Source organism: Streptomyces sp. NPDC036815, assembly GCF_055609205.1.
In genome coordinates this window covers 168,814-209,888 of the sequence record NZ_JBVJPW010000014.1, presented here as the reverse complement: position 1 = coordinate 209,888, position 41,075 = coordinate 168,814, and the positions used below count along the sequence as shown (strand labels likewise).

Here is a 41,075-nt window from a genome sequence, read left to right as displayed (position 1 = left end):
CCAGCGCCTGGCCGGCGGCGACCTTGCCGAGCAGGGTGCGCAGGGTGGCCAGGTCGTCGCCCTGGACCAGCGGGGGGCGGGCGGCCAGGGCTTCCCCGACCCGGTTCAGCTGGGAAAGATCGCTCCAATCGGGTTGCTGCAATGCCCCGCGGATACGAATCTCCCGTATAACGTCATCCATGACGTACTCCGATCCAGCGGTAATCGAGTGATGCTCAGGTGGGAATGCGGGTGCGCTTTATTTCCGCATTAGAAATGGAAAAGCTCTGACCCTCGGCGGAAATGGGCATGGCTGTCCCCTCTTTTCTGTGAAGGGTGAGAAAGGTGCGGGGGAGCAGGCGGCAGGCGTCGAAAGCCCTGTTCGCCGTGAGCGATCCTGCCCGATTCAACGAAGCAAATCAACACCGTTCCGGTGTTTCACTAATGAACCTAATTCATCATGCAACTTATTCGGGGGCATGATGAGGCCGCCGCAGTGCAAGGATTTAGACATCATCAAGGCGTGTGCCGGTGAATTCCCGCCACTTCCCGCCGTAATTCATGGCAGCGCGGCGGCGCGCGACGGGAATCGGAACAGGGGATTCCAGTCGCGCGCCCACGCCGCCTTCAGAGGGGTACCGGCACCTCCGTTCCGCCCCTGAGCAGGCTCCGCAGGTGTTCCTTCAGGGTGAACCCCGGCGCCGAGGCGGCCTCGGGCGTCAGGGTGGTGCCCTGCGTCAGGAGCCGCCGGGCCGCGAGGTGATCGGTGGGACGGTTGACGGACTCGACCGCCTGCAGGTCGTCCCCGCGGAAGAGGAGGACCGAGAACGCGTCGGGGTCGTCACCGAGCACCACCTCGGTCTCGTGACCCTCGTTGAAGCCCGCGATCTGCACGGTCGTGGCGAACTGGTCGCTCCAGAACCAGGGCAGTTCGTCGTAGCCGTGGGGCGCGCCGGTCAGTCGCCGGGCGACCGACTGGGCGTGGCCGACGGCGTTCTGTACGGATTCGAGCCGCCGCGTGTTGCCGGAGCGGACCTGGGGGAACGCCGCGCAGTCGCCGATGGCCGAGATGTGCTGATCGCCGGTCAGCAGACGGGAGTCGACGGTGATGCCGCCGTCCACCGGGAGGCCGGCCGCGACGGCCAGTTCCGTGCGCGGGATCACACCGACACCGACCAGGACGAGATCGGCGGGCAGTCGGCTGCCGTCGGTCAGCTCCACCGCGCTCACGCCGGAGCGGGCGTCGCCGTGCAGCGCCGTGACGCCCCGGCCGAACAGCAGCCGGGTGCCCGCGTCCTGGTGCAGCCGCGTGAAGTGCGCCGCGGTCGGCGCGGAGACGACCCGGGCGAGCGGACGGTCGAGCGCCTCGACGACCGTCACCTCGACGCCCGCCTCCCGTGCCACGGCGGCGAATTCGAGGCCGATGAACCCGGCCCCCACCACCACCGCCCGGCGGGCCCCGGCGAGCGAGGCCTGGAGCGCGACGGCGTCCCGCGCGGTGCGCAGGGTGTGCACGCCGCGGAGTTCGGCGCCCGGCACGGCGAGCGTGCGGGGCTGCGCGCCGGTGGCCAGGACGAGGTGGCCGTAGCCGTACGCGGAGCCGTCGGCGAGGCGCACCGTACGCCCGGCCGGGTCGATCTCCGTGACGGTGCCCGCGACCAGGTCGATCGACTGGCGCACGTAGTACGTCGCGGGCCGCAGCCACAGCTGGGCCTCGTCCGCCTCGCCCTTGAGATACGCCTTCGACAGCGGCGGACGCTCGTAGGGGAGCGCGTCCTCGGCGCTGATGAGTGTGATGTCTCCTGTGTAACCGTGCTCCCGCAGGGACGCCGCCGTCTGGTAGCCGCCCTGGCCGGCTCCGACCACGACGACGGACTCGGGGGTCGTGCTCTCCGTCATCAGTTCTGCCGCTCGGGAAGGTGCACGATCAGGCCGTCCAGCGCGTCGCACGACTTGAGCTGGCAGCTGAGCCGGCTGTTGGGCTTGCGCGGGCAGGCCGTGAAGTCCAGCATCTCGTCCTCCCGCTCCTTCGGCGGCTCCAGCTTGTCGAGGGTGGTCTCGTCCACGTAGACGTGGCAGGTGGCGCACTGCATGTTGCCGCCGCACTGGGCGACGATGCCGTCGATGTCGTTGAACACGGCGCCGCGCATGACGCTCGTGCCCTCCGGGACGTCGATCGACGTCTCGTTCCCGTTGATGGCGACATACGTGATTTTGGGCATGACGGAGCTCCTCGATGGCATCCGGACGCGCGCGGGGGCGCGCCGTGGCGCGGATGCCTGGCAAGTGGAAAAACGGTGGGTGGAGATGGCGCGGCCCGGCGGTCGGCGGGGGAAACGGCACCCCGGCCAACTCGCCATCACCAGCTGGCCGTTCGGACACGCGACGTCCTGGGCCAGGGATAAGGCAGCGCTGCGGAGCGTACCAAACTACTTCCGGCCGGACCAGGAGCCGATGGCGAGAACCTGTCCGCAGGACCGGCGGGCTCCTACGGCCTGCGCCCGCGGCGGGGGTCGGGCAGGCGGTGCGTCATGAAGGGCCTGCTGGTGGTGAACTCCCGGAACTTCACGGCGGCGTCGGACAGGTAGGTGTCGCGGTTCCACACCAGGGTGAGCACGCGGTGGCAGTCCGGCGCTTCGAGGTGCACCCAGGCGACCGGGACCTGGGAGTCCGTGCCCGCCTGGCGGGAGATGGCCGGAATGAGACCGATGCCGAGGCCCGCGCTGATCATGTCCTGGCTGGCGCCCGGCTCGTCGCCCTCGCAGGACAGCAGCGGCGTGAGCCCCTCGGAGGCGAACAGCCGGTCCAGGAGGGTGCGTTGCCAGTGTCCCGGCCGGGTCGTGACGAAGGGCTCCGCGGCGATCTCACGGATCGTCACGCTCTCCTGTCCGTCGAGCCAGTGGCCGCGCGGCACGGCGAGCAGCACCTCCTCGCGGGCGAGTTCGATCGCCTCGAGGTTCGTGCCGGCCAGCGGCTGCGAGGCGACGCAGAAGTCGACCTCCCTGGCGCGCAGCTGGCGGTCCATCTCCTCCGCGTTGGACTGGTAGAGCCTGACGTCGGCGCGGGGGTAGGCGGCCCGGAAGCTGCCGAGCAGATGGGTGATCGTCAGGAGGGTCTCGGAGGCGACGCCGACCCGGCCCAGAGCCGTGTCGCGGGCGTCGCTCAGGGCCCTGCGGGCGTCGTCGAGCTCGCTGAGGGCGCGGTCGACGTGGCGCAGGAACACCGAGCCGTACTGGTTGAGCCGGATGCGGCGGCCCTGCCGGTCGAAGAGCGGGACGCCGAGCTCGGTCTCCAGGCGCGCGATGGTGCGGCTGAGCGAGGGCTGGGCGACGCGCAGCTCCTCCGCGGCGCGGCTGATGTGCTCGAAACGGGCGACTGCCTGGAAGTAGCGCAACTGCAGAAGATCCATGCTCCACCTTCACTTATGCCTTCCGGGACATCTTCACATGGCAAAACCGGTCTTGGAATGCATAAGGAATCCTCCCTACGGTTTTCATCGAGGTCACCGCACGGGTGGCGGGCAACGGCGCCCGGCACCCGCACACGCGAAGCGGCGGCCCCGCACCCGCCCACCGTCTCCCACCGACCGCACCCACCAGAACCGTCCACCGCCCCGACGACACGCTCCCCACCAACCCCCCTCAGCCGTCCCAACCGGCCACCGTCCCCCCAGGAAGGTCGCATCATGAGCGCTGCGGATCTGGCCCGACTCCAGTTCGCGGCCACGACCGGCATCCACTGGCTGTTCGTGATCCTCACCATGGGCCTCGTCCCCATCGTGGCGATCATGCACACCCGGGCCGCGTTCACCCGTGATCCCGCCCAGAGAGCAGTCCGGGAGCGGATGACCCGCTTCTGGGGCCAGCTCTACGTCATCAACTACGCGGTCGGCATCGTCACCGGCCTCGTCATGGAGTTCCAGTTCGGGCTCAGCTGGAGCGGCCTCAGCAAGTTCGCGGGCAACGTCTTCGGCGCCCCGCTCGCCCTCGAAACCCTCATCGCCTTCTTCGCCGAGTCCACGTTCCTCGGCATGTGGATCTTCGGCTGGGGCCGCCTGCGCAGGGGCGTGCACGTCACGCTCATCTGGCTGGTCACCCTGACCGCGTACGCCTCCGGCTACTGGATCCTGATCGCCAACGGCTTCATGCAGCACCCGGTCGGCTACGAAGTGCGCGACGGAGCGGCCTACCTGACCGACTTCGCGGCACTGCTCACCAACTCCAGCGCCCTGGTCGCCCTCCTGCACCTCTCGCTGGGCGCCCTGACGACGGGCGGCTGCTTCGTCGCCGGCATCAGCGCCTACCACTTCCTGCGGCGCACCGAGGAGCGGGAGCTCTTCCGTACCTCCCTGAAGCTGGGGCTGTGGGTCTCGACGGTCGCCTCGTTCTTCGTCGTGGTCGTCGGCGAGATGCAGCGGCCCATCATCGAGCGCACCCAGCCCATGAAGGACGCGGTCCTGGAGAACAGCGGCGTCGCCGAACTGCAGGCCCAGCTCGTCAAGGAGCACGGGCCCGGCAACTACGTGCCGTGGCAGGACACGATGCGGATCTCGATGGACAGCATGTCGCTCATCGGCAACACCGTGTCCACCATCACCGCCATCGCCCTCATCCTGCTGTGGAAGGACCGGCTGATGCGCTGGCGGTGGGCCTCGTGGGTGGTGGTGTGGATGATCCCGTTCCCCTTCATCGCCTCCGTCGGCGGCTGGGTCGTCCGCGAGGTGGGTCGCCAACCGTGGCTCGTCTACGGCGAACTGACGGTCGAGGACGCCCTCTCCAACGTCGGGAAGACCTCGCTGCTCCTGTCCTGCACGCTGTTCATCGCGATCTTCCTCGCGCTGGCCGTGACGAACTGGACCCTGATCACCCGCTTCGCCCTGCGCGGTCCCGACGCCACCCAGCTCGGCCTCACCGAGCCGCTCCCGGACGACGTGCCCGACGGGCCGGAAGGCAGCGCCGACGAGAAGCAGCCGGTGCCCGTCTTCTGAGCCGGGCCCACCCGGCACCCCTCCCCGACATGTCCTCCCCTGCTGTAACGGAAAGTTGAGCGAGATGAGTCTCGAGACCGTCTGGCTGGCCCTCCTGGGCCTGCTGCTCGCCGGGTATTTCGTACTCGGCGGCTACGACTACGGCGCACAGATGCTGCACCCCTTCCTCGGCCGAGACGGAGCGGAGGAGAAGCGCACCAGCGGGAACGCCGCCCTCGACGCCATAGCGCCGTTCTTCCTGGGCAACGAGGTCTGGCTGGTCGCCTTCGCGGGCGTCCTCTTCGGAGCCTTCCCGCACCTGGAAGGCTCCCTCCTGTCCGGCCTGTACCCGCTGATCGTGGCGATCCTCGCAGGCCTGGTCCTCGGCAACGCCGCGGTCCAGCTGCGCCGCCGCTCGCACAGCGCGCGCGGCCGCCGGGCGTGGGACGTCCTGATCGTGGTCGGCGGCACCGTCCCCGCCGTCTGCTGGGGCCTCGTCGTGGGGCTGCTGCTGCACGGCGTGCCGCGCCGCGCCGACGACAGCTTCCACATCGGGTTCGGCGAGGTGTTCGCGCCGTTCGTGCTGGTCTGCGGTGCCGCTGCCGTGCTGCTCTTCGCCGCGCACGGCGCGACCTTCGTCGCCCTGCGCTCCGAGCCCGCCCTCGCCTCCAGGGCACGGCAGCTGGGCGCCAAGCTGATCGGCGGCGCGGCCGCCGCGGGCGCCCTCGCGCTGCTCCTCACCCTCTTCGGAGAGGGCGCCTCGATGACGAACCGCGCGACCTCGGCGGTCATCACCGCCCTGTTCGTCGCGGCGCTCGGCGCCGGCTGGTGGTACCTCACCCGCGGGCACAACGTCCTGGCGTTCGCCGCCACCTGCTGCGCGACCGCGCTCCCGGTGCTGCTCCTGGGGGCGGGCCACTACCCGTACCTCCTGATCACCGGCGCCGGCGCCGGCCTGGACATCGACCACGCCATCACCGACGACGCCACGCTGAAGATCCTGAGCGGCTTCGGGGTCCTGGTGATCCCGACGATCCTCGCCTACCAGTTCTGGAGCTGGTGGGCCTTCCGGGGGCGGACGGGCCAACGTCACCCCAGCTACTTCTGACCCCCCGGAACACGACGAGAGGTACCCCCACGATGAAGCCCGTCGAACGCCGTCTGATGCGGGAAATCCCAGTGCTGCGGCGCCACATGACGTACTCCTCGGTCCTGGCCCTGGCGGGCGCCGGGCTCATCGTCACCCAGGCGGTCCTCCTTGCGACCGTCCTCGCGGACGGCTTCGCCGACCGTTCGGTCCGCCTCGGACCGCTGGCCGCGCTGGCCGCCGTCATGGCGCTGCGCGCCCTGCTGACCTGGCTGCGCGGCGTGCTCGCGCAGCGCGCCGCGGCCGACGTCAAGCGCACCCTGCGGGACCGGATCACCGGACGGCTGCGGCACACCAACCCGCTGCGGCTCGCCTCCCGCCGCCACGGCGAGACGGCCACCCTGCTCACCCGGGGCCTCGACGCCCTCGACCCGTACGTCGTCGGCTACCTCCCCACGATGGCGGCCACCGCCGTGGTCCCCCTCACGGTGGTCGCCGCCGTGGGGTGGGCCGACTGGACCTCGGCACTCATCATCGTCATCACCCTGCCGCTGATCCCCGTCTTCGGCGCGCTCGTCGGCATGCACACCGCCCAACGCACCGCCCGCCAATGGCGGTTGCTCTCCCGCCTCGGCGGACACTTCCTGGACGTGGTGGCCGGACTGCCCACCCTGCGCGCGTTCGGCCGCGAGCGGCACCAGACCACGGTGGTGCGCGAGATGGCCGACGCCCACCGGCGCGCCACCATGCGCACCCTGCGCGTGGCGTTCCTCTCCTCCCTGGTCCTGGAGACCGTCGCCACCCTCTCCGTGGCGCTGGTCGCCGTCCCCGTCGGACTGCGGCTGCTGCACGGCGAAGTGGACCTGCACACCGCCCTGATCGTCCTGTTCCTCGCCCCCGAGGCGTACCTCCCGCTGCGCGCCATGGGCGGCGCCTTCCACGACAGCGCCGAGGGCATCTCCGTGGCCGAGCGCGTCTTCGCCACCCTCGACGAGGAGGAGGCGTCCCCGGCACCCGCCGAACCCGCCCCCGCCCCCGACGCCCGCACCGCGGTACTGCGCCTCGACGACGTCACCGTCCAGTACCCCGACCGGGCCGCGGCCGCCCTGCGCCACGTCTCCCTGACCATCAACCCCGGCGAGCACATCGCCCTCATCGGCCCCAGCGGCGCGGGCAAGTCCACCCTGCTCTCACTGCTCCTCGGCTTCGTCGCTCCCGCCTCGGGCCGGGTCACGGCCGACGGCACCGACCTCGCCGCCCTCGACCCCGACGACTGGTGCGCCCAGGTCGCCTGGGTGCCGCAGCGCCCGCACCTGATCGCCGCCTCCGTCGCCGACAACATCCGCCTCGGACGCCCCGACGCGAGCGACGCGGAGGTGCGGGAAGCCGCCCGCAGCGCCTCGGCCGACCTCTTCGTCGAAGAGCTGCCCCAGGCGTACGACACCCTGCTCGGCGAGCACGGCGCCGGGCTCTCCGCGGGCCAGCGCCAGCGGATCGCCCTGGCCCGCGCCTTCCTCAAGGACGCCCCCGTCCTGCTCCTCGACGAACCGACCGCCCACCTCGACCCCGAGAGCGAGGCGGCCGTCACCCGCGCCACCGTCGCCCTGATGCGCGGCCGCACCTCGGTCGTGGTGGCGCACCGCACCAGCCTGCTGCCGCACGCCGACCGGATCATCACGGTACGGGCGGGCGCCATCGCCCCGCCGTCCCCGCCCGCCCACCCCGAACCGGCACCCACGGAAAGCCTGGTGGCCTCATGACCCCGCACCCCGAGGCCGCCGCCCGCGGACCCCGCCCCACCGCCCGTCTCCTGCGCCACCTCCTGCCGTACTGGCGCAGGCTGCTGCCCGCCGCGCTCGCCGCGGCCGGCAGCGAGCTCGCCGCCGCGGCGCTGATGGCCACCGCCGCCTGGCTGATCACCCGCGCCGCCGAACAGCCGCCGCTGGCCGCGGTGAGCGTCGCGATCGTCGCCGTGCGCGCGCTGGCCCTGGGACGCGGCGCGCTGCGCTACATCGACCGGCTCCTCGGCCACGACGGCGTGCTGCGGGCCGTCGCGGGCTTCCGCGCCCGGGTGTACGAGGCGCTGGTGCCGCTCGCCCCGGCGGGCACCCCCGCCTTCCGCAGCGGCGACCTGCTGACCCGGCTCGTCGACGACGTCGACGCCGCCCAGGACCTGCTCCTGCGGGTGATGATCCCCGCCACCGCGGCCTTCGTGGTCGCCGCGACCGCCACCGGCACGGTCCTGCTGCTCCTGCCGGAGGCCGGCCTGCTGCTCGGCGCCCTGCTGATCGTGGCCGGACTCCTGGTGCCCGCCCTCGTCCTCGTCCTGTCCCGCCGCGCGGGCCGCGCGGAGAAGGCGTCCCGCGCCGAACTCGCCGCCGTCACCGTCGACTTGACCAGGGGCGCCGCGGACCTCGCCGCGTACGGCGCCCGGGGCCGCACGCACGACCGGGCGCGCGACATCGCGGCCCGCATCGCCCGCCTGGAGCGCCAGAAGGCCCTGACGACCTCGCTCGCCCAGGCCGTGGTGCTCGTGCTCCAGGGCGCGGCGACGGTCGGCGTCACCTGGCTCGCGCTGCGCGCCCACGCGGCGGGCGACCTGCCCGCCGTCCAGCTCACCGTCCTCGCGGTCCTCGCCCTCGTCTCCTTCGAGGCCCTCGCGCCGCTGCCCGCGGCGGCCCGGCGCTTCGCCGACGTACGCGCCTCGGCGCAGCGGCTCGCCGACCTCTTCGACACCCCGGCGCCCGTCGCCGACCCGGCGGAACCGGCCGCGCTGCCCGCCGAGGGCCCGCTCGAGGTGGACATCACCGACCTGCGGGTGCGTCACCTCCCGGACGGACCCCCGGCCCTGGACGGGGTGAGCCTGCGGGTGCCGCGCGGTCAGCGCGTGGTGCTCCTCGGCGCCAGCGGGTCCGGCAAGTCGACGCTGATCGCGGCGCTCATGCGGTTCGTCCCCTACGAGGCGGGCAGCATCCGCGTCGGCGGGCGCGAACTGCGCGACTGCGCGGGCGCCGACGCCCGCCGCGCGGTCACCGGCATGACCCAGGACGCGCACGTCTTCCACGCGGGCATCCGCGCCAACCTGATCCTGGCCCGCCCCGACGCCACCGACGCGGAACTGCGCGACGCGGCCCGCCGGGCCCGCATCCTGGACTGGATCGAGTCGCTGCCGGACGGCTGGGACACCGTGCTCGGCGGCGACGGTGCCACGGTGTCGGGCGGCCAGCGCCAACGCCTGCTGCTCGCCCGCGCGTTGCTCGCCGACCCGCCGGTCCTCGTCCTGGACGAACCCACCGAGGGACTCGACCCGGACACCGCCGCCGCCGTGCTCGCCGACATCCTCGACGCCACCCGCGGCCGCACCACGCTCCTGGTCACGCACGAGCGGGCGGGCCTCGCCGCCGCCGACCGCATCCTCACCCTGGACCGGGGCCGGATCCGTCCGATCGGCCACGAGGACCTCGACGTCGGCACGGACAGCCTGGCCCTGGCCCTCTGACGGCCGTCGTGTCCCTCTTGCCAAGCCCCGGCAACAAGCCGAGGATTGTCCCTCCCCGGGCGGCTTGTTCGGAGGCTTCCGGGGTGTCATGAGACCTGTGTGACCTGCGTGAGGAGCCGGGGCAATGGATTTCGGACTCGTACTGCAGACCGACCCGCCGGCGTCGGAGGTCGTCGGCCTCATGCGGCGCGCGGAGCGGGGCGGCTTCCGCTACGGCTGGACCTTCGACTCGTCCGTCCTGTGGCAGGAGCCGTTCGTCATCTACAGCCGCATCCTGGAACACACCACGCGGCTCGTCGTCGGCCCCATGGTCACCAACCCGGGCACCAGGACCTGGGAGGTCACCGCCTCCACCTTCGCCACCCTCAACGACATGTACGGCAACCGCACCGTGTGCGGCATCGGGCGCGGCGACTCCGCGATGCGCGTCGCCGGGCGCAAGCCCCACACCCTCGCCCGGCTCGGCGAGGCGATCGACGTCATCCGTGACCTCGCCGAGGGGCGCGAGGCGGACGTCGGCGGGCAGACGCTGCGGCTGCCGTGGGTGCGGGACGGGAAGCTGCCCGTGTGGATGGCGGCGTACGGGCCCAAGGCCCTCGCACTCGCCGGGCAGAAGGCCGACGGGTTCATCCTGCAGCTCGCCGACCCGTATCTGACGGAGTGGATGATCAGGGCCGTACGGGACGCGGCCGCCGACGCCGGGCGCGATCCCGCGGACGTCAAGATCTGCGTGGCCGCGCCCGCCTACGTCGGCGACGACCTCGCGCACGCCCGCGAGCAGTGCCGCTGGTTCGGCGGCATGGTCGGCAACCACGTCGCCGACCTGGTCGCCAGGTACGGCGAGCACTCCTCGATGGTCCCCGAGGCCCTCACCGCGTACATCAAGGCCCGCGAGGGATACGACTACAGCCACCACGGCCGGACCGGAAACCCCGACACCGCCTTCGTGCCCGACGAGATCGTCGACCGGTTCTGCCTCCTCGGGCCCGTCGAGTCCCACCTCGAACGGCTGCGGGAACTGCGGGAGTTGGGCGTCGACCAGTTCGCGGTGTACGCGATGCACGACGCGCGGGAGGACGTCATCGACGCGTACGGCTCCACGGTCGTCCCGGCGCTCTCCTGACTACGGCACGCGCGCCGTCCACTCGGCCGTCGAGAACTTGGTGCGCACGAGCTCCCGGGCGCGCGCCATCTCCTCCTCGGTGACCTTCCCCGCCGCGAGGCCGTAGCGGCCGCGGAAGGAGTCGACCATGCGCTCGATGACCGCCTCGCGGGGCAGCCCGGTCTGGCGGCGCAGCGGATCGACGCGCTTCTTGGCGCTCCGCGTGCCCTTGTCGGAGAGCTTCTCCTTGCCGATGCGCAGCACGTCGAGCATCTTGTCCGCGTCGATGTCGTACGACATCGTCACGTGGTGCAGCACCGCGCCCGGGCCGCCGCCCACCCCCACCGAGCGCTTCTGCGCGGCGCCCGCGATCTTCCCCGCCTCCGTCGCGATGTCGTTCAGCGGCTGGTACCACGCCTTGATGCCCATGTCGGCGAGCGCGCCGAGCACCCAGTCGTCCAGATACGCGTAGCTGTCCTGGAAGGAGAGCCCCTGCACGAGGGCGTCAGGGACCGACAGCGAGTACGTGATGGTGTTGCCCGGCTCCACGAACATCGCCCCGCCGCCGGAGATGCGGCGCACCACCTCGATGCCGTGCCGGGCCGCGCCCTCCGCGTCGACCTCGTTGGCCAGCGACTGGAAGCTGCCGATGATCACCGACGGCGAGGCCCACTCCCACACGCGCAGCGTCGGCGGCCGCCGGCCCGCCGCCACCTCCTGGGTCAGCACCTCGTCGAGGGCCATGTGCAGCGCGGGCGGCTGCGGCCCCTCGTGGACCAGCTGCCAGTCGTAGTCGGTCCAGTCAGTCGCGTGGGCGAGGGCGCGGCGGACGGCGACGCCGACGCCCTCCGACGTCAGGCCGTACATGACGGTGCCCTCGGGAAGCGCGGCGTCGATGCGGGCGGCGAGACCCGCGGCGTCCGTGTCGGAGGGGGCGCCGTCCAGTGCGCCGTTGATCGCGTCGAGCGCCTCGTCGGGTTCGAGGAAGAAGTCACCGGCCACCCGCGTGTTCCGCAGCGCGCCGCCCTCGACGTCGAGATCCACCACGACGAGCTTGCCGCCGGGGACCTTGTACTCACCGTGCACGTGCTTCCTCCATGCCCGCGGGGCGCAGCCGCCCCCGGCTCTGTGTTCCGAATCGTCCCCCCACGCTAACCGAGCACGGGAATGTCCCTTTGTGCGCGCCGTACGGGGGAACACGCGCCGCACGGCGCCTCCCCGGAGCCGGTCCGACGGAGAGTGGGGGAGAGCGGTCGGCACCGGCCACCCGCGCCCCGCGCCCCGCGCCCACGACACCCGTCCACTGGAGTCCGCACCATGCACATCTCGGTCGTCCTGTTCACCTCCGACCTGCGGGTGCACGACCACCCGCCGCTGCGCGCCGCCGTCAAGGGCGCGGACGCCGTCGTGCCGCTCTTCGTCCTGGACCGGGCGATCGACGACATCGGCGGCACGGGCCCCAACCGCGAGGCGTTCCTCGCCGACTGCCTGACCGACCTCGACCGGCGGTTGCGGGAGCGCGGCGGGCGACTCGTGGTGCGCGCCGGTGACGTCGTCGACGAGGTACGGGCCGTCGTCGAGGAGACGGACGCCGACGAGGTGCACATGGCCGCCGGGGTCAGCCGCTACGCGCACGCCCGCGAACGGCGGCTGCGCGAGGCGCTGGCCTCGGACGGCCGGAGCCTGCACGTCCACGACGCCGTCGTCACGGCGCTCGCGCCCGGCGCCGTGACCCCCGCGAACTCCGACCACTTCGCCGTCTTCACCCCCTACCACCGCCGCTGGACCGCGCAGGGCGTGCGGGCCGTCCTCGCCGCCCCGCGCACCGTGCGCGTTCCGGACGGCGTCCGCTCCCACCCCCTGCCGTCCCGTGACGGCGTGAAGGGGTGCTCGCCGGGGCTCGCCGAGGGCGGCGAGAGCGTCGGCCGCGCGCAGTGGAAGGCCTGGCTGCGCGACGGCATCGACCGGTACGACACGACCCACGACGACCTGGCGGGCGACGCCACGTCGAAGCTCTCGCCGCACCTGCACTTCGGCACGCTGTCCTGCGCCGAACTCGTCCGCGACGCGGGCAGGCGCACGTCCCGGGGTGCCGAGGACTTCGTCCGGCAACTGTGCTGGCGCGACTTCCACCACCAGGTGCTCGCCGCCAGGCCGGCCGCGGCCGACGCCGACTACCGCACGCGCGGCGACCGCTGGCGCACGCGGCGCCAGAAGTCGGCACGGGAGGACATCAGCGCCTGGCAGGAGGGGCGGACCGGCTACCCGATCGTCGATGCCGCCATGCGTCAACTGCTGCACGAGGGATGGATGCACAACCGCGGCAGACTGCTCACCGCGAGCTTCCTGGCCAAGACGCTGTACGTCGACTGGCGCGTCGGCGCCGGTCACTTCCGCCGCCTCCTCGTCGACGGCGACGTCGCGAACAACCAGCTCAACTGGCAGTGGGTGGCCGGGACCGGCACGGACAGCCGCCCCAACCGGGTGCTCAACCCCGTGCTCCAGGCCAGGCGTTACGACCCGGACGGAGCGTACGTACGCCGCTGGGTGCCCGAGCTCGGCGACCTGAAGGGCGCGGCCGTGCACGAACCCTGGAAGCTGCCCGCGGCGGAGCGGGCGCGCCACGACTACCCCGAGCCCCTCGTCGAACTGGCCGACGGGCTCAGCCGGTTCAAGGAGGCCCGGGGGATCGAGTGAGTGACGGGCGTCGCCTCCGGGGCTTGAGGTCAGACGGAGGCGAGCCCGTCCATCAGGGACACCACCGTCTCCAGCGCGTCCGCTCCGGGCGGCAGCAGGGGCGGGCGGCCGATCAGCGGCCGGTCGGCGAAACCGGTGTCCAGGTGCGGCACGCGGAAGTCGAGGACCGTGACGGACCGGGGCGCGAGCTCCTCGGCGAGCACGCCGAGCCAGCCGCTCAGCGCCGCCTTGGAGGCGGTGTAGTCCGCGGTGCCCTCGACGTGTGACCGCTCCGGCGGCGTTCCGGTGACGGCGAGCAGGAACCCCTTGTCCGCCACCACCGGGGCCGCGCCCCTCAGTACGGCCATGGGGCACAGCGCGTTCACCGTGAGCAGATGTTCGGCCGCCGCGTTCGACACGTCCTCGACGGCGCCGAAGCCCATGGCCCCGACCGTCACGAGGACCCCGTCGAGCCCCGCCAGCATGCGCGCCGCCCACGCGCCGAGCGCGGTGCACTGGTCCAGGTCGCACGCCTCGAAGCTCCGGGCCGGCGGGGCGCCGAGGTCCTGCGCGAGAGCGGCCAGACGCACCGGGTTGCGGCCCGCGAGGGCGACCTGGGCACCCCGTTCCGCCAAGGCGCAGGCGGCGAGGCCGCCGAGGACACCGGTGGCCCCCACCACCAGGACGCGGGCTCCCGATAATTCCATTGCTCAGCCTCCAAGTGTCGGTGGACGCCCGGTACTTCGGAGAGGCGCACTCCTCGTACGGGGCCGGAGCCGCCCCCAGAGTGGTGAGAGTCCGGGAACCCGGCAACTTGCAGCGCTTGTGCGTCGTATCGTCGCGGCATGGCTGCCACACACCAGTCGGAGTCCCCCCGGCCCGGCGGCGCCGAAGCCGCCCTGACCACGGGTTCCGTCGCCCGCAGACTGGGCGTCGCGCCCACCACGCTGCGCTCGTGGGAGCGGCGTTACGGCATCGGGCCCGTCCACCACGACCGCGGCAGGCACCGCCGCTGGACCCCCGAGGACGTGGGGCGGGTGGAGGAGATGTGCCGGCTGACCGCGCTCGGCGTGCCGCCCGCCGAGGCCGCGCGCCTGGCCCTCCTGCAGACACCGGCGAGCGCGCCCGCCGGAGCCGGGACTCCGCGGCCCCGGCACGGCGGCGACCCCGGCACGCTCTCGCTGGGCAGTGTCCGGCGGGAGTGCCGGGGGCTCGCGAAGGCGGCGGTGCGGCTCGACGCCCCCGCCGTCGAGTCCCAGCTGCGGACCGCGCTCGACGCGTACGGCTTCACGACGGGGTGGGAGGAGGTCATGGCCCCCGCCCTGCACGCCATCGGCCGCAAATGGGCGTCCTGCGGGGAGCGGTACGTGGAGGTCGAGCACCTCCTCTCCTGGCACGTCTCCTCCGCCCTGCGCCGGGCCCCGGGCACCGGCCCGGTCCACGCCCCGCAGCCCGCCACGGTGCCCGTCGCCCCGGTGCTGCTCACCTGCGTCCCCGGCGAGCAGCACACCCTCCCGCTGGAAGCCCTCACCGCGGTCCTCGGCGAACGGGGCCTGCCCACAAGGATGTTCGGCGCCGCGCTCCCCGCGGAGGCGCTGTACGAGGCGGTGCGGCGCATCGGCCCCTCGGCCGTCGTCCTCTGGGCGCACTCGCGGGGCACCGCCGACCGCGCCCTCGTGCACCTCGTCACGGAGAAGGAGTGGGGCGTACGAGGCGCCCGGGGACATCCGGCGGTGCTGATCGCGGGGCCCGGCTGGTCGACGGGGGCCGGGGCGGTGCCGTACGCGCCGGGCGTGGAGCGGCTGCTGGGGCTGCGGACGGGCGCGGACCGGATCGAGTCGCTCCTCGCGGGCTGAGACACCGGTGACCCGGGAGAGTGCCGCGCACTGGCCTGCCGATCATGTTCACGACGCGTCCCACCCTGCAAGGCGCCTTCGGCATGAAGTCGTGTCAGCGGGACCAGCCAGTGACTCAGGGTGTGGTCGGCGCCGACTCGGTCCGCACTGTGGTCCCGCCCCGCGGGCTGCGCCGGAGGCTCAGCCCGCCGCGTCGGATGCCTCGCAGGCGGACCACGGCTATCCGGTCACGTTCGGGATCACCGGCGCGCACGTACGACTCGCTGCTCACCGCCGATCAGCGGGAGACTGCCGTTCACCCCCACTGCGGGCCGCACCCCGCCGGAACAGCGCGACCCTCAGGCTGCGTGCGCGCCCGGTCAGCCGGTGAGTTCGGTGTGGAGACGGATCGTGGTGCCGGTATCGGGGGTGGAGCGGATCTCGACGAGGTCGCAGAGCTGGTGGGCAAGCCACAGGCCCCGGCCCCCGATCTGGGCGTTGTGCGGCTTGTACCGTCCTGCCAAGGGATCGGCGATGTAGCCGGCGTCGCGGAACTCGCACACCAGCCGGTGATCCTCGCTCCAGGTGCGCAACGTGCCGCGCCCGCCGCCGTGGCGGATGCTGTTGGTGGCGATCTCGGTGGCGGCCAGGAGCAGTTCGCGCAGTCGACGCTCGCCCAGGGCGAGCTGTTCGGCGCAGGCCGAGATCTTCATGCGCAGGGCGGGCAGGTCACCGCCGGTGTAGTCGAACTCCTCGTAGGGGTTGCACGGGTTGCTCTGCGGGGCGAAGTCGAACGGAGCCTGCGGGTCGTAGTCGGGGCACGGCGTGCTGTGTCCGCCCGAGCGGATGCGGGGGTGGCAGCGGGTGAGCTGCTCCAGGACGGCAGCTTCACCGGCGGCCGTGTCGTAGGGGCACAGCAGCCACCAGGCGGGGCCGTCCGCGAAGGCCCTGTTCAGCAGCCACTCGTGATAGCGGAGCTGTTCCGCCTGGGCCTGGCTGTGCACCTCGCTCCAGGGGGATTCACCGATTCCCCGTACGGGCCGGCCCTCCGCGACGTGCTCGGAGATCCACTCCTGCCAGGCCCCGATGAGCCGGCCCGGATGGTGCGCCACGGCGCTGGTGTCGACATAGCGCACCGTGCCCTTGTCGGGGACCTCGGAGCGCAGCAGAGCAGCCTTGTCCCCGGGGACCGCCACCACGACGGCTTCTCCGCCCTCCAGGGCTTCATGGATGAATCCGACGGCGCCCCGCAGGAACTCGTCTCGGCCCGCGTACGGGTGCAGCTCGTGCCGGTACCCGGCAGATGCGGCCGCGGCGGCGTCGGACTGTGAGGGGTGCGGGGGGAAGGTCACGGCGCCATCACCACCGGGATCGAGGGGACGGCGAATCCGGACAGTTCCCACGCGAGCCGCACCGTCTCGTTCGTGCCTTGCAAAACGACTTTGCGACCGGGCAGGTGCCGGGAGGCCCCGGCGAGGGCATCCATGGCGGCAGCGTCGAAGAACTCCAAGCCGTGGCAGGACAGGCGCACGGTCGCGCACTGTGCGAGCAGCGTGCGCAGGGTCGCCCCGAAAGCGCCGGCGCCTTCGGCGTCGATGACCCCGTTCACGGTCCAACCTTCCTCTCGCGTCCGGAACACCTGAAACGCAGGTGATGCCGGTCGGCTGCCCAGGTAGTGGGGGTGCACACACCTGACTTTTTCCAGTGTAGAAGCGTCCCACTCGGCGTCGCGGTAGGCGCAGACCACCAGAACGCCGCTGTCGGCGGCGAACTCTTCGAGGTCCAGCTCACTGCGCAGCAGCGCCTCGGGGCCCTCGGGCCACGCACCAGGGGTTACGTGGTGCAGTACGCGCAACGACCGGTACCCCTCCCGTCCGGCGCTCTCCGCCTCGCGGCGCACCGCGCCGATCAAGGAACCGTCCAGCTGCACAGGATCGAGTACCTTCTGAGCGAACTCGCCGGTCGCCTCGACGGCCCGGCCGACGATCATCACCTTGTCGCCGAACAGAGCCCCGTCCGCGACGAAGGCCCGGCTGCGGTCCAGGACATCGTCCGCCGGCCCCATCAGCTGGCAGACATGATCACCGATGCCGGCCTCGTCGAGTGTGGCCAGTGCACGCGCCGCTCTCACCCGTCCTCCCCTCACCTTGATGCGCCTCAGCCTACTGACACCGGCCCCCACCTGCGGCCAGACCTCGTACGCCCGGACGGTGACGTGACGTCCGCATGTCCGGGCGCAGGCGCGGGCCCGGCTCGCCGCAGCCTTCGCCCGACGCCAGGCACAGGAGGCGACCCGCGCCGCGATTCAGGCCGCCACGCTGGCGGGCCGGGCGAGCCCGCGCGCCCGCGTCACCTCCGAGCGCGCTATGGAAGGCCAGATCATCTGGGCGCGCCACCTGGCCTGCCTGGTCTCCGCATGGAACGCCGTGCGGTCCGACCCGGAGCCCCCGTACCGAACCCGAGGGACGGGTTCCACGTGCTGAGGCACACGTACGCATCCCTGGGAGGAAGGGGCGCAGGGCGATCGATAGCCTGCTGGGGGGCCGGGCGTAGGAGGGGTCCGGGCCAAACTCCCCGGATTCTCCCGAGGCCCGGTCCTGAGTGCTGAGCCGACCGTTCGACGCGCGTACACAACGAGGTCAGACCCTGTATGTTCACCACCCGCCCCACCCTCCAGGGCACCTTCGGCATGGTGTCGTCCACCCACTGGCTCGCCTCGCAGTCCGCGATGGCCGTACTGGAGGACGGCGGCAACGCCTTCGACGCCGCGGTCGCCGCCGGGTTCGTCCTGCACGTGGTCGAGCCGCATCTGAACGGGCCCGCCGGCGAGGTCCCGATCATCCTCGCGCCCGCCGGGGGCGACGTGCGTGTGCTCTGCGGGCAGGGGGGCGCGCCCGCCGGGGCCACCGTCGCCCACTACCGCTCCCTCGGCCTCGAACTGGTGCCCGGCACCGGCCCGCTCGCCGCCGCCGTGCCCGGCGCCTTCGACGCGTGGATGCTGCTCCTGCGGGACCACGGCACGAAGTCGCTCGCCGACGTCCTCTCGTACGCCATCGGGTACGCGGAGGAGGGGCACGCCCCCGTCGAGCGGGTCGGCGAGACCGTGGAGACGGTGCGGGAACTCTTCGAGCGGGAGTGGCCCTCGTCCGCCGAGGTCTACCTCCCCGGAGGCCGGTCCCCGCGCCCCGGCGAACTGTTCCGCAACCCCGCGCTCGCCGCGACCTGGCGGCGCCTGATCGCGGAGGCGGAGGCGAAGGCCGGTCAGGGCGCCGAAGGGGACGACCTGCGGATCGCCCGGATCGACGCGGCGCGCGAGGTGTGGCGCTCGGGGTTCATCGCCGACGCGCTCGTGCGGCAGGCGGGGCGGCCCACCATGGACACGAGCGGCGAGCGGCACACGGGAACGCTCAGTGCGCAGGACCTGAGCGGGTGGTCGGCGTCCTACGAGGACCCCGTCACGTACGACTGGAACGGCTGGACCCTGTGCAAGGCGGGTGCCTGGAGCCAGGGCCCCGCCTTCCTGCAGCAGTTCGCCCTGCTGCCGCGGACCGTCGAGGAGCTCCCCGCGTACGGGTCCGCCGACTACGTCCACCTCCTCGTCGAGGGCTGCAAGCTGGCCATGGCGGACCGGGAGGCCTGGTACGGGGACGCGGGGGAGGGCGGCGCGCGGAGCGTGCCGGTGCGGGAGCTGCTGTCGCAGGAGTACAACGCGTCGCGGCGGCGGCTCATCGGGGACACCGCCTCCTACCGGCTGCGGCCCGGGGCGCCCGGCGGGCGCGAGCCGAGGCTCTCCGCGCACGCCCTCGCGGTGGCCGCCGGGGAGACCGCGGGCCTGGACCGGGGGGCCGGTGCGGCGGCCGGGGCGGGGGAGCCGACCGTGGTCGCGGACGGGGGGACGCGCGGCGACACGTGCCACCTCGACGTCGTCGACCGGTGGGGGAACATGCTGTCCGCCACGCCCAGCGGAGGCTGGCTCCAGTCCAACCCCGTCGTGCCCGAGCTGGGGTTCCCGCTGGGCACGCGGCTCCAGATGGCCTGGCTGGAGGAGGGCCTGCCGAACTCGCTCGCGCCGGGCCGTCGCCCGCGGACGACCCTGACGCCGTCGCTGGCGCTGCGGGACGGCATACCGGTCCTTGCCTTCGGCACGCCGGGCGGCGACCAGCAGGACCAGTGGCAGGTGCACTTCTTCCTCGGGGTGGTGCTGCGGGACTCCGTCCGGGGCGGCCTCGACCTGCAGGGCGCGATCGACGCTCCGAACTGGCACACGGAGGCGTTCCCCGGCTCCTTCCACCCCCGTGACATGCGCCCCGGCAGCCTCACGGTGGAATCCCGGACGGCCCCCGAGGTGGTCGACGAACTGCGCCGCAGGGGCCACGACGTGACGGTGGGCGGCCCGTGGTCGGAGGGCCGCCTGTGCGCGGTGGCGCGGGACCCGCACAGCGGGGTGCTGTCGGCGGCGGCGAATCCTCGCGGGGCGCAGGGATACGCGGTGGGGCGGTAGCGGGCCGGATCGCGTGGAACCGAGTTCACGGGGGGTTCGGGCCCCGTTCACCGGGGCCGTACGGGATGTCAGTGCGGCGTGCTCTCATGGACGCATGATCGAAGACTTTCTGACGCACGGTGTACGCGACGTGGAGGAGGCCGTCCGCAAGGCCGCCGCGGCGGAGGTGACGCCCCGGTTCCGGCAGCTCGCCGAGGGTGACGTCGTGGAGAAGAGCGGCCCGCACGACATGGTGACCGTCGCCGACCGCCGCGCGGAGGAGCAACTGACCGCCGACCTCGCCGCGCTCCTGCCGGGCTCGGTCGTCGTGGGCGAGGAGGCGGTGCACGCCGACCCGTCGACGTACGAGGCGATACACGGCGACGCGCCCGTCTGGATCGTGGACCCGGTCGACGGGACGCGGCAGTTCGTCAACGGCGACCCGGGCTTCTGCATGCTCGTCGCCCTCGCGGTCGGCGGCGAGGTCCAGGCCTCGTGGACGTACGCGCCGGCCCTCGAGGAGTTCGCCGTGGCGGTCCGCGGCAAGGGCGCCTGGCTGAACGGTGAGCGGCTGACCGCCGGATCGCCCCCGGCCGGCGCCGACCTGGAGGTGGCCACCTCGCATCCGGACTTCACCACCGAGGACCAGAAGCGGGCCCTCCTGGGCCTCGCGGTGGAGGGTGTCCGTCCCCGGCCGTGCGGCTCGGCCGGTCTGGAGTACCTCGCCATAGCCAGGGGCGACCTCGACGCCGTCGCCTTCTCGTGGGAGCTGGCCTGGGACCACGCCGCCGGTCTGCTGCTCGTGGCCGAGGCGGGCGGCGCCGACCTGACGCTGACGGGGGAGCCGTTCCGCATCGGCGGCGGCAACACGCTGCCCTTCACCGCGGCCCGCGACGCGGCCACGGCCCGGCGCGTCGCCGGCCTGCTCTCCAGCGGCGCCTGAGACGGCCGGGGCCCGAGCATCGGCGCCGGTGGCCCGGCCTATCCTGGCGGCAGTGGCCATCGGCTGACGAAGGAGTCCGAAGGTGCCGTCGATGCTTGACGCCGTCGTGGTGGGGGCGGGACCCAACGGGCTGACCGCTGCCGTGGAGCTGGCCCGCCGGGGCTTCTCCGTGGCCGTCTTCGAGGCCAAGGACACGGTGGGGGGCGGCGCGCGCACCCGGGAGCTGACGCTGCCCGGATTCCGCCACGACCCCTGCTCGGCAGCCCACCCGCTGGGCATCAACTCCCCGGCGTTCCGCGCCATGCCCCTCGACCGGTACGGCCTCGAGTGGCTGCAGCCCCCGCTGCCCATGGCCCACCCCTTCCTCGACGGCACCGCCGCCGTGCTGTCCCGCTCCGTCGCCGAGACCGCCGCCTCGTTCGGGCCGCGCGACGCGGGGGCGTACCGAAGGCTGGTCGAGCCCTTCCTGCCCGCGTGGGACGCCCTGCTGCGGGACTTCATGGCGCTGCCGCTGAGCTCCCTGCCCAGGGACCCCGTGACGCTGGCCCGGTTCGGGCTCGTGGGGCTGCCGCCGTCGACATGGCTGATGCGCCGGTTCCGCGACGAGCGGGCCCGCGCCCTGTTCTCGGGCCTCGTCGCCCACGTCATCGCGCCGCTCGACGGCATCGTCACCGGTGGCGTCGGGCTGGTCTTCGCGCTGGCCGCGCACGCCCGGGGCTGGCCCGTCGCCCGGGGCGGCTCGCAGTCCATCTCCGACGCGCTCACCGCGTATCTGAAGGACCTCGGCGGTTCCGTCCACACGGACTTCGAGGTCAAGCGGCTCGACGACCTGCCGCCCGCCCGCGCCTACGTCTTCGACACCTCGCCGACCGCGCTCGCCAGGATCGCGGGGCTCGGCAGCGCCTATGCCGGATACCGGTACGGCGCCAGCGCCTTCAAGATCGACTATGCCCTCGACGGGCCCGTCCCCTGGGCCGCCGAGGAGGCGCGGAGAGCCGGAACGGTGCAGGTCGGCGCGGACAGCAAGGAGATCGGCGCCGCGCTGCACGCCGCCTCCCGGGAGGGCCGGGCGCCGGACGCGCCGTTCCTGATCACGGTGCAGCCCAGCGTCGTCGACCCCTCCCGCGCCCCGGCCGGCCGGCACGTCTTCTGGGCGTACGGCCACGTCCCGAACGGCTGGCAGGGCGACCTCACCGACGCGATCGAGCGGCAGCTGGAGCGCTTCGCCCCCGGCTTCCGCGACCGCGTCCTCGCCCGCGCCACGGCGGGCCCGCCCGAACTGGCCGCCCACAACGCCAACTACGTGGGCGGCGACATCGCCTGCGGCGCCGCGAGCGGCCTGCAACTGCTGCTCCGGCCCAAGATCTCCCTCTCCCCGTACACCACCCGGCACCCCGCGGTCTTCCTCTGCTCGTCCGCGACGCCCCCGGGCCCCGGAGTGCACGGCATGTCCGGGCACAATGCCGCGAAGGCCGTGTGGAAGAAGCTCAGGAGCCGGCCGTGACCGTCCGCATCACCCTGGTCCAGGGCGACCTCACACAGCAGCACGCCGACGCCGTCGTCAACGCCGCCAACTCCTCGCTGCTCGGCGGCGGAGGAGTCGACGGCGCCATCCACCGGCGCGGCGGCCCCGACATCCTCGCCGACTGCCGCAGGCTGCGCGCCTCCCACTACGGCAAGGGACTGCCCACCGGCCGCGCCGTCGCCACGACCGCGGGGCGCCTGGCCGCCGGGCACGTGATCCACACCGTCGGCCCGGTCTGGTCCGCCACCGAGGACCGCTCGGAGCTCCTCGCCTCCTGCCACCGCGAGTCGCTGCGCGTCGCCGCCGAGCTGGGCGCGCGTACGGTCGCGTTCCCCGCGATCTCCACCGGCGTCTACCGCTGGCCGCTCGACGACGCGGCCCGCATCGCCGTCCGGACGGTCCGGGAGTGCGCCGATCCCGCGCACTTCGACGAGGTGCGCTTCGTCCTCTTCGGCCAAGAGGCTTACGACGCGTTCGCCGCCGCGCTCGCCCGCGAGTAGGCCCGGCCGGCGCGACGTCGATGTCGGATTCTCGCCAGCCACGCGGGCCGGCAGCCGCGATCCTTGAGCACATGCACACCGACACAGAGCGCTGTGTACGCGCCGTACAGTCGAAGGACGCCCGCTTCGACGGCTGGTTCTTCACGGCAGTCGTCACCACCCGGATCTACTGCCGCCCCAGCTGCCCGGTCGTGCCCCCCAAGGCCGAGAACATGACGTTCTACCCCAGCGCCGCCGCCTGCCAGCAGGCCGGTTTCCGGGCCTGCAAGCGGTGCAGGCCGGACAGCAGCCCCGGCTCGCCCCAGTGGAACCAGCGCGCCGACCTCGTGGCCCGCGCCATGCGCCTCATCGACGACGGCGTGGTCGACCGCGAGGGCGTGCCCGGCCTCGCGGACCGCCTCGGGTACAGCACCCGGCAGGTCGAGCGGCAGCTGCTCGCGGAGCTCGGCGCCGGGCCGCTCGCGCTCGCCCGCGCCCAGCGCGCGCAGACCGCGCGGCTGCTCATCGAGACCAGCGCGCTGCCCATGGCCGAGATCGCCTTCGCCGCCGGGTTCTCCTCGATCCGCACCTTCAACGACACGGTGCGGGAGGTCTTCGCCCTCGCCCCCGGGGAGCTGCGGGCCCGCGCCCCGAAGCGGGCAGGCGCCGCGCCGGCCACGGCCGCGGGCGGCGTCCTCTCGTTGCGCCTGCCGTTCCGCGCCCCCCTCAACCCCGACAACCTCTTCGGACACCTCGTCGCCACCGCGGTGCCCGGCGTCGAGGAGTGGCGGGACGGCGCGTACCGCAGAACCCTGAACCTCCCCTACGGGCACGGCGTCGTCGCCCTCACCTCGCACCCCGGCCACATCGGCTGCCGGCTCGCCCTCACCGACCTGCGCGACCTGACCATCGCGATCAGCCGCTGCCGCCGCATGCTCGACCTGGACGCCGATCCGGCCGCCGTCGACGGTCAGTTGCGGGCTGACCCGCTGCTCGCGCCGCTCGTCGACAAGGCGCCGGGGCGGCGCGTGCCCCGCACCGTCGACGAGGCCGAGTTCGCCGTACGCGCCGTCCTCGGCCAGCAGGTGTCCACGGCCGCCGCCCGAACCCACGCCGCCCGCCTGGTCACCGCGCACGGGACGCCGGTCGAGGACCCCGAGGGCGGCCTCACGCACCTGTTCCCCACGCCCGCGCAGCTCGCCGCGCTGGACCCCGGGTCGCTCGCCCTGCCGCGCAGCCGCCGTGCCACCCTGACCACGCTCGTTGACCGGCTCGCCGACGGCGACCTGCGCCTCGGCGTGGAGAGCGACTGGGACGAGGCCCGCGCACGGCTCACCGAGCTCCCCGGGTTCGGCCCCTGGACGGTCGAGGTCATCGCGATGCGGGCGCTCGGCGACCCCGACGCGTTCCTCCCCTCCGACCTCGGTGTGCGCCGGGCCGCACGGGGGCTGGGCCTGCCGCACACCCCGGCCGCGCTCACCGCGCGGGCCGCGGCCTGGCGGCCCTGGCGGGCGTACGCGGTCCAGTACCTGTGGGCCACCGACGTCCACCCCATCAACTCCATCCCGGCCTGAGGGACAACGAGGACCACGCTCATGGAACGTCAGCACACCCACGTCGACAGCCCCTACGGGACGCTCACCCTCGTCGCCACCGACGGCGTCCTCAGCGGTCTCTACATGACCGACCAGCGCCACCGCCCGCCCGAGGAGGACTTCGGGCACCGCGATCCGGCCCCGCTCGACGAAGTGACCAGCCAGTTGGCGGCCTACTTCGCCGGGGAGCTGACGGAGTTCGACGTGCCGCTGCGGCTCGACGGCACCCCGTTCCAGCGCACCGTCTGGCGCGAACTCCAGCAGATCCCCTACGGCGAGACCCGTACGTACGGCGAACTCGCCGGCATCCTCGGCAAGCCGGGCGCCTCCCGCGCCGTCGGCCTCGCCAACGGCAAGAACCCGATCGGCGTCATCGTGCCCTGCCACCGCGTCATCGGCGCCAACGGCAGCCTGACGGGCTACGGCGGCGGGCTCGACCGCAAGCAGCGGCTGCTGGCCTTCGAGGGCGGGGCGGTGGGCGGCGGCGCGGACGTCCTGTTCTGAGACCCGCCCGGCCGACGTGCCGGTGCCACGAGGGCCGGTTCAGCCGACCCGGTGCCCGTCCTCGAGCTCCACGGGCCCGCCGCCCCGCGCCAGCACGTCGAGCGCGACGGAGACCCGGCGCCCCAGCGAGCCGGACAGGTGCTCCGCGAGGTCGGCGGGTTCCACCAGACGCCAGGAGAGCAGCTCCTCCTCCTGCAGCCTGATCGACTTCAGCTGGTCGGTGCCGAGCACACCGCCGTCGTACAAGTAGGCCACCAGCGGCGGCCGTTCGCGTACCGGCCCCGGCGGCACCCAGTCGACCACGAGCAGCGGGCCGAGCGCGACGTCGAGTCCCACTTCCTCGAGGGTCTCCCTGCGCGCCCCCTGCCGCGGACTCTCCCCGTCGTCCGACTCGACGGTGCCGCCCGGCAGCGCCCAGCCCTCGCGGTAGTTGGGCTCGACGAGCAGCACGCGGCCCGCGGCGTCGCGGAAGAGCGCGGCGGCTCCGACGAGGACGCGGGGGAGGCCGGCGATGTACGTGGCGTAGTCCTGGAGGGTCACGGGGAAAGGGTAGCCGGGGCGGCTCCGTCAGCCCGCGGGCCGTTCCAGTTCGGCCCGCACGCGCCGGGTCGCGACGGTGTCCGGGTGGTCGGGGCCCAGAGTGAGCTCGCGCTCCTCCAGGACGGAGCGGGCGACGTCGAGGGCCTTGGAGGTGTGACCCGCCCCGCCGAGCGCGACGGCCAGTTCGTGGCCGCTCGCGAGGGTGCTCGGGTGCCGGGCGCCGAGGGCGAGTCCACGGCCGCTCCGGGCCAGGCGCGCCTCGTCCACCGCCTCGTCGTAGCGCCCCAGGGCGATGAGGGCGACGGCCAGGTTGTGGCGGCAGAGCAGGGCGTCGGGGTGGGCGGCGCCCCGGACGTCCACCCAGCGGCCGAGCACGGTGCGGTAGATCGCCCGTGCCTCGTCGTGGCGCCCCATGCGGCAGAGCACGAAGGCGCACTGCTGGCGCGCGGTCAGGGTGTCGACGTGCTCCGCGCCGAGCACGGTCCCGCGCCGTGCCGCGCAGTCCGAGAAGGAGGCGAGCGCTTCCGGCAGGAGATCCAGCGTGAGCTGGAGGTGGCCGATCTCGTAGCGGGTGGCGAGCAGGTGGGGGTGGTCGGGGCCCAGGTGCCGGTAGTGGTCGGCGTCCAGCCGCTCCAGCCAGTTCAGCGCCTCCTGGTGGTGGCCCTTGCGGCCGTGTGCCACGGCGGCGTGGAGCTCGTCGGCGAGGAAGGCCTCGTGCGGGACGCGGCGGGGGAGCGGGAGCCGGAAGGGAACGCCGGACGGGGGCGCGCCCGAGTGGTGGAGGACGGAGGCCCCGCCGGTGAGGTCGATGCGGAAGTCGAAGTCGACCGGGCCTCTCGTGGCGCCCTCCAGGAGGAGCAGGTGGATGCCCAGGTCTTCGAGCCAGCTCAGCCTGCCCGGCAGGGCCTGCGGTGTGAGGACCACGATCAGGCTGGTCAGCCGGGGGCGCGGGCGGCCCGCCTCGCGCGCGGCGGTGAGCAGTGTTCGACGGCGGCCGCGCTCGGCCTCCAGGGCCAGTTCCAGGGAGCGGGGGTCGTCGCCCGTCACGACGTGGGGCAGCGCGGTCGCCGTCGTCGTCCGCAGGTACCGCTCCGTCGAGTCGAGCAGGTGGAACTGCACCGCTGCCGGGGAGTGCTGTCCGGCCAGATCGCGGACGATCTTGTCGAGGACGGTGGAGCAGTCCTCGGGCGTGCCCCGCAGGACGCCGTGCGGGCCCATGGCGCGGAAGTCGAGGACGACGTCGGCGCCCTGCGCGTCGCGGCCGATGGCCACGGCGAGGCGGTCCCCGGCCGCGCCGTGCGACGCGAGGTCGCGTACGTACGTGTCGATGAACGCCTCGAAGTGGGCGGCCACTTCGGCCGCGGTGGGCCGCCGGTCGAGCAGCGGGGAGCCGCAGCGCCGCAGGATGCCGGTCAGGGACCGGGGGACGGCCTCGCCCGCGGCTTGGAGGAGGACGAGTCCCAGCTTGGAGACGTCGTGGGCGGCGCCGTCACCGTGCTCCTGCGCGCGCCAGCCGGTGACGCACACGTCGTCCGGCGTGAGCAGCACCCTTCGCGGCGCCAGGTCGCCGTGGTGGATGCCCAGCGCATGGGCGTCCGCGAGCACCTCGGCGACCGCATGGGCGAGCCGGGCGAAGCGCAGGAGGTGGTCGGGGTGGGACGCGTCCGGGAGCGGCCCGTCGAGGTGCTGAAGCGGACGGCCGTCGTCCGACAGCTGGAGCTCGGTCGCCAGCCAGGACGGCGTAGGCGCGGGGTCCACGCCGAGGAGACGCGGCACCCGTCCGCCGTCCAGGAGGCGCAGGGCCTCGGCCTGGCCCGCCAGGGAGAGGCGGCGCACGGAACCGGGGCGGGTGAGCCGGACCGCCGCGACCTCCCCCTCCGCGGTCCGCCCGAGGAACACCCCGCTGCTGCTCCTGGCGCTGCTGTGCCGGGCGAACAGGCGCCAGGGGCCCGCCCGTCGGGCGTTCCCCGGGGTCAGCGACCACCACGCCGAGCCCGGCGCGTCGACGTACGGCGGCATCGCCGGATCCACGGGCGGTACGTGCACCGTTCTCGGCGCGCCCACCCCCAGCCGCCGCATCAGCCGCTCGTCCACCCACCCGAACGGCCGCGCCCCGTCCCCGCCCCGCTCGGCCCCCTCGGGATGGGCGAGCCAGGCGGGAAAGTCGGCCGAGCGGCCCGCCAGTTCGGCCAGCCGGGACGTCACCGCCCGTCCGGTACCCAGGAGGTCACGGACCGGCGCGGTGCCGAGGAGGATCTCGCGGGCCTCGGCCGTGACGTCGTAACTCCGGTGCCGAGGAGCGAGATCGACGGCGCCGTCGCAGCGCCGGAACAGGCCGCTCAGGAACACCTCCGCCAGATGGCCGGTCGTCACGCCGGGCCCGAGCACGTCCTGCACGAGGCGCATCACCGGCACGGACACCGGGGCGACGGCGGCGAGATGGGCGGCGAGACGGTACGACTCCGGGGACGCCGTGTCCCGGAACCGCAGGATGTCCTCGCCCGCGTCCGGGGCGACGGGTGCCCGCGGTGCCATGTCGAAGGGCGCCGTCAGGAGCGGGAGGACCGCGCTCGCACCGGGGGAGGCGACGAGGCCCGCCCACGCGCCGACCGCTCCCGGTTCGGGCGCGAGCACCGGGACCGGCACCCCGTCGAACGCCGTGAGGCCCGCGGGCAGCACCGGATCGGCCACGTCCCAGGTGAGGTTGGGGGCGCCGCGGCGCCGGGTGGTGACCTGCCAGCGTTCGGCACGGATGCCGGAGCCGTCCCACAGGTGCGGGGGCAGCGCGTGCAGCACGGCTGTCGGCCCGTACCGTCCCCACTGCTTCAGGAGCTCCCGCATCCGGCCGTCCCGCCAGGCCGCGCCGACGCCGTCGCTGAGGACGAGGATCAGGGTGTTGCCGCCGGGGCCGGTCACGGTGGCGGGCGGCAGCACGGCGGTGCCGGGCGTGAAGGGGCGGCGGCCGAGCAGCGGTGCGCCCGGGGTGCGGGTGTCCAGGCCGTGCACGCGTACGTCACGGAAGGCGCCGCTGCGCTCCAGGAGCAGCCGGGTCTCCGTGACGAGCCGCTGCCAGAGCAGCATGGAGGCGCCGTCGTCCACGAGCAGCGTCAGATCGAGCCACCGCGCGCGGGCGGGGCGCAGCACGGCGTCGGTGAGGCCGCTGTGGGCGGTCGCATCGGCGGTGGCCGTCTCGTCGAGCTCCCACCGGCGCGGGTCGGCGACGGTCTGCTTCAACGGGCGCAGCGCACGGCCCAGTTGCAGCTGCCGGGAGCCGAGGGCCCGGGTCTCGGGGGTACGCACGGGACGCACGGGGACGGTGCGGTGGGGCGGGGTGCGGCCGGGGGCGGTGCCGCCGTAGAGGGGCGCGTCACCGGTCGGCTGCCGCAGGCGCGGGGGCCGGGCCGAGCGGGGCGCGACGCCGTCATCGGGCCCGTCGGCCACCCGTGGTTCCTCCCCTGTCGGCGGAGCCTGACTCCCGTCCGCCTCCCCGTCCGAACGGAGCTCTCCGGGCCACGCGGGCTTCGGCGCCCCCTGGGTCTCCGCGGCCGGGGGCTGCCACCCGTCGCCGTCGCCGTACGCCTGCCCGCCCTGTGTCATCGTCCCCGCGGCCCGGGCAAGGGACGTCGACGCCCCCTCGGGCAGCCGCCCCGCCAGCCACAGCGCGTCGAGCAGCTCCTCCCGGGTGAGCTCCACGCCGCTCGCCGCGAACGCCCCGAGCACCCGGCGCAGCCCCTCGGGCCGCCCCCGGACGGCGGACCCCTCCGTCAGCCGCCTGAGCCGGTCCACGTCGAGGTGCTCGGACCCCACCCCCTACACCGCCCCGCCGAGCCGGTGCAGGACGGCGTCGAGCAGCGCGCCCGGCGGCAGGTCGAGGCCGCCCTTGCGCAGGAACACGGCGTTCAGGAGCTGGTCCGTGGCCAGTTCGCCGGGGGCGCGGCGGCCCAGGAGGGCGTGCAGGAGGTCGTCGACGCCGTCGAGCGCCGCGTCGCCGAGGTGCGCCCCGACGATCTCGCGCAGCCGCTGCTCGTCCGGCTCCGCGAGGTCCAGACGCACGCAGCGGCGCAGGAAGGCGGGCGGGAACTCGCGCTCGCCGTTGCTGGTGATGACCACCACGGGGAACTCGGAGCAGCGCACCCGGCCCCGCGTCACCGGCGCCCGCACCTGGGGGTCGGCCGTCAGGACGTCGACGCGCGACTGGTCCTCGGGCAGCCTGGCCAGTTCCGGGATCTCGAACTCGCCCTCCTCGAAGACCGTGAGGAGGTCGTTGGGCAGGTCGACGTCGCCCTTGTCGAGCTCGTCGACGAGCAGGACGCGCGGGCGCTCGCCGGGGACCATGGCGGTGCCGAGCGGGCCGAGCCGTACGTACGAGCCGATGTCGGGGCCGCGCTCGGGCCGCTCCGCGACGTGCGCGCCGGAGCCGGCCTCGCGGCGCAGGTTGGACTCCCGCAGGCGGCCGATCGCGTCGTAGCCGTAGAGGGCGTCGCGCAGTGTGGAGCGGCTGTTGACCGGCCAGGTCAGGACCCGGCCGAGCGCCAGCTCGTGGGCGACGGCGTGCGCCAGGGACGACTTGCCGGTGCCGGGGTGGCCGGTGACCAGGAGCGGACGGCGCAGCAGCAGCGCGGCGTTGACGACCTCCGACTCGTCGGGGCCGATCAGGTAGGGGCGAGGCCGGGGTGCGCCGTCCGCCGGGGCGAAGCGGCGCCACGGCGGCGCCTCCGGGAAGTCGACGCGCCGTGTCTCGCCGTCCCCGCGGAAGAGCCGCCAGTCGCCTTGCTGGGGTGCCGTCATGAACTGCGTACTCCTTCGTCGGAATGCGGGCGCGGGGCGTCGGGGTCGGTCAGCGTCGGCTCGCGGTCGGCGCCCGCGAGGCCCTGCCACGTGACGTCCTCCCATACGAGGGAGGGGCGGGCGAGGCCCGCGGGGTCCGGCAGCGCGGCCGCCCGGTACCGGTGCACCCGGAAGGGCAGGTCGTGCAGCAGGCCGGTGGGCGCCAGGGGTTCGAGGCGGTGGGCGTGGTCGTGGCCCTCGGCCCCGCGGTCCCAGAGCACCACGGGGACGCCGAGGGCCAGACAGAGGTCGAGCAGCTGGGCGCGGAGCGCGGGCGGGCCGTGCAGGACGACCTGGTTGGCGTCGCGGTGGGTGGAGCCGAGCAGCGCGGCGACCTGCCGCCCGTCCGCGCAGCTCGGATCGATGACCAGGGCCCTGCCGTGTCCGTCGCCCCAGCGGCGGCGGTGCTCCGTCTCGCGCCGCGGCACCCGGCGGCTCATCTCCGGACAGCGCAGCACGAGCGGGAACGACGCGCCGAGCGGCAGGCTGGGCACGAATTCGTTGGGGCTGCCCGCGTCCCATTCGTCGACGGGCAGCTGGAGCCCGGCGCGGTCGACCTCGATGTCGACGGCGGGCAGTCCGTCGCCGGACCGCTCGGCGCCCTCGCGGATCACCGCGCCCACCTGCCCGGGCGTCAGGGGCGTGTCCCCCGCGGGCGTCTCCAGGCGGCGCACCGTGCCGTCCGCGTGCTGCTGCCAGAGCCGGCAGCGGAAGCGCTCGGCCCGCTCCGTGCCCTCGCCCTCCGGCTCCGTCCGGGTGAGCCGCGCGAGCAGCCGGATCACCACGGGCGGCCGGTTGTCCGTCCAGTGCGCGGCGTCCGCCCTGCGCTGGTCGCGGGCCGCCGGATGCACGCCGAGGCGGGCGCAGACCCGCTCGCTCCAGCCGCACAGCGCGTCGCGGACCGGGCCGCCCGCGGCCGCCGCGATGAACTCGACGAGGTGCACGAGCGCGGGGACGCGCGAGGTCCCCGCAGGGACGCCGCCGCCGTCCTGGTACTCCTCCAGCTCGGTGATGACCTGCCCGAGCGCCGCCACCGGCAGCCACGCGGTGCACAGGGCCGGGGGCAGCGGCGTGTAGCGCAGCGCCTCCCGGGCCGCGCGGGCCGGCAGGGTCGGATCGGTCAGGACGACCTGTTCGAGCCGGTGTGCCAGGAAGGCGTACTCACCGAGGGAGAGCAGCCCCGCCGCCTCGACCGCGCGGCCGGTGCCGAGCAGGGCGGTGAGCTGTTCGGGGCGTACGCCGTAGGGGCCCGCGGTCAGCAGGGACTCGCTGAGCGTCGGCAGGGCGCGGTGGTGGGTGAGCAGTACGGCGGCCAGCTCCTCGGCCGTGGGCGCCGTCCCGTCCTTCGGTACCACGAGGCCGAGTTCGGCCGCGAGCCGCCGCGCGTGCTCGGCGCGCACCGCGGGGTCCGGCAGCAACGACCGCAGCAGTGCGGGCAGTTCGGCGCCGGGCGCGTCCTCGGGCGGGGTGGCGGGCAGAGTGCGGCAGTCGGCCACGACGTCGCCCGCCCCGGCCGCGTACAGCTGATCGCACAGGGTCTGCCAGGGCAGCGCCCAGACGCGCCGCAGCGTGTCGGCGGCCCGCGCGGGGGCGTCGGAGCCGCCGAGCCTGCCGACGACGAGCCCGGCCGCGCTGTCGCCCGCGTCGGTCCACAGCGGCCCGCCGCTGAAGCCGGGGCCGATCGCGGCGCCCGACAACTGCCCGTCCAGATAGCCCACTCTGCCGTCGAGCAGCTTCAGCACCGTGTCCGCGAAGGTGATCGGCTCCCCGCAGCCGTGCCAGGCCCGCAGCGACTGGCCCTCCGCCATCTCCGTCCACACGACGGGGCGGGCGCCGGCCGGCGCGGGCTCGGCGAGGAGCAGCACGCACAGGTCGCCCTGCCAGGCGACGGCGTCGTGCCGGGGCGGCACCCACACCTCCACCTGCGCCTTGATCCGCACCGCGCGCCGGTCGAAGCCGACTTCGAGGACCTCGTCGGAGGGTCTCGCGGCGCTCATCGGGGGCAGCCCGAGCGCTTCGTTGACCACGTGCGCGCAGGTGAGCACGCGGCCGGGGGAGAGCAGCGCGGCCGCGCCGACCGCGGCGTCGCCGTGCCGCCCGAGGACGGCGACGACCGGCGGCGGACCGTCCGCCCGCCGGAACCAGCCCACGGCTACGACCCGGAGGCGCCACCGGCGCCGGGGTCCTCCGTACGCCGCCAGGTCGCCGACACGGTCATCGTGGCGGTCCCCTTCAGCCCGACGATGCCGAGCTTGAGGTCCTTGCCCACCTCGATGCCGAACTCGACCGTGAACTCCTCGGGCGGCCGCTGCGCCCCGGACACCGACGCGTGCACCTCGTCGAGGAGCGGCCCGAGCGGGCGCAGGGTCGCCCGCAGCGCGTCCGCGGCGAGCGCGGCGGCGCGGCCGCCACCGCTGGACACGGGCCCGGGCGTCCCGAACTCCGGTGGCAGCGCCCCGGGTTCGGGCCGCCGCCCCACATCGGCGAGCTCGACGCGCAGCGCGGCTCCCGCCAGGTCGAGTTCCAGGTACTCAGGCATGGGTTCATTGTGCGGCCAACCGGCCCGCGTGTGCCGCCGGTTCGCCGGTTACTCCCCGTCCCGGCTGCGGGACCTGACGATCCGTCGGAGCCGGTGGTGCCGGTCCGGACCCTGCTCGGTCATCGCGTCGCCGACCATCGTGCGCACCGCGTCCCGCAGCCCGTGCAGCGCCTGGGCGCGCGAGGGGCCCGCGCCCGGGTCCTCGCGCAGCTCCTTGAGGAGCGCCCAGCACAGCGTCAGCATCACCACGACGAACGGCAGCGCCACGAGGATCGTCGCGCTCTGCAGGGAGTTCAGGCCGCCGGCGACCAGGAGGACCGCCGCCACCGCCGCCATCAGGACCCCCCAGACGACGACCAGCCAGGTGGGCGGGTGCAGCGAGCCGCGGCTGCTGAGCGAGCCCATCACCAGGGACGCGGAGTCGGCGCTGGTGACGAAGTACGTCATGACGAGGATCATCGCGACCCACGAGGTGAGGGTGCCGAGCGGCAGCGCGTCCAGCATCGCGAAGAGCGAGGCCTCCGCGCCCTCCTCCACCTTCGCCGCCATGTCCGCCCTGCCGGTCGCGTCGAGCCGGATGCCCGTGCCGCCCATCACGCAGAACCACACGACGGTGGCGCCGCTCGGCACGAGGAGCACGCCGATGAGGAACTCGCGGATCGTGCGGCCGTGCGAGATGCGGGCGATGAACGTGCCGACGAAGGGCGCCCAGGACAGCCACCACGCCCAGTAGAAGATCGTCCAGGTGCCGAGCCAGGTGCTGTCGGTGAACGCGCCGGTGCGCGAGGCCATCGGGAGCAGCTGGTGCAGATAGCCGCCGACGCTCGCGGGGATCGCGTCGAGGACGTAGACGGTCGGCCCGAGGACGAACACGAACAGCATCAGGCAGGCGGCGAGCACGATGTTGAGCGTGCTGAGCCACTTCACGCCCTTGTGCACGCCGGAGAACGCCGAGACCACGAAGGCGCCGCCGAGCGACACGATGATGATCAGCTGGAGGGCGGTCGAGTCCGCCACCCCCGTCGTGAGGTTGAGCCCCGTGGCGACCTGGAGCGCGCCGACGCCGAGGCTGGTCGCCGTGCCGAAGACGGTCGCGAAGACCGCGAGCAGGTCGATGAGGCGGCCGGGCCAGCCGGCTGCCCGCCGGGCCCCGATGAGCGGCACGAAGACGGAGCTGAGGCGGTTGCCGCGGCCTTTGCGGAAGCCCGCGTAGGCGAGGGCGAGACCGGCGATGCCGTAGATCGCCCAGGGCGTGAGCGTCCAGTGGAAGAAGGAGTACTCCAGGGCGGTGCGGGCCGCCGCGCCGGTGCGGGGCCCGACGCCGGAGGACGGGGGAGGGTTCAGGTAGTGGGTCAGGGGCTCCCCGACGCCGTAGAACATCAGGCCGATCCCCATGCCCGCACTGAACATCATCGCGATCCACGCGAGGTTGGTGAACTCCGGCCGGGAGTCGTCCTTGCCGAGCCGGATCCGGCCGAAGCGGCTGAGCGCGAGGCCCACGCACAGGACGAGGAAGACGTCGGCGGCGATCACGAAGAGCCAGGCGAAGTTGGACAGGACCCAGCCGAGCGCGGTGTCCGACGCGTGCTCGAAGGAGTCCTTGCCGAGCGCGGCCCAGGCGACCACCGCGAGCACGGCCGCGACGCCGATGCCGACGACCACGAAGTCCGGGCTGCCGTCCGGGGGCGAGCCGCCCGCGGGGTCCCGGTCGGGCGACGGAGGGTCCGGCGGGCCCTCGTCGGGGAGGGGCTGATCGATCATTTCCGTGCTCATGGCGCACCACTATGGTGCGATATGGGCCGTTTTCTCGCCGGGGCACGCCGTCTCGCGCTGTGGGTGGCCATGGGCAGCGGGCCCCGTCTGCGGTTATGGTCGCAGCGGCGCGACTGCCTTGACGCGAGCAAGGCCCGAAAGCAAGGGGAAACCAAGGTGGCGGACGCTGCAGGGACGGCGGGACACGAGCGGCAGGCGCACGCTGGGCGCGACGACGCACAGCGCGGCACCGCGCAGCGGGTACTCATCGCCGCGGACAAGTTCAAGGGTTCGCTCACGGCCGTGCAGGTCGCCGAGCGGGTGACGGCCGGGCTGCACCGCGTCGCCCCCGGCGTACGGGTCGAGGCGCTGCCGGTCGCCGACGGCGGCGACGGCACGGTCGCCGCGGCCGTCGCGGGCGGCTTCGAGCGCCGGGAGGTGCGGGTCACCGGGCCGCTCGGCGACCAGGTGACGGCAGCGTACGCGCTGAAGGACGGCACCGCCGTGGTGGAGATGGCCGAGGCCTCCGGCCTGCAACTGCTCCCCGACGGCGTCTTCGCGCCGCTCACCTCCACCACGTACGGCTCCGGGGAGCTGCTGAGCGCGGCGCTCGACGCGGGAGCCCGCAGCATCGTCTTCGGCGTCGGCGGCAGCGCCACGACCGACGGCGGCGCGGGCATGCTCGCCGCGCTCGGCGCACGCTTCCTGGACGCGGACGGCGCCCCCGTCGCGCCCGGCGGCGGCCCGCTCAAGGAGCTGGCCACGGCCGACCTGTCGGGCCTCGACCCGCGTCTGAAGGACGTCGAGATCGTGCTCGCCAGCGACGTCGACAACCCGCTGACCGGGCCGAAGGGCGCCCCCGCCGTCTACGGCCCGCAGAAGGGCGCGTCCCCCGAGGACGTCGAGGCCCTGGACGCGGCCCTCGCCCACTTCGCCACGGTCCTGGAGAAGGCCATCGGCCCCAAGGCCGCGGAGTACGCGCAGTCGCCGGGCGCGGGTGCCGCGGGCGGCATCGGGTACGGCGCCCTGGTCGGGCTCGGCGCGGGCTTCCGCCCCGGCATCGACGTCATGCTCGACGTGCTCGGCTTCGCGCCCGCGCTCGAACGGGCCACCCTGGTCATCACCGGTGAGGGCTCGCTCGACGAGCAGACCCTGCACGGCAAGGCCCCCGCCGGGGTGGCCGCCGCCGCGCGGGCCGCGGGGACCGAGGTCGTCGCGGTCTGCGGCCGCCTCGCACTCGCCCCGGAGGTCCTCGGCAGGGCGGGCATCCGCCGCGCGTACGCCCTGACCGACGTCGAGCCGGACGTGGCCCGGTGCATCGCGGAAGCGGGCCCGATCCTGGAGACGGTCGCGGAGAACATCGCCCGCGACTTCCTCGCCTGACCCCAGCGGTACGCCGGGGGCGCCCGGGACGAGCCACGCGCGCGCCCCGGGTGTCACCGGCTCGGTGACACCGCGGCCCGCCCCCGTGTCGTACCGGCTACGTGATCGTTTCTTCAGGACGTGAAGAGGAGACGATCTTGACCGGGTGGGCGCAGCTCGGCGGTCTCGGCATCGTGGCGACGCTGTGCCCCGTGGGCGGCCTCTCCGTGCACGCGCAGGTCGAGGCCCTCGGGGTGGTCCTCTCCGAGCGCCTCGAGATCTGCCAGGAGGACCTGCCGGTCGCCCCGGGCGACGCGGCGCCGGAGCCGGCCCCCGTGCCGGGGCCGAAAGAACGGGAGCCGGAACCCGGACTCCCCCTCGCCCCCGCCCCCCGCGCGCAACTTGCCACCCCACCGCCGCCCGAACGCCCCGCCGCCGAACCGCCCGCGGCCCACCCCGCACCCCCTCCGGCCACCCGCCCCGCGCAGCGCCCCCGCGCCGCGCCCCGGGTGCGCGAACTCCTCGTCCCCGTACGCCTGGAGTCCGCCCCGCGCCCCGCGCGCCCCGCACCACCACCGCCCCCGCCACCCTCCCTCGCCGCGCCGGGCTACCGCCCCGCCGAGGAGCGCGAGCGCGCGGGCGGGCGGTCCATGGTCACCACGACGATGGTCGTCACCACCCCCGCGGTGCTCGCCGCCGCCCTGCTGCGCCCGCGCTCGCGCTCCGCCGCGTCCGGCGCCCGCTCACGCCCCAACCCGCCCTCCGGAGGCCCCTCGTGACGGAATGGTTCGTACTCGGTCTTGCCATGGTGCTCGCCTGCGCGGTCGTGCTGACCGTCACCGTGCTCAGGCAGCGCCGGGTGCCCGAGGACGACGACCCCAGCCAGACGCCCGACGTGCTCGAATACATGGTGATGATGGTCGGCGTCGTGTACGCGATCGTCCTCGGCCTCGCCATCGCCGGTGTCTGGGAGGCCCGCGGCGCCGCCCAGGACGGCACCCGCGACGAGGCCCAGGCCCTGCACGAGATCAGCAGGCGCGTGGAGGTCTACCCGGCGGACGAGCGGGAGCGCATCCAGCAGGACGTGCGGCGCTACAGCGAGCACGTGGCGAGCGTCGAGTGGTCCCGCATGATCGAGGAGCACCGGCTCACCGACCGGGGCGACGAACTCCTCGACGCCCTGCGCCGCGACATCGCCGCACGGCCGCCCGCGAACGACCTGGAGGCCCAGACCTACCAGCCGTTGCTCGACCAGGTGGCCGCCGCCGACGAGGCGCGCAGGACGCGGGCCGACAACGCGGAGGAGACGCTGCCGGGAGTCGTCTGGTTCGGGCTGGTCGCCGGGGCGCTCGTCACCGTCGGACTGATCTTCACGTTGCAGATCAGACGCTCCTCGCGCGAGATGCTCCTCGCCGGTACGTTCAGCGCGCTCATCGCCTTCCTGCTCTTCCTCGTCTGGAACTTCGACGCGCCCTTCGGCAGGTCGACGACCGAGACCGCGAGCGCCTTCCAGGACCTCATCAGCACCTGATCAGCACCTGATCAGCATCTGATCGGCACCGGGTCTGCCGCTGAACTCCCGGCCCGCGCACGCCCGTTCCGCACCCGCCCGGTTCACGCCGGGCGGGCCCGCGGGGCCAGCCGGTGCGCCTCCACCGCGAGCGCCACCTCCACCAGGTCCCGCGGCCGCGCCAGCGAACGCGAGGTCAACTGCTCCAGGCGGCGCAGCCGGTTGAAGACCGTGTTGCGGTGGCAGTAGAGCCGCCCCGCCGCCCGGCCCGCCGAACCCTCGCAGGCCAGCCACGCGTCCAGCGTCTCCAACAGCACGGCCCGGTCCGCGGGTTCGAGCGCCAGGACCTCGCCGAGCACATCGGCCACCAAGTGCCCCGCCAGCTCCGGCTGGCTCACCACCAGGGCCGTCGGCATCCGCCGGTCGAGCCGTACGATGCCGGTCGCGTCCGGCGGACAGGTGCGCAGCGCGAGCTCCGCGAGCCGCCGGGCGTGACCGAGCTCCGCGAGGCCCCCGACCACGGGGCTGATCCCGCCGGGTCCCGGACAGCGCCCGTCGAGCAGCCCGGCCAGCTCGTCGAGGCCGGTCTCCGCACCGCCGCCCGCACCCGTGCCCGCGCCGCCCGCCTCCGCCCCGCCCAGCGCGACCACGCCGACCTCGCAGTCCGTCCGCATCCGCCAGATGAAACGGAACCCGGCCCGCTGTATCTGCCGGTGGAACGCCTCCCGCCCGTCGCGCCGCTCCACGCGCAGCACCACCACCGCGTACGGGCCGTGTTCGGGCAGGTCGAGGCCGGCCGCCGCGCGCGCCGCGAGGCCCGGCGCCGACCGGCCCTCAAGGAGCGCGTCGAGCAGCGCCTGCAACTGCTCGTCCGTGCGCCGCCGTAGCTCCAGCTCCGTCGCGCGGTACGCGTCGGACGCCACCGCGGCCTGGGCGTCCACCGCCGACCACACCATCGTCGCCGACCGCATCAGGACCGCGAGCTTCTCGGGGTCCTTGCCCGCCGTGCCCTCCAGGAGCGAGTCCCAGACCAGATAGCCCGCGTTGCGGTACGAGTGGACCAACAGGTCGAGCGGCAGGCCCTGTTGGGCACGGCGCCGGCCCGCCTCCTCCGCGTACTCCAGGTCACGGCGCGGCGAGGCCCGCGGCGCCGAGATCGCCTCGATGCCGATCCGCATGGCCTCTTCCGCCTCCCGCCACTGCACGTCGTACGCCAGGACCCGCCCGTACACCGGCGAGTGCTCGCCGAGCTGGCGCAGATGCTCGTCGACCAGTTCGGGCAGGCGCGGCAGGAGGGCGGTGCACGCCTCCTTGAGGAGCTTCCAGTCGTGCCCGGTACGAGGCCTTCGGGTGTGCGTGGGCCCGGTCATCGTCCCCTCCGTCGCCGCGCGCGGGGCGTTCCCTGATCGGCGTTGCTGCGGAGGATGCCACTGCTCCGCCCGCTCCGGCAGGCCCCTGACACGCGCTGTTGTGCGCGTGCACAACGGCGGGGCGCCGCCGCTGGTCCCCCGCAGCGTTTCGTCCGCGGCCCGTGGACGGGCCGGTCCGGCGATGCTGGGGTGAGCGCCACGCGACGGCGGACGGGCCGTGCGGAACAGCCGTGCGGGACAAGGGAGTCGATACGTGGGCGGGTTCGATGGGGGAGGCGTCGGCAAGGCTGGATCCGGCGCGCGGGGCGAGGGGCTCGTCGTGCGCGACGTGTCGGTCGGCTACGGTCCGGTGCGGGCCCTGCGCCGGGTCTCGCTCGAACTGCCCGAAGGGGCGGTCGTGGCCGTGCTCGGCGGCAACGGCGCGGGCAAGTCGACCCTGCTGCGCGCGATCTCGCGCACCCTCTCCTTCCACGGCGGAGCGCTCACCTCGGGCGACATCCGCTTCGACGGGCGCCGCACGGACTCCCTCGCGCCGGACCGGGTGGTGGCCGCCGGGATCTCCCAAGTCCCGGAGGGAAGACGGGTGTTCGCTCGGATGACGGTCACCGACAACCTGCGGGCCGGGGCGCTCGGCTCCACCGGCTCGCGCGCGGCCAAGGCGCGGGCCCTGCGGCGCGTGCACGACCTCTTCCCGGTCCTGGCCGAGCGCGGCGCGCAGCGTGCCGGACTCCTCTCCGGCGGCGAGCAGCAGATGCTCGCGGTGGGCCGGGCGCTGATGGCGTCCCCGCGCCTGCTCCTCCTGGACGAACCCTCCCTGGGCCTCGCCCCGCTGATGGCCGCCCGCATCGCCGACACCGTCCGCGAGATCAACGCGCAGGGCACCTCGGTGCTCCTCGTCGAGCAGAACGCCGCCCTCGCGCTGCGGCTCGCCTCCACGGCGTACGTCCTCGACGTCGGCGAGGTCGCCCTCCGCGGCCCCGCGGACCAGCTCGCCGCCTCCGACGAGGTGCGCCGTCGCTACCTCGGCGTGGTCGACGAGGACGCGGCGGCCGACGCCTCCCGGGGCCTCGGCGCACTGCCCGTCCTCGCGCGGTGGGAGGCCACGCCATGAGGGGCTCCGCCGCCGTGGCCACGCAGGACGACCGCCCGCCCGTGCCGCCCCTCGAAGTGCGCGACGTGACCGTCCGCTTCGCCGGGCTCACCGCCCTCGACGCCGTCAGCTTCACCGTCCGCCCCGGCACCGTGCACGCCGTCATCGGACCCAACGGCGCGGGCAAGTCCACCTGCTTCAACGTCCTGTCCGGCGTCTACCGCGCCACGGGCGGCAGCGTCCGCTTCGGCGCCCACGAGCTCACCGGCCTGCGCCCGCACCGCATCGCGGACCTCGGGGTCGCCCGGATCTTCCAGAACCTGGCCCTGCCGCCGCGCGCCACCGTCGCCGACAGCCTGCTGCTCGGCCGCCACCGGCTCACCCGCGCCGGATTCGTGGCCGCCGGACTGCGGCTCCCCTCCGCCGCCCGCGAGGAGCGCCGCCACCGCGAACGCGTCCGCGAGATCGCCGCGTTCGTCGGCCTGGAACGCCAACTCGACCTGCCCGCGGGCTCCCTGCCCTACGGCCAGCAGAAACTCGCCGAGCTCGCCCGCGCCCTGTGCATGGAGCCGCGGCTGCTGCTCCTGGACGAGCCCGTCGCCGGCATGACCGCCGACGAACGGCGCCGCACCGCGGCCGTCATCGCGGGCGTCCGCGACAGCCTCGGCATCTCGATCGTCCTGGTGGAACACGACATGGGGGTGGTGATGCGGCTCGCGGACGCGGTGACCGTACTCGACTTCGGACGCCGGATCGCCGACGGCCCGCCCGCGGAGGTCCAGCGCGACCCCGCGGTCGTCCGCGCCTACCTGGGTGAGGACGCATCGTGACCACGTTCACCGAACTCCTGCTCAACGGCGTCTCGTTGGGCTCCGTCTACGCCCTCATCGCCCTCGGCTTCGTCGTCATCTTCCGCGCCACCGAAGTGGTGAACTTCGCGCACGCCTCGCTGCTCCTCGCGGGTGGCTACATCACCGCGTCGCTCCACGACGACCTCGGCTTCTGGCCCGCGCTGCTCGTCGGTATCGCGGGCGCGGCGGTGGTCGGGGCCGCCGTCGAGTTCCTCGTCATGCGCCGCTACCGAGGCCACGACCACAGCGTCCTCGCCATCGTCACCATCGGCGTCGACATCCTGCTCACCACCGAACTCACCCGCCGCCTCGGCACGGACGTCCTGCCGCTCGGCGACCCCTGGGGCGACGACGTGCTCACCGTCGGCTCCGTCTCCCTCGCCCACACCCGTATCGCGGCGTTCGTCGCGGCCGCCCTCCTCATCACCGTCTTCCTGCTCGCCTTCCGCTACACCTCGTGGGGCGTGGCGACCCGGGCGGCCGCCGAGAGCCCCGAGACCGCCGCGCTGATGGGCGTACGGCTCGGCAGGGTCTCGCTCGGGGCGTGGGCGGTGGCCGGCGCGC

33 protein-coding genes (1 of these 33 running past the window's edge) are annotated in these 41,075 nt (G+C 74.1%); 19 read left to right on the top strand and 14 right to left on the bottom strand.

Translation table 11 applies throughout. The features are described 5' to 3' along the window. Positions 1 to 606: 606 nt before the first annotated feature. From ACZ69I_RS26610 to ACZ69I_RS26600, 3 genes are all read right to left on the bottom strand, one after another. Positions 607 to 1,878 (bottom strand): NAD(P)/FAD-dependent oxidoreductase, encoded by a 1,272-nt coding sequence (locus tag ACZ69I_RS26610; RefSeq protein ID WP_467673862.1) that lies wholly within the window; start codon positions 1,876 to 1,878, stop codon positions 607 to 609. Then, on the bottom strand, positions 1,878 to 2,201 hold the full coding sequence (locus tag ACZ69I_RS26605) for a 2Fe-2S iron-sulfur cluster-binding protein (RefSeq protein ID WP_389712419.1): 324 nt from the start codon (positions 2,199 to 2,201) through the stop codon (positions 1,878 to 1,880). Before ACZ69I_RS26605 ends, ACZ69I_RS26610 begins: the two co-directional genes overlap by 1 nt. Positions 2,202 to 2,467: 266 nt before the next feature. Then, positions 2,468 to 3,388: a LysR family transcriptional regulator gene (locus tag ACZ69I_RS26600; RefSeq protein ID WP_467673860.1), complete on the bottom strand. Its 921-nt coding sequence runs from the start codon at positions 3,386 to 3,388 to the stop codon at positions 2,468 to 2,470. A gap of 276 nt (positions 3,389 to 3,664) precedes the next feature. On the opposite strand from ACZ69I_RS26600, the gene ACZ69I_RS26595 reads away from it, so the two are divergent. From ACZ69I_RS26595 to ACZ69I_RS26575, 5 genes are all read left to right on the top strand, one after another. Beyond that, positions 3,665 to 4,966: a cytochrome ubiquinol oxidase subunit I gene (locus ACZ69I_RS26595; protein WP_467673858.1), complete on the top strand. Its 1,302-nt coding sequence runs from the start codon at positions 3,665 to 3,667 to the stop codon at positions 4,964 to 4,966. A gap of 64 nt (positions 4,967 to 5,030) precedes the next feature. Next, positions 5,031 to 6,053, top strand: coding sequence for a cytochrome d ubiquinol oxidase subunit II (cydB, locus tag ACZ69I_RS26590; RefSeq protein WP_470835091.1), 1,023 nt, complete (start codon positions 5,031 to 5,033; stop codon positions 6,051 to 6,053). 32 nt (positions 6,054 to 6,085) lie between these two features. Beyond that, a complete protein-coding gene (gene cydD, locus ACZ69I_RS26585; protein WP_470835089.1) occupies positions 6,086 to 7,792 on the top strand; it encodes a thiol reductant ABC exporter subunit CydD in 1,707 nt (568 codons plus the stop codon). Next, positions 7,789 to 9,531, top strand: coding sequence for a thiol reductant ABC exporter subunit CydC (gene cydC / locus ACZ69I_RS26580; protein ID WP_470835088.1), 1,743 nt, complete (start codon positions 7,789 to 7,791; stop codon positions 9,529 to 9,531). Before cydD ends, cydC begins: the two co-directional genes overlap by 4 nt. 124 nt (positions 9,532 to 9,655) lie before the next feature. Continuing rightward, positions 9,656 to 10,654 carry a TIGR03842 family LLM class F420-dependent oxidoreductase gene (locus ACZ69I_RS26575; protein ID WP_467673850.1) on the top strand — a complete coding sequence of 333 codons (999 nt, stop codon included), beginning with the start codon at positions 9,656 to 9,658 and terminating at the stop codon, positions 10,652 to 10,654. On the opposite strand, the gene ACZ69I_RS26570 is transcribed toward ACZ69I_RS26575, so the two are convergent. Further along, positions 10,655 to 11,719: a lipoate--protein ligase family protein gene (locus ACZ69I_RS26570; RefSeq protein ID WP_467673849.1), complete on the bottom strand. Its 1,065-nt coding sequence runs from the start codon at positions 11,717 to 11,719 to the stop codon at positions 10,655 to 10,657. A gap of 231 nt (positions 11,720 to 11,950) precedes the next feature. Between ACZ69I_RS26570 and ACZ69I_RS26565 the strand changes: the two genes are divergently transcribed. After that, on the top strand, positions 11,951 to 13,330 hold the full coding sequence (locus ACZ69I_RS26565; RefSeq protein ID WP_470835086.1) for a cryptochrome/photolyase family protein: 1,380 nt from the start codon (positions 11,951 to 11,953) through the stop codon (positions 13,328 to 13,330). Positions 13,331 to 13,359: 29 nt separating this feature from the next. On the opposite strand, the gene ACZ69I_RS26560 is transcribed toward ACZ69I_RS26565, so the two are convergent. After that, entirely contained in the window at positions 13,360 to 14,016 is a 657-nt protein-coding gene (locus ACZ69I_RS26560) for an SDR family NAD(P)-dependent oxidoreductase (RefSeq protein WP_470835085.1), read from the bottom strand. Positions 14,017 to 14,154: 138 nt separating this feature from the next. On the opposite strand from ACZ69I_RS26560, the gene ACZ69I_RS26555 reads away from it, so the two are divergent. Next, positions 14,155 to 15,165: a MerR family transcriptional regulator gene (locus ACZ69I_RS26555; RefSeq protein WP_470835083.1), complete on the top strand. Its 1,011-nt coding sequence runs from the start codon at positions 14,155 to 14,157 to the stop codon at positions 15,163 to 15,165. A 359-nt stretch (positions 15,166 to 15,524) separates the two neighbouring features. Here the strand turns inward: ACZ69I_RS26555 and ACZ69I_RS26550 are convergent, their stop codons facing one another. Then, entirely contained in the window at positions 15,525 to 16,496 is a 972-nt protein-coding gene (locus ACZ69I_RS26550) for an anti-sigma factor RsbA family regulatory protein (RefSeq protein WP_470835082.1), read from the bottom strand. Then, on the bottom strand, positions 16,493 to 17,275 hold the full coding sequence (locus ACZ69I_RS26545; RefSeq protein WP_467673838.1) for an MEDS domain-containing protein: 783 nt from the start codon (positions 17,273 to 17,275) through the stop codon (positions 16,493 to 16,495). Before ACZ69I_RS26545 ends, ACZ69I_RS26550 begins: the two co-directional genes overlap by 4 nt. A gap of 519 nt (positions 17,276 to 17,794) precedes the next feature. Here ACZ69I_RS26545 and ACZ69I_RS26540 point away from each other — a divergent pair. From ACZ69I_RS26540 to ACZ69I_RS26515, 6 genes are all read left to right on the top strand, one after another. Continuing rightward, positions 17,795 to 19,645, top strand: coding sequence for a gamma-glutamyltransferase family protein (locus ACZ69I_RS26540; RefSeq protein ID WP_470835081.1), 1,851 nt, complete (start codon positions 17,795 to 17,797; stop codon positions 19,643 to 19,645). Between the two features lie 94 nt (positions 19,646 to 19,739). Continuing rightward, on the top strand, positions 19,740 to 20,567 hold the full coding sequence (locus tag ACZ69I_RS26535; protein ID WP_470835079.1) for an inositol monophosphatase family protein: 828 nt from the start codon (positions 19,740 to 19,742) through the stop codon (positions 20,565 to 20,567). Positions 20,568 to 20,658: 91 nt separating this feature from the next. Then, entirely contained in the window at positions 20,659 to 22,071 is a 1,413-nt protein-coding gene (locus ACZ69I_RS26530; RefSeq protein WP_470835105.1) for a phytoene desaturase family protein, read from the top strand. Further along, positions 22,068 to 22,592, top strand: a complete 525-nt coding sequence (locus tag ACZ69I_RS26525; protein ID WP_470835078.1) for an O-acetyl-ADP-ribose deacetylase — start codon at positions 22,068 to 22,070, stop codon at positions 22,590 to 22,592. The genes ACZ69I_RS26530 and ACZ69I_RS26525 overlap by 4 nt, the downstream gene beginning before the upstream one ends. Before the next feature lie 71 nt (positions 22,593 to 22,663). Further along, a complete protein-coding gene (locus ACZ69I_RS26520) occupies positions 22,664 to 24,145 on the top strand; it encodes an AlkA N-terminal domain-containing protein (protein WP_470835076.1) in 1,482 nt (493 codons plus the stop codon). A 21-nt stretch (positions 24,146 to 24,166) separates the two neighbouring features. After that, on the top strand, positions 24,167 to 24,670 hold the full coding sequence (locus ACZ69I_RS26515) for a methylated-DNA--[protein]-cysteine S-methyltransferase (RefSeq protein WP_470835074.1): 504 nt from the start codon (positions 24,167 to 24,169) through the stop codon (positions 24,668 to 24,670). A gap of 39 nt (positions 24,671 to 24,709) precedes the next feature. On the opposite strand, the gene ACZ69I_RS26510 is transcribed toward ACZ69I_RS26515, so the two are convergent. From ACZ69I_RS26510 to ACZ69I_RS26485, 6 genes are read right to left on the bottom strand one after another with little or no spacing between them, the layout of a single operon-like run. Then, positions 24,710 to 25,210 (bottom strand): NUDIX domain-containing protein, encoded by a 501-nt coding sequence (locus tag ACZ69I_RS26510; protein WP_470835072.1) that lies wholly within the window; start codon positions 25,208 to 25,210, stop codon positions 24,710 to 24,712. A 27-nt stretch (positions 25,211 to 25,237) separates the two neighbouring features. Then, positions 25,238 to 29,017, bottom strand: coding sequence for an SAV_2336 N-terminal domain-related protein (locus ACZ69I_RS26505; RefSeq protein WP_470835071.1), 3,780 nt, complete (start codon positions 29,015 to 29,017; stop codon positions 25,238 to 25,240). 3 nt (positions 29,018 to 29,020) lie between these two features. Next, on the bottom strand, positions 29,021 to 29,998 hold the full coding sequence (locus tag ACZ69I_RS26500) for an AAA family ATPase (protein ID WP_470835069.1): 978 nt from the start codon (positions 29,996 to 29,998) through the stop codon (positions 29,021 to 29,023). Next, on the bottom strand, positions 29,995 to 32,187 hold the full coding sequence (locus tag ACZ69I_RS26495; protein ID WP_470835067.1) for a VMAP-C domain-containing protein: 2,193 nt from the start codon (positions 32,185 to 32,187) through the stop codon (positions 29,995 to 29,997). The genes ACZ69I_RS26500 and ACZ69I_RS26495 overlap by 4 nt, the downstream gene beginning before the upstream one ends. 2 nt (positions 32,188 to 32,189) lie before the next feature. Continuing rightward, on the bottom strand, positions 32,190 to 32,576 hold the full coding sequence (locus ACZ69I_RS26490; RefSeq protein ID WP_470835065.1) for a CU044_2847 family protein: 387 nt from the start codon (positions 32,574 to 32,576) through the stop codon (positions 32,190 to 32,192). Between the two features lie 48 nt (positions 32,577 to 32,624). Beyond that, on the bottom strand, positions 32,625 to 34,349 hold the full coding sequence (locus ACZ69I_RS26485) for a BCCT family transporter (protein WP_470835064.1): 1,725 nt from the start codon (positions 34,347 to 34,349) through the stop codon (positions 32,625 to 32,627). A 69-nt stretch (positions 34,350 to 34,418) separates the two neighbouring features. On the opposite strand from ACZ69I_RS26485, the gene ACZ69I_RS26480 reads away from it, so the two are divergent. The 3 genes from ACZ69I_RS26480 to ACZ69I_RS26470 all read left to right on the top strand — a co-directional run bounded on the left by ACZ69I_RS26480 (position 34,419) and on the right by ACZ69I_RS26470 (position 37,221). Beyond that, the gene (locus tag ACZ69I_RS26480; protein ID WP_470835103.1) at positions 34,419 to 35,711 is read left to right on the top strand and encodes a glycerate kinase; all 1,293 of its coding nucleotides are present in this window, start codon (positions 34,419 to 34,421) and stop codon (positions 35,709 to 35,711) included. 137 nt (positions 35,712 to 35,848) lie between these two features. After that, entirely contained in the window at positions 35,849 to 36,469 is a 621-nt protein-coding gene (locus tag ACZ69I_RS26475; RefSeq protein ID WP_470835062.1) for a hypothetical protein, read from the top strand. Further along, positions 36,466 to 37,221 carry a bestrophin-like domain gene (locus ACZ69I_RS26470; RefSeq protein ID WP_470835060.1) on the top strand — a complete coding sequence of 252 codons (756 nt, stop codon included), beginning with the start codon at positions 36,466 to 36,468 and terminating at the stop codon, positions 37,219 to 37,221. The genes ACZ69I_RS26475 and ACZ69I_RS26470 overlap by 4 nt, the downstream gene beginning before the upstream one ends. 83 nt (positions 37,222 to 37,304) lie before the next feature. Here the strand turns inward: ACZ69I_RS26470 and ACZ69I_RS26465 are convergent, their stop codons facing one another. Beyond that, positions 37,305 to 38,570: a PucR family transcriptional regulator gene (locus tag ACZ69I_RS26465; protein ID WP_470835059.1), complete on the bottom strand. Its 1,266-nt coding sequence runs from the start codon at positions 38,568 to 38,570 to the stop codon at positions 37,305 to 37,307. 319 nt (positions 38,571 to 38,889) lie between these two features. Between ACZ69I_RS26465 and ACZ69I_RS26460 the strand changes: the two genes are divergently transcribed. The 3 genes in view from ACZ69I_RS26460 to ACZ69I_RS26450 are tightly spaced (each overlapping or abutting the next) and all read left to right on the top strand, a layout consistent with a single transcriptional unit that may run on beyond the window. Next, entirely contained in the window at positions 38,890 to 39,681 is a 792-nt protein-coding gene (locus tag ACZ69I_RS26460; protein WP_470835101.1) for an ABC transporter ATP-binding protein, read from the top strand. Then, the gene (locus ACZ69I_RS26455) at positions 39,678 to 40,490 is read left to right on the top strand and encodes an ABC transporter ATP-binding protein (protein ID WP_470835058.1); all 813 of its coding nucleotides are present in this window, start codon (positions 39,678 to 39,680) and stop codon (positions 40,488 to 40,490) included. The genes ACZ69I_RS26460 and ACZ69I_RS26455 overlap by 4 nt, the downstream gene beginning before the upstream one ends. After that, on the top strand, positions 40,487 to 41,075 hold the 5' portion of the coding sequence (locus tag ACZ69I_RS26450; protein WP_470835056.1) for a branched-chain amino acid ABC transporter permease. Its footprint extends 302 nt past the window's final position; the window shows 589 of its 891 coding nt (coding positions 1–589); its start codon is at positions 40,487 to 40,489; the stop codon falls past the right edge of the window. The genes ACZ69I_RS26455 and ACZ69I_RS26450 overlap by 4 nt, the downstream gene beginning before the upstream one ends.

What these genes read in the sequence shown, in the direction of transcription:
- ACZ69I_RS26520 (WP_470835076.1), top strand. Translation starts at nt 22,664, where the DNA reads ATGCACACCGACACAGAGCGCTGTGTACGCGCCGTACAGTCGAAGGAC.
- cydD (WP_470835089.1), top strand. Translation starts at nt 6,086, where the DNA reads ATGAAGCCCGTCGAACGCCGTCTGATGCGGGAAATCCCAGTGCTGCGG.
- ACZ69I_RS26530 (WP_470835105.1), top strand. Translation starts at nt 20,659, where the DNA reads ATGCTTGACGCCGTCGTGGTGGGGGCGGGACCCAACGGGCTGACCGCT.
- ACZ69I_RS26455 (WP_470835058.1), top strand. Translation starts at nt 39,678, where the DNA reads ATGAGGGGCTCCGCCGCCGTGGCCACGCAGGACGACCGCCCGCCCGTG.
- cydB (WP_470835091.1), top strand. Translation starts at nt 5,031, where the DNA reads ATGAGTCTCGAGACCGTCTGGCTGGCCCTCCTGGGCCTGCTGCTCGCC.
- ACZ69I_RS26560 (WP_470835085.1), bottom strand. Translation starts at nt 14,016, where the DNA reads ATGGAATTATCGGGAGCCCGCGTCCTGGTGGTGGGGGCCACCGGTGTC.
- ACZ69I_RS26575 (WP_467673850.1), top strand. Translation starts at nt 9,656, where the DNA reads ATGGATTTCGGACTCGTACTGCAGACCGACCCGCCGGCGTCGGAGGTC.
- ACZ69I_RS26465 (WP_470835059.1), bottom strand. Translation starts at nt 38,570, where the DNA reads ATGACCGGGCCCACGCACACCCGAAGGCCTCGTACCGGGCACGACTGG.
- ACZ69I_RS26535 (WP_470835079.1), top strand. Translation starts at nt 19,740, where the DNA reads ATGATCGAAGACTTTCTGACGCACGGTGTACGCGACGTGGAGGAGGCC.
- ACZ69I_RS26595 (WP_467673858.1), top strand. Translation starts at nt 3,665, where the DNA reads ATGAGCGCTGCGGATCTGGCCCGACTCCAGTTCGCGGCCACGACCGGC.
- ACZ69I_RS26600 (WP_467673860.1), bottom strand. Translation starts at nt 3,388, where the DNA reads ATGGATCTTCTGCAGTTGCGCTACTTCCAGGCAGTCGCCCGTTTCGAG.
- ACZ69I_RS26605 (WP_389712419.1), bottom strand. Translation starts at nt 2,201, where the DNA reads ATGCCCAAAATCACGTATGTCGCCATCAACGGGAACGAGACGTCGATC.
- ACZ69I_RS26515 (WP_470835074.1), top strand. Translation starts at nt 24,167, where the DNA reads ATGGAACGTCAGCACACCCACGTCGACAGCCCCTACGGGACGCTCACC.
- ACZ69I_RS26610 (WP_467673862.1), bottom strand. Translation starts at nt 1,878, where the DNA reads ATGACGGAGAGCACGACCCCCGAGTCCGTCGTCGTGGTCGGAGCCGGC.
- ACZ69I_RS26555 (WP_470835083.1), top strand. Translation starts at nt 14,155, where the DNA reads ATGGCTGCCACACACCAGTCGGAGTCCCCCCGGCCCGGCGGCGCCGAA.
- cydC (WP_470835088.1), top strand. Translation starts at nt 7,789, where the DNA reads ATGACCCCGCACCCCGAGGCCGCCGCCCGCGGACCCCGCCCCACCGCC.
- ACZ69I_RS26480 (WP_470835103.1), top strand. Translation starts at nt 34,419, where the DNA reads ATGGGCAGCGGGCCCCGTCTGCGGTTATGGTCGCAGCGGCGCGACTGC.
- ACZ69I_RS26565 (WP_470835086.1), top strand. Translation starts at nt 11,951, where the DNA reads ATGCACATCTCGGTCGTCCTGTTCACCTCCGACCTGCGGGTGCACGAC.
- ACZ69I_RS26500 (WP_470835069.1), bottom strand. Translation starts at nt 29,998, where the DNA reads ATGACGGCACCCCAGCAAGGCGACTGGCGGCTCTTCCGCGGGGACGGC.
- ACZ69I_RS26490 (WP_470835065.1), bottom strand. Translation starts at nt 32,576, where the DNA reads ATGCCTGAGTACCTGGAACTCGACCTGGCGGGAGCCGCGCTGCGCGTC.
- ACZ69I_RS26485 (WP_470835064.1), bottom strand. Translation starts at nt 34,349, where the DNA reads ATGAGCACGGAAATGATCGATCAGCCCCTCCCCGACGAGGGCCCGCCG.
- ACZ69I_RS26540 (WP_470835081.1), top strand. Translation starts at nt 17,795, where the DNA reads ATGTTCACCACCCGCCCCACCCTCCAGGGCACCTTCGGCATGGTGTCG.